Genomic DNA, 56,203 nt, shown 5'->3' with positions numbered 1-56,203 from the left:
TCGGCACGGAGTGGGACGACCTCTCGCGGGAGGAGGCCGTCGAGCGCGCCTTCGCGCTGGGCGTCGCCGCCGGCGTCGACAGCGCCCGCCCGGACGAACTCGACCGGGTGCTGGCGGCGTTCCCGGGGAGCTACGACCGGAGCATCGTGGAGCTGGCGTACGACGAGGGGCGGACGAAGGCGCTGGAGGCGAAAGCGGAGCGGGACGACTCCACCGACGAGGCCGTCTGGGAGTCGCTCGTCGACGGCACCGGGGCGCCGCGCGACGCGCCGGTCCCCGCCGCGCTCCCCGGCGCGATACGCGAGCTGACACTGACCGACGGGCCGCGGGAGGGCCCGCCGTCCTCGCTCGACCTCCCTTCCATGCTCCGAAAGTGATCCCTCGGAAGAGTTTTACCGAACACTCTCTCACGTTCATCAAATGACTCTGCTTCCCGACGCTGTCCGCGGTGCCGACAGCGTCCTCATCAGCGGTCCCCCGATGAGCGGGAAGTACGACCTGTTCAACCGGCTGCTCGCGACGTGGGCCGACGGCCCGGTCGTCATCTCGACGGGGCGGACCGCGGAGAAGGTCCGCGGCGACTACGAGGAACTCACCGGCGAGGACGGCGACGACGTTATCGTCATCGACTGCGTCACCCACGAGCAGGGCGACAAGCGCGAGGACACGCCGACGACGAAGTACGTCGCCAGCGCGGGCAACCTCACGGACATCGGGATCAAGTTCACCGACGTCGTCGAGTCCTCCACCGGACGCGAGCGCGCCGTCGGCGTCTACTCGCTGTCCCAGTTGTTGATGTACTGGGACCCGGAGCGAATCTACCGGTTCACCCGGGTGATGACCTCTCAGGCCTCCGGCGAGGGGTGGCCCTTCGTCGGCGTCGTCGGCTCGACCGCCCACGACGAACAGGTCGTCCACACCCTCCACGAGCCGTTCGAGGTCGTCGTCGAGACCCGCGTCGACGACGACGACCGGGAGTTCCGCGTCCGCGGCCGCGTCGGGCAACCCTCCGACTGGCAGCCGTTCTGAGCCGAGACCCCCGCCGTGGCCCGAGGTCGCCCCGGCTCGCGTCGAACCGGCTCGCGTCGAACCGGCCTCACCCCACCAGTTCAAACTCCGCGCCGATCGGCGGCGCGTCGACGAGCCCCCAGTAGACGAACCGGTAGGTGCCGTCGCCCAGCGGCGGACAGACGGCCAGGTCGACGCCGTCGACCGCGTCGGCGATCCCCGACTCGGTCAGCGTGACATCCCAGGAGTACGCCGAACTCGTGCCGAGCGACGCCTCGGCCCGAGGGAGTTCGACCCCCTCGCCCGAAGTGGAGCCGCGGACGTCGAGCCACCCTTCGGCCGTCTCGCGCTGGAGCGAGTAGGCGGACTCGCCGAGCGTGGCGGCGGGAGCATTCCCGGTGTTGCGGAGGACGAGTCGGAGCGACTGGCCGTACGTCTCGGTCGCCCCCTCGGTGGAGAGTTCCACGGTCGTCTCGCCCGTCTCGACGAGGGTCTCGGTGACCGAGTCCTCGAACGGCCGGTCGAGGCGGACGAACTCGTCGTCCTCGCAGGTCAGCGTCGCCGGCGTCCCCTCTGGGCCCTGCGGTCCGTCGCCCGCCGCGAAGTCGAGACAGCCCGCCGTCGCGACGGACAGGGCGAACGCGCCCCCGGCGAGCGCGCCGCGTCGCGTGTGGTCCATACGGGGCGAACGGGCGCCACCGGCATGAACCGCACGCGTCGTCGCGACCAGGCGGGCGTCGCGGCGAGACGGGTGCCGGGGCCATCGGGGACGCCTCGGTCGGGGCGGTTCGGAACCGCTTTCCCCTCGGCCGGCAGATGGGCTCGCATGGAGCTGTTCGGATCGAGCGGCATCCGCGGGGTCGCGCTGCGGTATCTCACGCCCGCGCTCGTCCTCGACATCGCGAAGGCGGCCGGGACGGCCTGGGACGCCGACCGCGTCGCCGTCGCGCGGGACACGCGAACGACCGGCGAGCTGTTCGCCAACGCGGCCGCGAGCGGGCTCGCCGCGGTCGGGTGCGACGTCGACCGCCTCGGCGTCGTCCCCACGCCGGCGGTCGGCAACTACTGCGAGGCGGCCGAGGTCCCCGCCGTCCTCGTCACCGCCTCGCACAACCCGCCGGAGTTCAACGGGATCAAGCTCGTGGGGGACGACGGCGTGGAGCTCTCCGTCGACGTGCTGGAGCAGATCGAGCGGCGCGTCCTCGACGACGAGTACGACCACGCCGACTGGCGGGCGGCGGGCGCGACGACGCCGGTCGAGGGGGTCGTCGACGACTACGTCGACCAGCTGATCGCTGCGGTCGACCGCGAGTCGATCGCCGACGCCGACCTCACGGTCGCGGTGGACTCGGGCCACGGCGCGGCCTCGGTCGCGTCCCCGCGGGTCTACCGCGAACTCGGCTGCGAGGTGCTGACCGTCAACGCGACGCCGGACGGCCACTTCCCCGGCCGCGACTCGGAGCCGGTCCCGGAGAACCTCGAGGACCTCCGGCGGCTCGTCGCGACCTCCGACGCCGACGTGGGGATCGCCCACGACGGCGACGCGGACCGGGCCGTCTTCGTCGACGAGACCGGCGAGTTCGTCGACGGCGACACGTCCTTCGCGGCGCTGGCGGACGCCTGCCTCGAACCGGGCGACGCGGTCGTCAGCGCGGTCAACGTCTCCCAGCGGCTCGTCGACGTCTGCGCCGACAACGACGCCGACCTCGAACTGACGCCCATCGGCGCCACGAACATCATCACCCGGACGCGCGACCTCCACGAGGAGGGGACGAGGGTTCCGGTCGCGGGCGAGGGCAACGGCGGCGTCTTCTTCCCGCCGTACCGGCTCTCGCGGGACGGCGCGTACATCGGCGCGCGGTTCCTCGAACTGCTCGCCGACGCCGACGGCGCGCCCGTCAGCGAGGTCGTCGCGCCGTACAGCGACTACCACTTCGTGCGGGCGAACGTGGAGTACGAGGACGACGACGAGCGCGACGAGATGCTCTCGGCCGCCCGGGCGTACGTCGAGACCGCCGACGCGGAACCGAACACGACCGACGGCTACCGGCTCGACTACGGCGACGCGTGGGTGCTCGTCCGCCCCTCCGGCACCGAGCCGAAGATCCGGATCTACGCCGAGTCCGCCGACGCCGACCGCGCCGAACGGCTGGCACAGGACATGCGCGTCGCCGTCGAGAGCGGGCGGTAGCGGCGGTTCATTTATCAAGAGAACTGCGGTGGCGCGTGCCGACAAGCGCCCGGAGAGCGCGAGTCGCACGCGCGAGGGAGTCGCGAGCGCAGCGAGCGACGAGGCTGGGGAGGCGTGAGGTGCTGTGCGGTCGCGGTCGGGTGGGATTCAAAGGGGCAGCCGCGAGGACGAAGACGCGCGACGTAAGGACCGCAGGGCGGGAGCGAGTGAAATGAGCGACCGACCGAGGACCGCAACGAGCGCATCGAGTCCTCGCGGCTGGGGCTTTGGGGTGTTCGCCGTCGATCAGTCGACATCCGTGTATGAACGATCGATTGAGGCTTTGGCGGAGTTTCTCGTCGATATCGGGTCAGCTACGTACAGCCGAGCGACGCCGGTTCGCAGAAAATAGCAGAGATCCGAGGAGTACCGGCACTAATATATTAACTCTCTGTGTAGTAACTATCACAGTGACCACCGCAAAGGCCGACCGCTCGTCGCGCCCCGCCCCGTCCGACCCGGATCCGTCGCCCGAACTGCTGAACGTCCTCGAAAGCGACACGGAGACGATCACCGGCGCCGTCGCCGCCGGAACCGTGACGCTGGAGCAAGTCGATCAGTTCGTCCGGCGCGCGGAGCGCGGCGAGACCGACAGCGAGGCGAACCTCGACGCGGTCGTCCGGATCGTCCACGCGCTGTTGGGCGATGAGCCGAGCTGGGCGATAATGGAACCGGCCGGCTCGCCGGTCCGGGCCTGACGCCGCCGCGACCGAAGCGGACCGTCCGTCTCTCTCGTCTCTTCCGTTTTTCCCGTCGCTCCCGTCGCCCCGTTCTCCCCAACCGAGTTCTCCCCAAGCCCGTTCGAGCGACCGCCGCGTCGCCGGCTACCGATTCAGCGCCGCGAGCGCCTCGGCCGCCTCGCGGGCCGCTTCGAGGTGGTCGCGGGCGCGCCGCGGGTCGTCCGTCTCCTCGGCAGCGCGCGCGAACCGCGTCAACGTCCGCGTCAGCGACGCGCGAGCGGCGCCGACGCCCTCGGCGTCGTCGGCCGACCGCGACGGGAGAGACTGCTGCGGCTCGGATCGTCGAGGCTCGGACCCTCGCGGCGCCGACTCCTGCGGCGACGCCGACCCCCGCGACGGCGCGGCGGTCGACGGAGGCGACTGCGACCCGGTCGCTTCGCTCGCACGGGCGTCGACCGCGCCGGCGTCGTCCGCGCTGGAGCCGACCGCGTTATCGCCGACCGCGCCGTTCTCAGCGGCGGCGTCGACGCCCTCGGCGTTCGTGCCGGTCGCACCGGCCGCCGCTTCAGTCTCGACGGCCGGAGCCTTGTCCACCTCGCCCGGAGTCTCGCCTGCCGCTGCCGGAGCCCCGTCCGCCTCCGCCGGAGCGTCGCCCGCCTCGGCGGCGCCCCCAACCTCGGTCCCGCAAGTGGGGCAGAACTCGCGGCCGTCGTACCGGAATATCGGGTCGCCGCACTCCTCGCAGTGGCGGTTCGTCATCGTCGCGCCCTTCAGGAGGAGTTCGGACATCTGTTGGGTGTGCTCGCGCTTCTTCTCGTCTTCCGCGAACTTCTCGCGGAGCTTCTCCCGTTCCGCCTCTTTGTCGAAGCCGTCGCTCATGGGCGGACGAACGTGGTTCGCGGGCAAAAGTCCGGTGGGCTCGGGGCGGGCGGGCGCGAGAGCCGACGGCGGCCGTCGACCGCGAGCGCTACTCCTCGGTCACCGTGCGGTCGTCGTCCGGGTCGAGTTCGCCGCGGTGGATCTTCGCACCGTCCTGCGCGACCTGTCGCCCCAACACCGCGCACTTGACGCGCATCGGCGAGATGTCGACGCCGAGCATCTCGGTGACGTCGTCGGTGTCGAGCGCGTCGAGCTCGTCGACGCGCATCCCGTGGAGCCGCTCGGAGAGCATACTCGCGGAGGCCATCGAGATAGCGCAGCCGTCGCCGGTGAACCGCACCGCCTCGACCGTCTCCTCGTCGTCGTCCAGTTGGACGTCCATCCGGATCGTGTCGCCGCAGGAGGGGTTCTCGCCGACGTGCGTGAAGTCCGGGTCCTCGAGTTCCCCGTAGTTTCGCGGGTTCTTGTAGTGGTCGAGGATCTGCTGCCGGTACATGTCCGAGCCCAGTCCCATACTGGCTCCGAGTACGCCGCTCCGGCTCAAAAGGGTTCCGTCGGTCCGAATCCTCACCGTAATCGGCGACGGTTCCGCGCGGGCATCGTCACCGCCTCACGCCGCGTGCTCGTCGACCCACGCCGTCAGGTCGTCGCCCGGGATGAACCCCTCGGCGCGCCGCGCGGTCGGCTCGCCGTCGACGAAGAGGACGAACAGCGGGACGCTCCGCACGTCGAACCGCTCGACCAGCGGCGGGTCGTCGCGAGGGTTCACCAGGCCGACCGCCAGGTCGGCCTCGGTACCGCGAGCCACGTTCCCGATCATCGGCTCCATGCTCGCGCAGATGCCGCAGCCGTCGGTGTAAAACTCCACGAGCGCGGCGTCCGCGTCGGCGACGAAGGCGTCCAGAGCGTCCGCGTCCGCGAGCGAAACGGGGCGGTCGGCCCCGGACGATCCGGCGGGAGACGCCTCGGACGCGTTCGAAGCAGTATTGGATCCCATACGCATTATTGGGCGTCGACGGTGATAACCCCTTCCGTCGACGCGGTCGATGTTCGAAGAGAGAAAGGCGGGGAAGCGCCGACGGGACCGGCCCGGTCGCTACGCCGGCTCGTCGGCCTCGGGCTCGGTGCGCCACCCGCCCTTCAGCGTGACGTACCAGACCGAGGCGCCGGCGAGGACGAAGACGGCCGCCATGTACGGGATGATCGGCAGCTCGATCCCGACGAAGTCGAGCACGGTCCGGAGCTCGTAGACGATCACTCCGAAGATCGCGAGCGTCACGAGCAGCCCGCCGCGGCTCACGTCGACGCTCATCGGACCACCTCGGCGAGCGCGGCCGACGCGTCGCCGACCGCGCCGAGCAGCGTCGCCGCCGCGTTCGCGAGCGCGTCGAAGAGCGGCGCGACCCACACCGGATAGGTGCCGACGCCCGGTCCGAGCAGTCCGCCGCGGTTGATAATCGCCGCGATCGGCAGCGCGTACGCGAGGACGACGAGCGTCAGCGCGATGCTCACCCACAGGCGGAGGTTATCGAGCACCTTCGGGGCGTCCTCCGCGCCGGAGACCGGACTCGGGAGCGGTTCCGCGAGTCCCGACACCTTCGGGTTCCCCATCGTCAACACGAGGTTCCCGAGGAAGAGGATCGTCGAGACGAACAGCAGGGTCCCGCCGATCGCGATCTGAATGTTGAGCTCCTCGAAGCCGCCGAACATCGTCGGGTAGTCGAAGCCGGAGTACTCCGGTTCGGCGGTCCGACGCGGGACGCCGAGCAGCCCTTGCGCGTGCATCGCGTTCGACATCAGCGCCATACCGATAAACCAGAGGACAACCTGGAACAGGCCGATCTGACTGCTGTAGATCGGCTTGTTGCTGATCTGCGGCCAGATCCAGTAGGTCCCGGCCATCATCGTCAGCGCGACCGCGGTTCCCACGGTGAGGTGGAAGTGGCCGGGCACCCACAGCGTGTTGTGGATGAGGTAGTTGATGTTCATCCCCGCGTTGACCATTCCAGAGAAGCCGCCCGCGGCGAACATCAGTCCGGCGAGCATCATCCCGGTGAACGCCGGCTTCCGCCACGGGAGATTCGTGAGCCAACCCAGCAGTCCGGTGCCGCCGTTCTTGCGGGCGCCGTACTCGACGCTCGCGACGACGGTGAACGCGGTGAGCAGGCTGGGGAGCAGCAGGAACATCGTGTTCGTCATCGAGATGAACTTGAACCCCTCGGCGATCCCCGGGTCGAGGTACTGGTGGTGGATCCCGACCGGCGTCGAGAGGAGGACGAACAGCACGAACACGACCCGCGCCAGCGGGTCGCTGAAGAGGCGGCCGCCCGCGATCTTCGGCAGGACGGTGTACCAGAGCATGTACGCCGGCATGAGCCAGAAGTAGACGACCGGGTGGCCGAAGAACCAGAACAGCGTCCGCGTGAGCGTCGGGTTCACCTGATCGATGAAGCCGAGCGACCACGGGAGCAGGAACAGCAGGACGGAGGCGGCGACGGCGGACGAGGCGATGTACCACATCGTCATCGTCGTCAGCACCATGAACGTCTGGAGCGGGATCCGCTCGTCCGGGTGCTCTCGCCGCCATGCGAGGAACGTCCGGAACCAGTCCGCGCCCGCGATCCACGTCCCGACGATGAACACGGCGAGCCCGGCGTAGAACAGCGGGTGAGCCTGGAGCGGCGCGTAGAAGGTGTACAGCACGTCCGCGCTCATGTCGATGGAGTCGACGAAGCCGGCGAGGATCGAGATCCCGGTGAGCGTCATGCCGGCCGCCATCAGCCCGTACCACGTCCACGTGATCTTGATATTTATCAGGGGCCGGTCCAGACTGCGCGTCAGCGCCCAGGTGAACAGCCCGACGAGGAAGAAGATCGTGAAGCTGATCACCATGAACACGCCGTGCGCGGTGAGGACGGTGTAGTAGTCGGTCGAGGGGATGATCCGCGCGACGTCGGTCCGGTGGAGCGTCTGGATGATCCCGAAGATCGCGCCGAGGAACAGGGCGAAGAAAGAACTCATGAAGGCCGCCCGGACCACCCGGGCCTCGTCCGGGAACTTGTCGACGAACGTCGGCTCCGACTCGATCGCGGTGCTCATTCCGAATCACCTCCGCGGTTCTCGAATTCCGACTGGCTCACGACGTGGATCTTCCCCTCCATCACGTGGTGGCCGGCCCCGCAGTACTCGTTACAGAGGAGGCCGTACTCGGTCGGCTCGTCGGTCTCGACCGTTATCTCCGAGACTTCGCCCGGGACGACCATCGTGTTCGCGTTCGTGCCGACCACCTCGAAGCCGTGTATCACGTCCCGAGAGGTGACGTGTAACGTCACGGTGCTGTTCGCCGGCACGACGATCGGCGTGGGTTCGAAGCCGAACTGGTAGGCGACGACGTACGCCTCGTACTCGTTCTCGCCGACCTGCTCGACCCGGGGCTCGGAGAACCGCTCGTCCTCGTCGAGCGCCCCAGGATCGACCGTCGACTGCGAGTCGGCGACCATCGCCACCCCGGGGCCGACGGCGCCGTAGGTCACGGTGCCGACGAGCGCGAGGATCAGCACGATCGACAGCGCCAGCCAAAGCTTCTCGTAGGCGTGGATGTGCACGTCTGATCACCCCACCACCACGAGGTCCCGGCCGAGGAACTCTACGAAGTAGATGTACACCCACGCGAGTACCAAGATTGCGAAGTAAATTCCGATGAGCGTGAGCGTGCCGATCGGGTCGAAATCCTCTCCCTCGCCGCCGACATCGTCAGTTGGAGCGTTTGCTGCCTCACTTTGGCCCATAAGCGGCCTTGACAGTAGAGAGGCATATAAGATCTACCCGTTCTCGCACCCTGAAAACACGGGTGTTATATATTTCCGGCGAGCGCATGGCTACGGCATGGACTTCTCGATCCAACAGGCCGTACTCCTCGTCCTTGGCGGACTCGTCCCCGCGATGGTGTTCATCGCCGACCGGGCGGAGTTCGTCGTGGCGGTGACGCTGGTGAACGTCCTGCTCATCTGGGCGAGCCTCCGGATCGCGACCGGCGGGACCCTCCCGGGGTTCGCCGACGACTCGGCCGACTCCGAACACGCGTAATCGATCCGAACCGCGGGACTCGCCGCCCCCGGTCCGCGAACCGCCCCACCGACCGCGAACGGACCACCAATGACAGGCTGTACACTCTGCGATCTCCCGACCGGGGACGACCCGCACACGGCCCCCGACGTCGACGGCGAGTTCTGCTGCCGGGGGTGTCTCGCCGTCGCGCGCTCGCTCGACGACGCCGCGGACCTCGACGACCTCGACGAGCGGCGGCCGGCCGCGACGCCGGACGAAGAGTTCGACGGCGAGACGACGTTCCTCCACGTCGACGGGATGCACTGCGCGACCTGCGAATCGTTCCTGGAGATGACGGCCGGCGAGCAGGACGGGGTCGCGGCCGCGGAGGCGAGCTACGCGACGGACACGATCCGGGTCGACTACGACCCCGAGGCCGTCCGCGCCGACGAACTCCCCGACCGGCTCTCGGTCGCGGGCTACTCGGCGAGCGACCGCGCGGACCCGGACGCGGACGAGGACGACGCGGTCGTGCGGTTCCTGATCGGCGGCGGGTTCTTCGGGATGATGGCGATGCTGTGGTACGTGCTCTTCCTGTATCCGACCTACTTCGGGTACGAGCCGATCATCGAACTGGGCGGGGTGTCGGGCACCTACCTCTTCGCACAGATCTGGATTTTCTCCTCTATCGTCCTCTTTTACACCGGCTACCCTATCCTGCGGGGCGCGTACGTGAGCCTGCGGGCCCGACAGCCGAACATGGACCTCCTCGTGTCGCTCGCGGCCGCGAGTTCGTACGCGTACAGCACGCTCGCGCTGCTCGTCGGGCGGACTGATCTCTACTTCGACGTGACTATCGCCGTCATCTTGGTCGTCACCGCCGGCAACCACTACGAGTCGATCATCAAGCGGCGGGCAACCGGGTTGCTCGCCGACCTGACGACGACCGAGGACCACACCGTCCGGACGGAGGGGGGCGAGACCGTCGCCGCCGACGCGGTCGCCCCCGGCGACCGACTGCTCGTGCGCCCCGGCGAGCGCGTGCCGTTCGACGGGACCGTCGCGGAGGGGACCGCCGCGGTCGACGAGGCGCTCGTCACGGGCGAGTCGCTCCCGGCGACGAAACGCGAGGGCGACCCGGTCCGCGGGGGGACCGTCGTCACCGACTCGCCCGTCGTGATCGAGGTGGGCGAGGACGCGGCGAACACCCTCGACACGCTCGTCCGCCTGCTGTGGGAGATCCAGAGCTCCCGCTCCGGGATCCAGCGGCTCGTCGACCGGCTGGCGACCGTGTTCGTCCCCCTCGTCGTCGCGGTCGCGGCCGTCGGCGCGACCGCGACCCTCGCACTCGGCTCGACGCCGCTCGACGCCGCGCTCGTCGGGCTGACGGTGCTGATCGTCTCGTGTCCGTGCGCGCTCGGGCTGGCGACGCCACTCGCGGTCGCCGCCGGGATCCGCGACGCGGCGAAGCGGGGCATCGTCGTCGTCTCCGACGCCGTCTTCGAGGCGGCCGCCGACGTCGACACCGTCGTCTTCGACAAGACCGGGACGCTCACCGACGGCGAGATGCGGCTGCTCGACGCGACCGGAGACGAAGAGACCTCGGTCGAGCGCGTCCGGGAGCGCGCGGCCGCCGTCGAGCGCGCCTCGGTCCACCCGGTCGCCGAGGCGATCGTCGCAGGCGTGCTTGGCGAGGAAGACGACTCGACCGGCGGGCGACCGGCGGCCGACGGCGGCGCGACCGCCGCGGACTCGGCGGAGGGCGGGCCCCCCGGAGCCGGCGCGCTCGACGCCCCCGCCGCGACCGACGTCGACGTCTTCGACCGCGGCGTCGCGGGGCGCGTCGACGGCGACGAGGTCGTCGTCGGGCACCCCGACCTGTTCGACGAGCGCGGCTGGGCGGTCTCCGACCGGCTGCGTGAGGCGGGAACGGCCGCCCGCGACCGCGGGAACGTCCCCGTCTACGTCGGCTGGGAGGGCCGCGTCCGCGGCGTCTTGACGGTCGGCGACGAGGTGCGCGACGGGTGGGAGGCGGTCGTCGCCGACCTCGACGCGGACGGGCGTCGGGTGGTCGTGCTCACCGGCGACGCGCCCGCGGCCGCGAGGCGGTTCGCGGACCACCCGGCGATCGACGAGGTGTTCGCCGAGGTGCCGCCGGAGGCGAAGGCCGAGACGGTCCGGCGGCTCGGCGCCGACGGGTCGGTCGCGATGGTCGGCGACGGGAGCAACGACGCTCCCGCGCTCGCCGCGGCCGACCTCGGAATCTCGATCGCCTCCGGGACGGACCTCGCGGCCGACGCCGCCGACGCGGTCCTGCTCGACGACCGGCTCTCCGCGGTCCCGGAGCTGTTCGCGGTCACGCGCGGGACGAACCGGCGGCTGAAGCAGAACCTCGGCTGGGCGTTCGTCTACAATGCGGTCGCGATCCCGTTGGCACTCTCGGGCCTGCTCAACCCCTTGCTGGCCGCGCTCGCGATGGCGTCGAGCAGCCTCCTCGTGGTGACGAACTCCGCGCGGGCGGTGTTCGACCCCGACTGAGCCGCCGCGAACCCGATTGACTGAGCCGCCGCGGACTCAATCCCGACTGAGCCGCCGCGGCCCGCCGGTCCGTCACCCCTCGTCGCCCCCGGAGCCGCTTTCTCCACGACCGTCGCTCGTAGGAAGGAGCCGGCGAGCCAGCGCCCCGAGGCGCACGCACGCGAGGTTGACGTACAGCCCCGAGAGGAAGACGGCGCCCGCGACGAGCGGCACGTCGGCGACGCCCTGGTCGAGGACGACGTCCGAGAGCAGGTAGATCCCGACGCCGAGCGGCAGCGCGGCCGGGAGCCGGAGGTTGTACCGGACGAGCGTGCCGACGGCCGCGTCGAACCGGTCGGTGAGCGCCGTGAACACGAACCCCAGCGCGCCGAGCAGGCTGAACAGGGGGACGAACGGCGGCACGAGTCCGGGACCGAGGCCGTCGACGCCGGCGAACGGGGCGTCGACCGCCACCGAGGCGGCGACGGCGAGGGCGACGGTGAGGAGGACATCGACAGCGACGATACCGACGCCGAACCGCGACCGGAACCACGGCCGCGCGAGCCACGACCGGCTCTCGGGGGCCGCGACGTCCGCGTCGAACGGCCGGTCCGCGGACGCGGCGGTCTCGGTCCGCGTCCGCTCCGATGAGCTGGGCGTCGTCACGGCTATTTGTCGGCGAGGAACAATTACCTTGTGGTGCGGTAACACCCAACGTCACCGATCGGGTTCAGGGTTCGACGGCACCCCGCTCGACGACACCGCGTGTCGGAACCGACTACGCCGTCGCGCCGACGTGCGGCTTGACCGCGCGGACGATGGCGTCGACGTCGTACTCGTCTTCCTCCTTGTCGAAGACGACCTCGTCGTCGGCGCGGACGACGAACACGCCCGCATCGCCGGTCACCAGGGCGACCTCGTCGATGCTCTCGCCGAACTGTTTGAGGATCGCCTCCGAGACGTCCTGCGCGCGGTTCAACATGCCACAGGGAACGCAGTACTCGATTTCGACGCGTGTCATAGCCGACCGTACGGGGCGAGTCCGATTAAAAGCGGGGGTCGCTGTCGTCCCGGTTCAGACAACTGGGAACCTCTTCAGACCACCAGCGCGTCGAAGACGACGGCGAACAGCAGCAGGCCGAGGTAAGCGTTCGAGGCGTGGAACGCGCGGAACGCCGCGTCCTCCGTCTGCTCGTAGTGGAGCCGGACGACCATCCAGAGGAAGACCGCCCCGACGCCGACGCCGACGACCGCGTACAGCGCGCCGAGCGGGTCGGCGGCCGCGGCGAGCGCGACCGCCGCGACCAGCGTCGCGCCGAGGTACCAGAGGATGTGCCGGCGCGTCGCGGTCTCGCCGCGGACGACGGGCATCATCGGGAAGCCGCCGCGCTCGTAGTCGTCCTTGTACGCCAGCGCGAGGTTGTAGAAGTGCGCGGGCGTCCACAGGAAGATGACCGCGGCGAGCAGCAGGCCGCCGCCGCCGACCTCGCCCGTGACCGCGGCCCAGCCGATGAGCGCGGGGAGCGCGCCGGCCGCGCCGCCGATGACGGTGTTCTGGACCGTGTTCGGCTTGAGGACGAGCGTGTAGACGACGCTGTAGAACAGGATCGCGACGAGTCCGAGCGCGGCCGTCAGCGCGTTCACCGTCCAGAACAGCCCGAGCGAGACGACCGTCAGCAGGCCGCCGAACGCGAGGGCGTGGGAGACCGGGACGAGGTCCGTCGCGAGCGGCCGGTCGCTGGTTCGCTGCATCCGCTTGTCCACGTCGCGCTCGAACACGTGGTTGAACGTTCCGGACGCGCCGATCGAGAGCGCGCCGCCGGCGAGCGTCGCCCCGACCGCGTACGGGGTGAAGCCGGGGCCGCCCCGAAGCGCCATCGCGGCGGCGGCGACGAGGCAGAGCAGCCACATCAGGCGCGGCTTCATCAGCCGGAAGTAGGCGGTCACGGTCGACTTCAACCGCGGGAGCGTGGCGGACGGGATCTCCGGTTCCGGGGCCTCCTCGATCGGCGGCAGGTCGTCGGTCCCGGGCTCGAACTCGTCGGGCGCGTCGTCCGGGTCGCCGGTCTCCGCCTCAAGCCACCAAGCGAGCGCGGCGAGGACGGCCCCGAAGATCCCGATGCCGAGGAGGAGGTGCGCGGGGCCGAGCGCGGCCGGCAGGTCGCCGAGCGCGACGAGCGCCCCGACCCCGGCCTGCGCCGGATAGACGACGAGCGCGACGGCGAGCGCGACTCGGACCCGACGGTCGGCGCCGTCGCGCCACGCGAGCGCGGCGGAGAGGGCGACGAGGAGGCCGACGACGACCGCGAGCGCGCGGTGGCCGAGGGCGATCCACCCCTCGGTCGCCGTCGGGAGGGCCGCCCCGGTCCCGCAGGCGGGCCACCCGCCGCACGCCGACGCCGCCTCCGTGAGGGAGGTGGTCGCGCCGACGACGACGAGGAGGTACACGCCCATCGCGGCCGCGGCCAACACCGCGGGGAATCTGTCTGGGAGCGTCACGTGGCGTGGATTACGAATCGGACCCATATATGTTCCGCGCTTCGACAAAACGGGGGCGAGCGCGGGGGGAAGACGCGAGCCCGAGCGGGGGCTATCAGTCCCGGTTCGCGTCCGCGTCGCCGCCGCGCTCTCGGAGGATCCGATCGACGATGTCGCCGCTGGAGAGCAGTTCGTCCTCGTGCTTCGGCTCCCGGCCCGACGCGCGCTCGACCCGGCAGTCGATACCGCGGTCCGCGAGCGCGTCGGCGATGTCGGCCTCGTCGTGGTGCTGGTCGAACCCCAACACGATCACGTCTGGGTCGAGCCGCTCGATGGGGACGAACACGTCTTCCGGGTCGCCGAGGTGCGCCTCGTCGACTGCGTCGATCGCGGCGACCATGTCGCGCCGCTGGCGGGCGCAAAGCACCGGCGCGGGCTTGTGCGTGACGTTGGTGCGGCGGGCGACGATGGCGTGGAGCTCGTCGCCGTGCGTCGCCGCGTCCTCCAAGTAGTGAACGTGGCCGGGGTGGAGCAGGTCGAACGTCCCCTGCGCGACGACCCGGGTCATCTGAACCACGAGAGGAAGCCGCCGCGGTCGCGCTCGTCGAGCTCTCGGTCGATGTCCTCTTGGGTGAAATCGAAGAAGTGCTCGTCTGGCACCTCCACGTCGAGGACCTCGAGGGTGGTCTGGTTCCCGTCGTTGTCGAACGCCTTCCAGTCGCCCCAGCCGTAGGGGGCGCCGGCGATGATGTGGACCTTCCCCTGGCCGAAGGTCGCGAGGTCGGCGTCGCTCGGCCGCAGCGCGCCGTTCGGGTGGGAGTGAACTGACCCGACCGCGCGCATGTCGTTCGGCTTCATGTGGGTACGGACGCTGGCGCTCGTCGGGCTCGACTCCGTCCCCGGGATGACGAGTACGTCGGTGATCACCTGCCCGTCCCGGTCGAGGTTCAGCTTCCGGGCGTCGTCCGCGCGGAGGAACCCCATGTACTCGTTGGGGTGCGTCTCCTCGCTCGCCTCGAGTACGAACTCCAGGGTCTCTCGGGCGATCCCGAGGAGCTCGTCCGAGCGGAACAGTCGCATGAGCGAGATAAGTCGCCGTCGCCTCATAGGGGTTCCGGACCGCGGGACGCGCGGCGGACGCTCGGTGGGTGAAGCGCGGCGTCCGGTGCCGTGAGCCCCGAGAGAACAGGCTTAACACCGGCCGTTCCCGAGACGTGTCCATGAGCGAAAACACCGCCGGGGATTCCGGCACGCGGGGCGATTCGAGCCCCGAACCCGACGCCGACGCGGCGGAGGGGACGGTCGACGACCGATCGGCGCGCGCGACCGACGACCGCCCGACCGTCTACGATCTGGCACCGGACTGTACCCTCGAAGACGCCGCGGTCGACGAACTGTACCACGCGGAGGTCAACGGCGTCGTCGACTACGGCGTGTTCGTCGACCTCTCCGACGCCGTGAGCGGGCTCGTCCACGAGTCGAACCTCGACGGCGACTACGCCGTCGGCGACCGGCTGATCGTCCGACTCACCGAGGTGAAGGAGAACGGCGACGTCGCGTTCGACGACGTCGACCCCGACGACTACCGGACCGAGACCGTCGCCCACGAACCGACTGTCTCGCGGGTCCGCGGGCTCGCCCCCGGCGACGAGGTGACCGTCGAGGGCGAGGTCGTCCAAGCGAAACAGACGGGCGGCCCCACCATCTTCGCCGTCGCCGACGCCTCCGGGGTCCTCTCCTGTGCGGCCTTCGAGTCCGCCGGCGTCCGGGCGTACCCCGAGGTCGAGGTCGGCGACATGGTCCACGTCTCCGGGACGATAGAGAGCCGCGAGGGCGCGCTCCAACTGGAGGTCGACTCGCTGGAGCGGCTCCCCGACGAACGCGCCGCCGAGGCCCGCGAGCGATTCGAGGCGGCCCTCGACGAGCGCGCCGAGCCAGCCGACGTCGACCCCCTCGTCGAGTGGGAGGCGTTCGAGCCGATCCACGAGGACCTCCGCGAACTCGCGCGGCTGCTCCGCCGGACGGTCTTCTCCGGCCGCCCGATCCGCGTCCGGCACCACGCCGACGGCGACGGGATGTGCGCCGCGATTCCGGTCCAGCTCGCGGTCGAGAACCTGATCGAGGAGGTCCACGGCGACCCCGACTCGCCGCGGCACCTCCTCAAGCGGCTCCCGAGCAAGGCGCCCTACTACGAGATGGAGGACGTCACCCGCGACCTCAACTTCGCCTTGGAGGGCCGCGCCCGCCACGGGCAGAAGCTCCCCTTCCTCCTCATGTTGGACAACGGGTCAACCGAGGAGGACGTGCCGGCCTACGAGAACCTCGCGCACTACGACATCCCCATCGCGGCCGTCGACCACCACCACCCCGACCCCGAGGCGGTCGAGCCGCTGCTCGACGCCCACGTGAACCCCTACCTCCACGGCGAGGACTACCGGGTCACCACGGGGATGATGTGCGTCGAACTCGCCCGGCTCGTCGACCCCTCGCTCACCGAGGAACTCGAACACGTGCCGGCGGTGGCCGGCCTCTCCGACCGCTCGAAGGCCGAGGCGATGGACGACTACGTCGCGCTCGCCGAGGGCGCGGGCTACGACGAGTCCGATCTCCTCGACATCGGCGAGGCGCTCGACTACGCCGCCCACTGGCTTCGCTACTCCGAGGGCAAGACGCTGGTCAACGACGCGCTCAACGTCGGTTGCGACGACGAGGCCCGCCACGAGGAGCTCGTCGAGTTCCTCTCCGAGCGCGCCGAGCGCGACGTGGAGCGCCAGCTCGACGCCGTCGAGGACCACGTCGACCACGAGCGGCTCGCCTCCGGCGCACACCTCTACCGGATCGACCTCGACGAGTACGCCCACCGGTTCACCTACCCCGCGCCGGGCAAGACCACCGGCGAACTCCACGACGCGAAGGTGAAAGAGACCGGCGACCCCGTCATCACCATCGGCTACGGCCCGGACTTCTGCGTCCTCCGCTCGGACGGGGTTCGCCTCGACATCCCGAACATGGTGACCGAGCTGAACGAGGAGCTGCCCGAGGCCGGCGTCTCCGGCGGCGGCCACCTCGTCGTCGGCTCCATCAAGTTCGTGAAAGGGCGCCGGAGCGAGGTGATCGAGGCGCTCGTCGAGAAGATGGCGAGCGCCGAGATCGACGAGGCGCTCTCGTCGACGATCGCGCTCGACGACTGAGAGGTCGAAGCCCGCACAACGGAACCGCTTTTCAGCCGAACGCGATCTCCCGCCGAGCGACGGCGCCGGCCACCGCGAGCGCGACGCCGAACCCGCCGAGGAAGGCGATCGGAAGCTGGACGCCGCCACCGCGCCAGTCGGCGGCGTACGCGCGGGCGTAGAAGTCCGCGACCGACTCGTTCTCGATCGCCAACAACACCTCGCGGTTGGTGGTCTCCGCGCTCGGGTTCCAGTTGAGACTGCAATTATTAGGTTATCGTTCCAAAACAGGAGTAAGTTAACCCTCCTGATCCCCCGGATGGGATAGCCTACCGGCGACTGAACTAACAACCCCCCGCACATCAGCAAAAGAGTAATCGAGCAGCTCCCGAACCGGTACCGGTTGTAAGTTCCTGTGGCTTTGTCAACACTGTATAGTAGCACGGTCGTGCTGGCAACCCGTCACCCGTACTCTCACCATGACCATTGTGTCCTTGCCTACCACGCAGAGCCGAAAAAGAGGATTTCAATAGAGCTAGATTGACCGGAATCGAGAGACAATTCTTGAAAGGTGCCAGCAAGACACACAGATTGTGTGTCTGGGGGACTGATTCATGGTACGAACATATTGCAGGTAGAACATTATTGGATTATTACACGTACCTGCGTAAAGGGGGGATGAAAATTAGCACTTAATCTCTACGCAGGGTGTGTGTTTCTGTTTTACGCTCTTACAGAGCCAATACAGAGCTTAAAACGGCGGTCTTAAACTATCCAAATTCTGCGTAAAGTTCCATATTGTTGTCCCCCCCATGGGTGGTGCGGGATTCACCCGCCAAAAACCGATCTTACACCTATATCATTTTCTTGAGTAGTATTCTTCGAATAGATCCTGAACGGTGTCCTTGTCGCCCTCCAAGAGACCAGTAACAGTTTGTATGATGTCGCCTGCAGGTTCCTGTCGATATTTGTCTGACGACCGCCAGACTTTGCGGTTAATCGCTCCCGCACTCCAATTACAATGGTTATTGAACTGCCCGTCGAGATAAGATATACCGCGGCGGTCGAGTTCGTTCCAAAGTCGACATGCAGTCTCGCGTCTGTCGAAGACCCAGAAGGTAGTGCGGTCTTCATTTTGGAGGCGTTTCCACTTCGCCACTAGGCGGTCCTTATTGTTGCTGTCAGTGATAACTTCGACACCGACATCGGTCATATGCTCATTTGTATCGATATGGAGATCATGGCAGGACTCGCCGCGGCTATCGGTAGGATACCATTCAACGCCATATGGACGACCGTGTCTCTCCATACTCCATGCCCACGCCATCTTGGGGAGCATATAGCCAGCAATTTCGACGCCCTTCCGGTGAGTGACACCCTCGTTTGGATCACCAAACAGTGGTCCCTCGTCGTCTTCATCCGCCCACTCGGGTCGCAGATTATCTGCCGACGGTTTTAGGACATCACGGATTGCTTGACGACCTCGCTGGGTCAACCCCCAATCGATCTTACGACGACACACGTACTCTTCCTGAAGAAGCCCGTTGTTTAGTAGGCGCTCGTGAGCTCGACTGTGTTGCTCATAACCCAAATCAGTGCCTCGAAAGAGTTCATTAAGTGGAAGATCATGGTGTGTAGCGATGCGTCGTTTCTCTCCACGGATATTCATTGGTTTTCCGTTGAACCAGCGTGTAACAATATAGAGAAGGCGTAGACCATTCTCTTGAATTTCCCAAAACTGGGCCTGTGACGGTACTTTTTTCGACATGATATATCTAAACCTGTAGTGACGTATAAAACTCAGGAACGATCAGATTATGATGCTTAAATTAGGCTATTTTGAATATTTCAGATAAATATTGATCGATATTTAATATATTGTGGCCGTGACCCTGTCTAGTTTCATTAACCTAACGACGACTGTGAGGGATCAGCGTCAGTCATAATAAAATCGTCCCACGAATTCAAAATCGAGCCTGATGATGACCTTGTCGAAGCACTTCTCAACAACGGCTATACCGTAGAATTCAGAGGCTAGTAATATTCCTCCACGGCTAGTTCACCTGACCAGTATCTGAATAGTGACACTGAGAGATACCGTTACAGTAGTTCTTTGACGAGTACAGCAACAGCCTCATCGACGAGGTCTCTGGCAAGAACGCGAGCGTGCGCATCTTCGTAGTCGCTGTACTCGCGGCTGTTCCACCCATCGAACATATCCCGCAGCGGGAGCTCCTGGTCCTGAGAGATGTGGAGTTTCTGCTCCCCGATGTGGTAGGGCTTGGAGTTGAACCACCTGGCGACCAGGTACAAGATCTTCACCTCATCGTCTCTGAGGCCGTGGAAGCGCGCTCCGGACGTGTCTATCGAACTCATTGCCTCGGCCAACTGGGTTCAGTATAAAATACCTGTGTAAAGTGCCGACGCCCCGTCAGACGTCGAGTCTAACCAACACTGCTCAGAATGTTGGTTAAGAGAATCAATCGCCCCAGTCGCTTCGAACCAGCCGCCGCAAAAATCGGGCTGTCGAGTGACTATCCAAGTACTCTTTTAACCAGAGGATCATTCCGAACTGGTCTTACAACGGCCCCGGCGATAGAGCGCCGGAACCACGCTGCCACCAGCTATGACAGCAATACAACCTACACTGTGGAGCAGGGATAACTCTGTTCGACTGACCGTCGAAGACGCCGTATCGGTTATCACAAACAGCCGCCGAAGACACATCATCACGCTCATCGAGGATCGGGATGAGAAGATGAATGTGGGAGAGCTGGCCGAGGCGATTGCGGCCATCGAGGCGAACAAGGAGATCCCCGAAGTGAGCTCGGAAGAGCGGAAGAACGTGTACATCGCGCTGACCCAGCTACACTTAGAGACGCTCGAAGAGAGCGGCGCGGTTACGTATCACGAGAGAAGCAAGCATGTGGACAGAGGAGACACCACTTCGGGGCTGGCGCAACTCATTCGCCACTTCGAATCGGTCTGTGAGACGGAGACGGGCAACGAGTAAAACAAAGCGGCTCTGTTGAAATCCTCAGAGAGTTACATGTTCGTCCTGTAATTCTATGAGATGAAAACCCTCCCGAAGTCGCAGATTCTGCGTTTTACCGAGAAGGCGATCCATCTGGCACGCCGAGCAGTCTCTCGATACTCTTCGAAATTCTGGCTTTGTTGAAATCCTTAGTAAGTGATACATTCTGACCCTACTGCGGTCGATACAGGGTATAGGAATAATAGAGGGAGCCGCGATCTAACTGTATTGGGACAGTAGCGACTTGTCGAATACAGAGGAGCAAAGTAACACCTTGGTCGAAGTCCTGTTGGTTACTGAGTAGGAGCGACGTGCGAGATACAGAGGGTGGGTTCGGCAAATGGGCGATGAGAGAAGTTGGTCCTACTGGCCGCGCGGCGTTGACAAATTCGGGTCAAACGGCGAAACTGTACAGGGGTTCACTCACCCAAGCCAGAACATAGAAACCGTAGATAATGTAGCGAAGAACACAGTCCCCGCCGTCGAAACTAAGGAAACCTTTAAACGCCAATATTTGTTAGATGCGACTTCCGCTAACAAGTGATTCTCCTCGATCAACTCCCACAACACTGCATCCTCGTCCAAATCCTTGATCTCAGACTCATAATCATTGAGAGACTTCGCGTTGATGTTTTCCCAAAATAGCAATGCCTCGCCAGAAGGCTCTGTCTGCGGGTAGATCCCCCAGCCTGCGGAAACCCCTGCGAGTAAGGTAGCCCCGATCGTCACCGCTGCGAGGATCTTGAACTCGATACTGGCCCCAACCCAGTTTTTGTTAAGGAGGTTTACGAACAGGCCGAGAAATGCTAATTGTCCCGTTAGGAGGACAGACGCCTTCTGATCAGCAAATTTGATGTATTCGTTCAGATGGGAGAGTGTTTGCGTCGAAAAGTCAGTGGGCGGTGACGACATAGGTTACTCCTGCCAAACCCCGGTGAATTTGTAGTACTGAGCGGTGTCTTGTCCTTTCAGCGGACTGCCCCAGGTATACCCGTTGTGCTTACCAACATGTTTCACGTATTGTCCCCACCCGTTCTCGTCGTCTGAATACTCATAGATGCCATCGTTCACGTAATGCTGGTTTGTTTCTGCCATCGCTTCAAGCTCTGACGCGATATTCGCACCAGTTGAAACTGCTGTTAACCGGTTCATCCGCTGGTTGCCGCTGTGAGCACCGATGCGTGAGATGTAGACTGTATCGTACGCTGACCCGGTGCTGATCGATATCGTCTCAACGTCGTTGTCCTCTAGTTCCGGATTAACATGGTACTTCAACGCCCATTTTACGGTAGCGATGTACTCTAACAGTGTTTCGACCGCATCTCCATCATCTTCACCTGCACCGAAATACGCGAGAATGCCGTCCCCTGTGTTCTTCTCAAGTTTCCCATCAAAATCACGGACCAGTTCCATAATTTCGGGAATGAATACGTTCAGCATAAACAGCGTGTCTTCGTCGTCATTTCTACTCATGTAGTTGCTGAAGTCGTTGATATCGACAAAAACAATCCCGAGACGATATTTCTTCGCAGAATGGATTGTGAGGTCGTCTAACGAGGGGTTAGTTCGCCCCCGGGAGATATCTTCAAGTCGTTCTTCGACGGTCTCTGCTCTCTCCCCAATTCGTTCGATGATTTCCTCTTGATGAGAGTCCGGAAAATTCGGCATTCTGTTCTCTGATGGTTCTTATCGGAGGTTTGTATAATTACGCGAAGCGTGGTGAAAGTGTAGCTGTAGCTATCCGGGATGGGGGCCGTTAGTTTACCTCGCTGGCAGCAGAGACACCCGGTTTATAGAATCGATTATTGCCCCGATCTTCCGTAACCACGAGCTTGAGAATGCGTGGTGTGTAAGCAGTTCTCATCGACCGGCTGTTTCAGGTGAGAATATATCTGAAGAATGGGATCTCAACAGAGTCAACAAAGCCACCTATTCCTGTCCGACAGATTCGGCTACAACACTACCCAGAGAAGACAAAAAGGATTAGCGACTCAGACTACTCGTAGTAACTGACGCGCTCGACAACTTCGGCGAAGGCGACATTCTCGCGCACATCTGTAATCTCGATAGTGACACGCTCAGTCTGTTTGGTGTCGGGAACAATAACGACGAAGCCGCGCTCAACACGCGTGATACCGTCACCTTGGTCGCCAATATCTTCGATTTCGACGGTACGTTGTTCACCCTCTTCGACAGGGGGCGTCTGTGGCGCTTGCTCCGGCTCGGTGGTAGCGTCAGTGATATTTACCTCGTTGGTCGCAGGTGTTGGCAGAACAGCCACACGGTACGTCTCGTCCGCCTGTAGCTCACCAAGGCGGAGTTCTTGCTCTGGTACCTCTACTACATATGACCCATCACGCTCTTCGACCTTCCCCGAGAACAGACACCGAAGTTCCTCTGAAATCTTCATTTGAATACCGTACACTGTAGACGCGACGTAGCGCACTTTACTCTGCTGTCTGCGACTACTCCGGGGCTACAACGTCCCCACATGTCGGGCACTCAGTCCACACGCCCTCGGTACCGTCGTTCTTTTGGTACTCAAGAAGAACCCACGCTTCCGAGATCTTCCCGCCACATTCCGGACAGCGGCCGAGTGACGATTCGTCGGCGTTCATAGAGGGGGGAAGGAGCGTGTGACAGTGTTCCTTCCAACCGAATCTCAATCGGCCTTGAACGTAAGCCTTTGGCGGCATTGCGGGTCGGATACGCCTTATTTTCGGTAGATGTAGACCACCAATAGCATTAACTCACGGCCATCAAAACATTCGACCCCATGGGTGTCCGCACAGTACTTACTCGGCTCCTGCCCAGTGATGAGACAGAGGTAGTTGTGGAGTGCCGCCAGTGCGGTGAGAATCTTGCGCCGGGCGCAGATGAGTGTCCTAAGTGTAGGTCAGGTGAGATAGAGCGCTTTCAAATTTCAGAGTAGGCTGCCGCGTTCGGAATACCTCAGTCAATATCGCCAATCAGGATAGCCTACGCAACCACGAGGTTGTTGTCTCCCTCTCAGTCAGTCACGATTGTGTTGCCGTTCGATTTCAACATCGTTCTCCCCCGTGTCGACGCCGTCCTCGGTCATCTCTTTGTATTCGGTAGGTCTCACTGAGTGCTCGATTAGTGCGTCTACTCGCTCTCGGAGCTCCGATGAGAGTGCTTGATAGTCGATCTTCTCCTCCTCGGCATCGTACACGTCCTCGCCCATGTCGTGTTCTACAAGATTGCGGAGCTCGACACTTGCTGCCGTCTCCCGCCGGTGATTGCCGCGTACGACATGGATCGATATAATCGATGCTGAGAGTCGATTCCCTAACCTGATGGATTTGATCTGCGAATTCTTCAGGGCTCGCGCATCCTCTTTGAAGCCACTCGGGTCTTCTTCGTCGTCGTTTGGGTTCGACATTTCACTTGTCGACGTATGATCTTTCCTATTAAAACTTAGCAAAATGAGTGATCACAAATAGAATGATCCCTCGGTCAGTCACGCTCTCGCTCTCGCAGGAGCATCTCGCTGGCAACGGCTCCTCATCCTCGTCGCTGTCATCCGCTAGCTCCCCTCGGAGGTCGGACGGGGTCTTGTTGGATTCTCGGTCGCCGAACAACGACTCTTTTGAGTCCGTCGGCGTCGGCGCACCCTCGCCCCCCGAGGCCAGCTCAAGCGCTTCATCGTCACGATCGTCGTTGCTCTCGTTCATTGGTTACTAGTTCGAACCACACCCTCAAAATTTTGAGGGGAAATTCCTGTGGAAATCCTCAACACACAGCATTGTTTTTGTCGCGTCCTCTCGTAGGGACGGGCATGCTCCGCGATGCGGTTGGCCCTCGGCAGGCGTTAATACTCTCAGTCGGGCTTGCTATGGTCGCCGTCGGACTCATCGGTGTGTTGACCACCCTTTAGCCGTCATTGCGTACTGATGTCAGCGAGCGCTTCACTCACACGATCGTCGTTACTCGCCTCCCCCTCAAGATACCACAATCTTCGTTCCTCGTCTTGGTGGATTCTCGACAGGGTTTGTCTAGTTGTGGTGAGGCCAGCCGCAGTTTCGTTATAACTCGCACCATCCTCGATGTCTTCGAGCGCTTTGCGGATTTCGAGGTACCCATCCTCGTCGGGGTTCGGATTGATTATCGGTCGGAGATATCCTTGGTCGTTTCGAGTAAAACCGGATGGTGTCTCGCCCAACCACTTTCCTTCCTTTCTCGCCCTCCGAACCCCAGAGTTCACACGACTGATGAGCTTCCTCCGCTGTTCCTCTGCGACAGCTGCGGAGATATCTGCGATTAGCTTGCCCGTCCCATCGGGTCGAATAGTGTCTGTCCACCCATTGGCCACGTGTACGATCGTGTCGGCGTCAGATGCCTCCTCAAAGAATCGCTGATACGTGCTCCCGAGTCGGGAGAGTCGGGATACTTCCCAGGTGACAACTCGGTTAAATTCGGCGATTGAATCTGTGAGCTCTAAGAATTGCTCGCGCCCGGGGTCGCTGCCACTTTGCCCAAGATCCACATACCACTGAATTGAGTCGGTGGGAACACCGTTGGTCTCGCACCAATTGATAATGTCGTCGCGTTGGTGCTCGTGCTCTTGTTTGTCTGTGCTCGAACGGACATACGCGGCGACGGCCTCCTCTGTCATTGGTCTAGTTCTCCGTGCGCTCGCGGAGTGCGCGCTCGGTCGCTCCCACTGCGAGCTTCCACTCGTCGTCATCAATGTCGCCGTGCTCGACACGATCTACTGCGAGCGCGACCCACCTCGTCGCTGATGAGGGGATTGCGTTCGCTGGTGCTTTTTCGAGAGCGCCGTCAACGATGTCTCCGGCGACATCGATTTTTCCGCGGGGGTCGTCGAATATCTGTGGTAGTTCGCCCTCATCGCCGCCAGATGTTGAGTTTTCCATTTACACATGACTATAAGTGATCAAACCTCTTAAATTAGGAGGCCCGCGTACAACTGTATATAGTCTAGTGTCCGCATACATCTGCGAGAATTAGTTCCAAAGGGGTCTGTTGAAACCACATTCTTCAGATATATACTCGCTTGAAACAGCTAGTCGCTAAATAGTGCGAACACACCGCTACAAATCATGTTTTGAGGGGTCACAAAGTGCGATGCGTACCTCGTCGGCAGAGACGCTGAATATCACGACTTCCAACCCGTGTTCAGTGGCGATGTTGCGTATGCTTTCCGGGGCATTTTCCGGGTCGGCTTCCACAGTATCACCTCCGGGTAGCGCGTCAAGAATCCGTATCCAAAGTGGTTGGTTCTCGTGTTTCAATCCTCCCTCGCGTGGGATATTACCGGATACCCACTCACCGGACAATCCCGGCACGGCCGTATCGCCGCTATCGGACTCGAATCCAAAATAGCCCGCCTCTTTGAGGTCTTGTCTCACTCGCTCCCAATCGGTCATTGGTCGTCTAATTGAACAATACCGACATAAATATGCACCTGTACTGAATGATACGTGCTTCACCTGTATTGAGCGATTAAGCGTGTAAACATATCTACTGATGAGGATTTCAACAAAGCCGTCGCATTATAGGTTGACCGTTGATACTGAATAGGTGTCGGAGGATACAGCCCAGCGTCAGTAAGAGTTAGGCTTCAAGATAATTTCTTGTCTCTTTCCATCGCTGTAATTCCCTTTTCAGCTCGTTGATTTTCTCATCGGATTCCGCTTCTTTTTCTCGAACGCGTTCAACATGCCTCGATACTGTGCTCTCTTTAACCCCGTATTCTGATGCAACGTACCTCTGCTTCAAATCGTAGCGAACAGCAAGTTCCCACATCGCTATTTGTCGTTCCGTTAGCGCAGTTTCCTCAGCGAGCTTTGCCCATCTGTCCTCATTCGTCTGACGAAGCGCGGTGACAGCCTCACGACCATGCCGATTCGCATCCTCAGGTGTCGGATCCATATCCCGACTCACTGTTGTCGGCTTGTATATTTACTTGTGCTGTTTCTCACCCATACTACTTGGGTTAATCTTTTTTTAACGACTGACTCTTCTCATCATGCGCAATGCGACAGATAATCAGCCGAAAGGTATACGACACAGACAGTGCAGAGCAGATCGGCAAGTACGGCTCAATCGTGGACAAGCAAGACTTCCACGCACTTGCAGAAACGCTGTACAAAGACTCAGATGGTGAGTATTTCCTCCACTGCCAAGGCGGCGCTGCCACAAAGTACGCTAAGCAAGCAAATGAAGGAACAACCTACGGTGAAAAAATTCAGTTACTTACCACAGAAGAAGCCCTCAACTGGTGTGAAGAGCGCACTGTCGACCCAGATAACATAATCGAGGAATTCGCAGACCTCATAGAGAATATCAACGAAACCTAGTAGAGAACGTCGAAACGTACACTTACACCACCGCCCGCACGCTAGTTCATCATCTATACCTGTTTGAGACGGATTTTATATACCCTCGACTGTACCTATCTGAAAATGGGTAATTCGTCAGACGACACGTACACACTTGAGCAGGCTAAGGAAGAGATCAACATCCTTCGGCGTGTCGAGGACGATGTCGTTGAAGCGATCGAGAACGCTGAGAATGAGGAAGTCCTCCTATACCTTATTGAGGAGCAAGAACTCGACAAAGCCCACGATGGGAAACGCGGTCTCGGAAACGTCCGGCAGGCAGTCCTAGAGTCACGTCTCGCATCAGATCGACTAAAACGTCTCGTGAGCCTCCGTGGAGACGAAACCCCCGAAGACATCCTCGTCCCCGAGGATGTCGTGCGAAACGCCAAGGTCGCCCTCGAAGCCGGAAAGCCCGTCGTGCTCTACGGACCGACGGGGACCGGAAAGACGACGTTTGCGAAGCAGTTGGCTCGTGAAACGGGAATCGGATACTCACTTCACACCGCGACGCCCTCGTGGACACCTTCGGACATCATCGGCGGAATTAGTCCTGACTACACAGGTGAATCGCTTAGCTACCGGACCAAGCTCGGCTGTGTCTCTGAGGGCGTTCAGCGAGCTCGCCGATTCGACGTCGAATACGGAGTCATTCTCGACGAGATCACCCGAGCGGACATCTCAAAGATATTCGGGCCGCTCTACACTGCAATCGAAAACCCGCACCAGACGATTTTCGAGACTGATGAGGGAGAGACCATTGAACTCGACGAGCGGGTGAACATCATCTGTACGATGAACATGTCGGACCGGACGGTGAACGAACTCGACAATGCGATTACTCGTCGGTTCGCCATGATCGAATTGGACGAGTACGAGGAAGACAAGCGACGCCAACTGTTCAAAGATTGGCTCGACACGCACGTTTCGGGACAGACTGACATCGACGACGCCGAGTTGCTCCGTCTGTTTGAGCGGGACTACGAAGGGATCAACCACGGCAACGAGTCCACGGCACAGGGTTCGATCATGCGGTTCGGTCCGATGCACTACCGCGACGTCGCCGTGTTCGTGGGTGTCGCCTGCCGGGAAGGTGGGGAGTACGAATACGACCAAACCGATTCGATCGGACAGGCCTTCCGCACCTACATCGTTCCTCGGCTATTGAACTCCGCAGCGTTCCCGCAGGTGGAGCGAATTGCGGAACACTACCGAGCGATGAATGACGAGTTCGAGGAATTCGACCTCTCTCCGGCGGCCGAACTCGCCGAACGTGAACTTGAACAGGAGCGACGCCAGATGGGTTCCTACGAGTAATGAGTAGCGTCGACGAAGTCTATCAGTACGGGCGGGATACGTTCGACGTCCCCGAGCGGGGAGAGATCCGGATTGAAGACTGTCCGTCGTCCATCACTGATCAACTTCGTCGCGCGTCATTCACGCAGGAGAGTCCGGGTGTGTTCACAAAGCATCAGGAGGCTCTCGACTCTGACAAACAGTATGACGTCATCACGGTGACTGTAGAGGGCGACGACGGTGACGTCATCCACGTCTCCGCGACGGATATCATCGGGGCGGTCAGCCTGACTCCGTCATCGAAAGTAACGATTTCCCCCAAGATCGACTGGGAACCGATTTTCGATATGCTCCTGGCGGTGTACGATCAGAACCGGTCGATCGACTACCACGGGATTCCGCTTCAAGACTTCCTCTCCGACGATATCGAACTCGAAGACGTGCTTGTCGTCATGGCGATTAACTACTTGGAGGGACTTGAGACCATCCAACGGAACGGATACATCCGGGACCTGATCCTGCGCCGGACCAACAGCCTCGAAGGGCGGGGGGAAATCGACGTCGAACAAACCCTGCTGAATCACGCCCGCGGGACTGTCGAGCCGAATTGGATCCGAAACGAAACGGAGTACGACAACGCCGCGAACTCACTGCTCCACTACGCAGGAAAAACGCTGCTCCGGCTTTTTCGCCAAAACGCCTCAAAGTATGATCATCCCGGGTACGATCGCATCTTCTCAGAGGTCCATCGAGAAGTCGAGCGATTGGAGGGGATGGGTGTTGACAGCGGACTGGGCCGCATTGACGAGTATCGCCGCATCACGCTCGGTGACCTGCCGAAACAACGCCAGTACTACCGGAAGGCGTTCGATGTCGCAAAGGCGGTATTGTCATCCTCGCTCGGTCAGCAGCTCAAAGACGGGCCTCGGGAGCTCGTCGTAGACTACGTCCTGAATATGGAGTCACTGTTCGAGCAGTACTCTCAAGTGGTGATCGAGCGCGAGCTCTCCTACATCAAGTCGTACGATCATTTCGATTCGGTCGCCAACGTCAAGCCCGCGTCGTCGCCGTCAGTCAATCCGTTCGAGGGAGAGAATCAGATATACCACGAACCAGACCACGCGCTTCAAGAGGGCGAAGAGACGATCGCCGTCCTCGACTCGAAGTACTACGCGGAGGGGCACGACCCGGTCAAAGAGTCCCCGTCACGGTCACGACTGTTCAGCTACGCTTATCTCCTCCATGCCGACAGACTCGCGTTCCTGTGTCCGTTGCTCGAACCGCGACGTCGTCGAGTCGCGCAGACTGGCGCAGAGTTGGAGATAATTTCTCCAACGGGCGACTTCTCGCTTGACAAATACGACGAAGTCGTACACGAATCCCTCCAAAGCGTTCTCGCAGAGATCCACCCGGAACTCGAACCGTTCTACGCTATCGCGGAGAAAAAACTGTGTTTGGATGGCGTAGACGAGGGCGACCTCAGCAAGGCTGCCGATATGAATGGGCCCTTCACGTTCCAAGACCTTCGAGACTTCTCGCTTCGGGTGGTCAAGGCAGCCGCCGACGAGCACTCGTACAATGTTCGTAACCGGTATGACCTAGAGCACGACGGGGATTGGACACGAGACCAGATTGAGGCCCGGTGTGAACGTCGGAACGAGTACACGTGGACCTGTCTCCCTGTCTTCTACGAGGAAGATCGTGAAGATTGGATCGACCTCTACTTCCTCAAGCGGGATACAGGAGAAGTCGAGAAGGAAAGACCACTGAAACTTCTCTAAGCGGGAGACTCAGAAGGGCGTAACGAGCCAGTCTCCATCTCCCTCTCGTTCGAGTTGCGCCCCAAACACGTCCTGTAGGGAATGGAGTTGATCATCGTACCGGAGGTCGTACGTTTTCCCTTGGCGATGGAAGGACCCTTCGAGGACGAACTGAACCGTCGGATTCTGGTACTCCAAATCGTTTGCTCGTCGATCCATCGCCTTCTTGAGGTTGGTTCGTAGCTCGTCGTCCGAGAGGGCCTCTTCGAGTCCGATTACAGAGACCTTGTCCGGGACGTCGTCATTCTGCAACCGATTGATGAATTCCTTTACTGGCATTCGGTGATCGAAGGTGTCGTACGCGCCCTTGATGACGAGATTGTAGCGTCCGGGGATCCGTCCGGGTCCTGCCATTAGTTGATTTACAGTTCCACAGGATAAAAAACAGGATGCTGTCGCTTGGGCTGACAAATTTCCCTAATCATATCGTTGTATATCCACTCTTCGCACAGACTATTGTCGAAAAGAGTCATCCAACGATCGCTATGAAGATACACCATACTACTCTCAGATGGGATATCAGACTCTGTGTGACGAGTTTGGACAATCAATCAGGAAGCAGTATAAATACGTTTTCCATAGTATGCTGAATTCTGCTGTCAGAAATCGGCAAACTATCCATCATGCTCTATTAGAACACCCCTCCTAGTGGTATCACATGGTACTAGACGAATTCATCAATAATTCGGATCGACCGCTTACGGACGAACAAGCAGAGGCAACCGACGAAATATTCGACCGGTTTGCGCCAGCCAGTGATTACAGAGACCAGGTTGTTGCCGAATTCCTTGATCTTGACCCGGTTCCGCTCCACGCCCAGAGAAGAACAGAGAAACTTCCCGTAGAAGTTGACCGAGCACGGCGGGCAATTCGAAATGTTGCTAACGTGTCAAACCGCACAGAATCCAACATTGAGCAGCGAGTAAAGCAGGTTTACGATGGCCCTGGTGAGAAGGAGACCGAAATCGCTCGCTTCGCAGAAGATCTCAAACAAATCGAGTCTCAGTTGTAGGTCTCCTGATTCAATTCGTAGGTTTAACCAGCGGATAGTTGGCCCTATTGAGGGCCAACCAATCAATCCAACCGAAAGCCGGTCAGGCAACGACATAGATGATTTCTGGCCGGAAGAATAGTACTCCACCAACCCCCATCACCATGATCGATTTCAGGTCTGCGTAGCGGAAATTGTCTATTGAGGCATTGAACGCGATCATGCCAGCGATCAAAATCAGACCTACCCGTTGACCAGCTACAAAACTCTGAGTGAGGGCTGTGACTTCTGTACCGATCATCCCCTCCCCGTACTTGATGAACAGCCCGAGAAAGAACGTGGTAAGGAAGAACGGGAGCGCTTCGATCTTGCCCGCAAATTCGTTTCCTGACCACGCTGTCTTTGTATAGCTGTCTCCGCTCTCGAAAATGAAACCACTAATTGATGCAGCTATCAAACCATAGATGAACGCTTGCATCAGGTTTGCGGTGAGTTGCTCGACCATCCTATCAGTGGTCACATGAGAGACGCAAAAGAATAGGGTTGCTGATGAGTGGGGAGGTTGCGAAAGAGACAACCCACCCGGTCATGGCCGATATCTACTGCCCCATCATCGCTAATAGCCGAACTCCGATTACTGTGACACCGACAAGGATCAATAACCAGCCCCATCCACTGATCGAGATTCCCGTCAATTCCACTACGGTCGGGTGTGCCATATTCAACACGATCCCGGAGAGCAGGAGGCCAGCACCAATCGCTAGTGGCTCTTCACTCATCGGCTATGCCACCTCCTCATTCGCGTTACTGTCCGTGTGTCCTTCGTCGGTTTGAGCCAAACACATGGCGATTACAGCCCGGGCTGCCAGGAAATTATAAAGGCTCGTGGATTTCTCTATTTGGACGTGGACACATCCGAACTGGGCAAAGAAATGACCATGTCCGGACAAGGTCATCATGGATAATTCGACTTCTGAGAGTGCCCCGGAGGATATCGACCCGTATCTGAAAGAACGAAACGAAGGGATACTCTATGCATTTGCAAAAGAGGATCACCGGATTCTGACGACCCCTGAAATCGTCGAACACGTTGATCTCGGTCGTCGCCAAGTGGAGCGGCGTCTGAAAGACCTACGAGATCAAGGAGTGGTAGGTACTCGAAAACCAGGAAGAACCCGTTTGTGGTGGCTCGAAGCTGAAGTCGAAGAGCCGGCTTCTGTTCAATACCCGATTTTAAAATTGATACAGGAACGGCTTAGCTTACAGTTGATCGTGATAGGAATTCTGCTGGGTATTGTGACGGTTGTTTCTAGCACAGCAGCAATATTGTTTACCAATTACGGATTCTCATTCTATTTCGTGGATTTTGAGCTACTGTTACAGGCCACGCTCTTGTTCAGCATGACCGCAGTAATGTTTCTCCTCACAGGTGGCCTTGTCGCAGGAACTGTCTGGTTATTCGACCACCTCGGGATCGAAATTCGATACAATCCGGATGATTCCCAATAGTACAGGCAGTATTCGCTCTAATTTCTGGTACCATCCGGGTGAGAGGCAGTTAGCATTGAATACACGGTGCTGAGGACGCGTTTATTGAACTATGCCTTCTCATATTTCGGAACGTGGAACTCGGAATAGTAGATCCGTGGTTCCGTTGGCAGTGGGTCTGAGGGCACAGTCGCTGGGCTCGGCTCTCGTCCCGCAACCGCAAGAACCATCGAATCAAGGATGTCATCCCTTCGAACCTCTTTGAGAAGATACTCGTCTCGCACATCTAGATAGTGTTCTTCGGCGTTATCAAGTTCGTCTTCAAGTAGTTTCATTCGAAGACCACGACCCCAATCAGTCGATTTTGAGTAGGCGATCGGTTGTCCGTTCAGTGCAGCAAAGCAGAGTTCGGGATGTGCCTCGCGGACGACGCCCTCATACTCCTCTCCAACCGCGTCAGTAACCTCCAAGATTTTCTCACTGATACTGTATGCCTGCTGAGAGAGACCGTGACCGATTTGTTTCTTGTGTGCCTTACTCGCCTCCGCATAGACATCCTGTTCCGCTGCGGCCCGGCATGGCGGGTAGAACACAGATGAGCCCCGACTGCCGAGAAGCTCACGTGCGCCCTCATCACATCGACGTCGCTCATCTTTCGGAAATCCAATAGGGATGTCTACCAGGATGCGATCTGCGTCGTTGTAGACTCAGTACTTCACAAAGCCGCTTAGTTAGAACGTCTGCTTGCTGAAGGTGTGTCTAAAACCAAGCAAGCAGACGGTGTGATCCACGAGGACCAGCTTCTTAACTTTCTCGTCAACCGCCTTGACGAGGAAGTTCCGCTCTCCTTAGCGAATAATGCTGAAATCACTGCTGAGGACATCTATGAGGTCCTCGTCGGCGCTTGCGCCGACGGGACCTCTGTCTCTACGCTCTGTGCTTCGAGCCAGAACACACCTGCTGCGAACACGATCCTCTACCATCTCCGGACGAAGTTCGAGCCCGATCGGCTCGAACGAGTCGCTAACACGCTCCTGCGGAAGAACCTCGATGAACTGCTCCCCGAGCAGGTGGAGGTCTGCGCAGACCTCCACCTGCGACCCTACTACGGTGACGAAGACGATACAAACGGACTCTTCCACTCAGTCGCAAAGCGCGGAACCACCGCGTTCCATGCCTATGCGACACTCTACGCGCGTGTGAAGAACAAACGCTACACGCTGGCGGTACGCCGTCTCGAAGACGGCGATACCGCCAGCAGCGTCCTCGCTGAGTTCCTCGGTGTCCTTGACGGCCTTGACACCGAGGTCAAGGCCGTCTACCTCGATCGCGGATTCTACGACAGCAAGTGCCTCACGCTGCTTCAAGCGCATGATTACGCGTACGTGATCCCGATCATCCGGTGGGGTGAGACGATTCAGCAAGAGCTCTCGGAAGGATGGAGTCGCGTCATTCAGCACGATCTGACGGGGAAACTCGACGGTCACAGCTGGACCGTCGAGTTTCCCGTCTACATCGACTGTACGTACCTAAACGGGAAGTATGACGAGAACGGTGTGGCGCGTCACGGCTACGCCGCTGACGCGCCGTTCATCGACTCACCACGCGACGCTCGATACCACTACAGCAAGCGGTTCGGTATCGAGTCGAGCTATCGGTTGTTTGAGCAAGCGATAGCGACAACGACAACACGAGATCCAACGGTACGGCTACTGTACGTCGTGGTGAGTTTACTCTTACAGAACGTCTGGCGGTACCTTCACTACGAGTATGTGGCGACGCCCCGCCGAGGCGGGCGTCGCCTCTGGTGGTGGCCGTACAAGGAGTTCGTCAATATGATTCGACGCGCTGCGTGGACGGCCCTCGCGGTGCGTCGGGCCGTCCCCGCGAACCGGCCACCTGACGACCGATTCCACCGCTAACCACCGACCGGGAAAGCCTGTGGCGGGAGTGGCGACGCTGTCGCGTCGGCGTCTGACCGCCGCCGACAGCGACAGCTCTCCGTCGATCCGTCCGTAATTCTCTCATCGAGATCGTCAGTACAACCGCTTCGACACAGAACTCAGACCGCAGAAACAGCTAGCCAAGGATGCTTTGTGAGGTACTGAGACTCGGCGCAGTTCCCCAAACTCCTCGTATGCCTCGGTCCTGATCTCATTGGTGTCGAAGATCGTCGCAAGCCAGCCGATGGGACATGCATCAACGCCGACAGCAGTCTCGATGTGGGTAGACATACGTGTTCCATGGAGAAGTGGTTGATAAATCTCGGCAGTCGGGTGTAATCGAGCAGTACTGAAGTGACGACAGAGGGTAAGTGACTGTACTCAGTAGCTCGTGATATCTCGATCGCCGAGCACCCGCGTGTAGGCATCATCACCAGTCACGTCCGCAAGCCGTCCGGCGAGCTCGCGCAGGTCGTCATCGACGCCCCACTTGTCCACGTAGTTTTGGACGGCCTGTCCCTTCTCGTAGCGGTAGCGGAGGAACTGTAGTTTGTCGAGATTCGAGAGATGCTTGTCGCCGTTGCCGTTGGTACGCTCTTGGATGTACGCCTGACGTTTCTCGTTGTCCCACGTTCCGAGTTCGAAGCCGTCGTCGGTGTTGTACAGGCACATCTCTTTGAGTTCCTCAGGCTTGGCGTTGGTGCCGCGGCAGAGCTTGTTGACATCGTCGAACGAGGCATCGGGGCTATCGAGTAGGTCGATAAACACGTCTTCGACGCCGATGTCGCTGGCTTCCTGAATGATGCCGTAGATTTCTTCCACGACCTCTTTTGCGGACATGATCTCACCATCACGCTGTACTTTTCCGTGGTGTTTGGAATACTCATGGAAACATCGACCCATCTCAATAACACCGATATCCCCACGTGATAGTTCTCTTTGGCTTCTTTTAATCCGACGTCGAGTTTCTTTTGCTGTTCGGTATATTCGACGCCGAAGCGAATTCCAACTAACCGACTCAGTTTGTTTGAAAGGTCTCGCTACAATGATGATGTCGAAAGAAACAGATTCACCCTCAGTTAATTTATAAGATGCCCGATTTGTATCAGCTGTTATCGGGTATGTGGCAGTTACTCTAAATCCTACGTCACAGAGTGCTTCTAATAATTCCCCCCACGATTCTGAATCACTATGATGGTACGTGAACACCAGAACACCATCTGAATTGAGAGCGGTACTAATCTTGGAAAAGGCTTCTTTGAGTTCCTCTTCAAATGTTTCCTCTGTCTTTCCTTCTGCCGGATTGGCTACAATACTCTCCGCTCTTGGCGTTTGATCTGGTTCAAATATGGAATAGTCATCTGCCAGTATCTGGCGAAGCCAAACATAAAAATAATTTGATGTTTCCGAATAGATCAGGTTATTGTAATATGGTGGATCTGTGAGAACAACGTCAAATTCATTTTCATATTCAAGATCTCGAACATCACCACATGTTAAATTATATTCTGGGTCTATCTTCCTCCCAAATGGTGGCGTTTTCTTAGTGTCTCCGTTTTCAACATATCTCTCTGTTGGATCATTAGCCCATTCAACAGCTTTTGTTACTTTATCCCACGACTTACTGAAGGTTCCGCGACCGTATCTTGTTCCCCATACGTTATTTTCTACAAATTCTTTTTGTGGTTTGTAAGAATTCTGCTTAAATATTCCTTCAACCTTGTGCCCTTGGAGGTTATATATTGTGAAGGTATTATTGAACATTAACGAATCAGAGAACGCTGTTAGAAGATATTCTCGTGCATTTTGATTTTCAACGTTATCAATACTCTTGAGAAGTTCAGAAAGACATAGAAGTTGACGCTTGTTAAATAGATCTGACCACTTTTCATACCCGTGCCGCAAAACAACGTGCCCACCGCCGATACTTCCATCGAAAGCTGTACTATTCGTTAGAATTCCCAACGGGATATCTTCACTTGGGATATATTCCCGGAGTTCAGGACGCTCTTCCCATTCAGCAGCAGCTTCTTTGTATCGTTCTATATCAGACTCATCTACCGATTTGTAACCTTTTGTCTCACTTCTACTTAGACCACGATCATCACAGTGTGGACAATAATATTCTATCGCATACAAGCGTGGCTGATAGCCATCTTGTTCACGGACTCCATCAATAACTCCATATTGCTGTCCACAGTCGGAGCATGAGTAGTTGGTTCCGTCCGAATTTCCTTCTTGGGGGACGAATCTATTACCACATTCATCACACGAACACTCGCTTCGCCAGTCTTCTACTTTTATAATTGATTCACAATCAGGACAGAGCACATTATACAGATGGCTATCGTCGTATCTTCCTTTTGCCACTCTGTAATCTTTAAAGAGTGATACCGTGCTGTCACAGGAGACACAATCTAATTCATTCACCCACAAATAATACATTACATCAGCTTTCTCGTCGCACTCTGGGCAATTTGTTTTATAATAAGAAGAAAGGTTCTCTTTGACTTCATTCTTGACTTTACTAAAAGCGGAATGGAGTTCTTCTACATCTGTTCCCCCTGCTTCAAGCTCTTTCTTTGTCACAAACCAGGCTACAGGATTCAAATCATTCCCAACCACTTCCGCACCGAATCGGGCAGATTCCATTAATGAGGTTCCTCCACCCATGAATGGATCTAGAACCTTTTTATCTGTTATTTGAACATCTTTTTTATAATACTCCCATAAAGCATCAGGATTTTCTAGATCTACTTGCATCATCTTTTCACCAATAGTATCATCATTTAGATACTGGCCAAGTTGCTCATTCTCACCTGGTTCTCGGACTGAAATCTTGTCCTCATCATCAAGCAAGGTATACAGACAGATTGTTCGGAAAACTGACCCCAAACGACGTGCCCACCATTTATGCATAGTGGAGAGTGGACGGTAGTGTCTCTTAGCTCGATTTTCTCGACCGACAATTTCATTCACTCGTTCAATCGGATACCCTCTTTCTATCGGAAGTTGTTCGTACTCGTTCTCGGTCATGGACTTCTCTGAATCTTGGGTCATTTTTGGAAGCTAATCTCGACTTTCAGACTCGACGCTTCATCAGGCATTCGCTCGAACAAGTCCTGTACCTTGGTGTAATCCTGCTCTGAGCGGAACGTCAGGCTCACTTGCGACCGTTCGATGTCGGCCGTTCCCTGAAGCGCACTGGGAACACCCTCTCGGTCCGGAAGCATGAACGTGACGTCGCCGTACTCCACGGTCCCAGTCTGATGATCCCGTCGCCACTTCTTGCGCATGGCGGCGACGTCGTCGCCATTGTACTCGAACCGCCACGTTTCCGAGCCGACATCGGGAATCCGGAACGGATACCCAGGGACCCAATCGGACGCTTTCTCGGAGCCCGTGGGTCCGACGACGTACACCGGATCCTCTTCACGACCAAGATTCTGTAGCAGGAACGTCTGCACCATGTCTTCGGTGACGGTGCTATCGAACCGATCGGCGACCTTACTCACGGAGAACTGGTCACCGGTATCAAGGTCGTCTAGATGGTCGAGAATCTGTTCGCCAATCCGGTCGGAGACCGTCGGAACGATCTTCACCGCCATCGGGTTCCGGTCGCCGAGAGAGTCTAAATACCGTCCGCCTGCTTCGAGCACGTACCCGTCGATGAGGAATTCGTTCACTGCCTCGCGGGCTGCCGTCTCAGTTTCGTTCGGCGGGAGGAACACCGATTCGTCCGCGCGAACTTCTCCGATGATCGTTTCGAGGTTCGCGTATCCCTCGGCCTCAATTGCCTCTTCGATACGCTCAACGAGGTACGAACCGCCAATGGTCGTCGCACTTCCGACGTCTCGAAGCGTCGCGTCCGACTGCGGCTTGTCGAGAATCTCGTTACCTCGAACGACCACATACTGATCTTCGCGGTTCAGCCGCCCGATTGCACGCATCACCACATCGTGGCTGTCGCCGTCGAGCCAGACCTCGCCATCTTCGACCAGTTCCAACTCGAAGTCGCCGATGTCGAGCGCCGTCGTTCCGCTTCCGAACCGCTTGCGGAGTTCCTGTTCGACGTCGTCGACACCCCACACTTCCACGTCCTCCTTCCGGACTAGGACGGTGTCAAGCGAACTCCCGGAGAGGTCGTCACGGAACCCACCGGAGTCACGAGCCAGTACCGGCTTCCCATTGAGGGCTTCCACCGTCGCATTCAACACGTCGTTCGCGCTGCCTGGGATCGGGAGTTCAGGATCGCGGAGGAACTGCTCGTACACGTCCTCGACTGAAATCTCGCCTCGACGTTCCACTAAGTCTGAGACGATGGGCCATACCTCCGACTGCAGGTCGAAGGGGTCCGCCGCTGCGGAGTCCGCAATGTTCGAGGCGTCGAGTTCCGGCCCATCATCCACGTAGACATCGAGGTCCATCGGTGCCACGAGGTCGAACTCTTGAAGCAGGTTGTCGCCGTCGAGAACCTCTCCGTAGAGCAACTGTAGCTCTTCACGGAGCTCGCTAATCTCCTGGTCCTTCATTGATTGAATAGACTCACGAATCTCGTCGTCGAGGGATTCGTCGGCGAGGACTTGCCGAGCACCTTCGATGTACCGTGCCTTGTCGATGTACCGAGTTCCGGATTCGATCGCCTTGTCGCCGGAGGGCTGTACGAACACGAGCGTGTTCCGCCACTCTCGTCCGCGACTGTCGTTCGTGATGACGCGCTCGACCTCTTCCTGTGTCCACTGGTCGTCCTTCACGGCGACCTTGATGTCACGATCATCCGGGACGTCACGGATGTCGTCGGTCCGGAACCCGACGGGATACGCGGTCGATCCGAAAATACCGGTGACGAAGTCGGCGATCTCGGCTTTCGCCGATCGCTCGGACACATCGACGGCGGCGTTCCGGATGAGCGCATTCGGATTCTGACGGTCGCGGATCGCGTACTTCCCGTTCAGCTTGTGGAGGTGCCACGCGACGCCGTGGAGACGTTCGAGGTTGAGCACGACGTCGGAGACGAGATCACCCGTCTGGTAGGCACCCATCACGATCTCCGAGACCTCAGCGCCCTCTCCTTCACTCGGCTTCAGCGAGTAGAGAAGGATGGTGTTGAGGATGCGACGACCGTGCGGAACATCGTCCTCATCGACGCGACTCTTGATGTCGCCGGTCGCGGCGTTGAGCCGCTCGTAGTTGATCTTGGCGAGTTCGTCCTCAAATTCGATTCCGTCGATGTCCCCGTGGGTGATCAGGTCCGTCTGGTCTTTCATTTCGAGGAGGACCTTCGAGAAGAGGTAGATCATCCCACGTGTGTTCTGATTCCCCTCGTCGGCGTAGTACCGAGTCTCAAGCGCATCGAGGAGGACGGGATGGAACGGATAGAGATCGTGCATCTCCGACAGGAGATCATCGGGGACGGTAACGTGGTCCGACTGGTCGTAGGCGTCGAAGTAGCCGTTGACGATGTCACGGGCTGCGGACTCGTCGGTGTCGTCGACCAGGCGGTGGTGAAGGACTTCGCGCTTGTCCACCTGATTGTTCATGTTGACCTCGACCGCCTGCTCTCGGTTCAAAATATCGTGGACTTCGGACCCTTCACGGAGGACAGACACGATCGTGTAGAGTTCCAAATCCGACAGCGCCGTCGATTCAAGCAGCGATTGGAGGAAGGCCTTGTTCGCGCTTTTGCGGTCTCCTTGGAGTGTGTCGAACCAGTCCTCAAGCTCGTCGACGAAGAACGCGACAGTGTCATCGGCGACAGCGTCCTGAATCGTCTGCATGTCTGGGTAGCCGCCGGACTCGTACGTCCCAGGGTCGTAGTCGAGTGCCTCGAAAAACGGCTCCCAGAGATACTCGTACTGCTCGTTCTGCATGGCGACCGTGATCGGGGTTGCTGACTCGGGAAGTGCCGATTCGAATCCCTCAATGTCGTCGCTGGCCCACCCACCTGCGGCAGCAGGGTCGTCGAAGCAATGATACAGTGCCACCATCTGGTGGGACTTCCCACTGCCGTAGGGCCCATAGAGAATGTGCGTGCCACGAGGGTCATCGCCCGTCAGAGAATCCCGAAGAATGGACAGGGCCTCTCGAAGCCCCTGCGTCATCAACGTGCGATCAAAGAAGAGCTCGGCGTTAGACTCGAATTCGTTCTCGTCATCCACGTTGTAGAGTTTTACCTGCCCGTCTATCTGTCCATCTTCCCGAAGCTCACGGCTGAGGGTAACCGTGTCTTCGAGAGTCTTGGACAAGGAGTCTACTTCCGACATCTGTTGTTACTTATACACGCTGCCACTGAGCAAATAAACACTATGGTGATCGGGTGGCTCAATTGATTGAGGCGCGATACTACTCCGGAGCCGAGCGATGGACAACCAATATGCGGTATCCCGTATTCCTCTAAAATAAGACAAATGAAATGCTTTGACTGCTCGAAGTCGTTTGAAAATTCAGACAGGCTGGTCGCACACTTATCGAATGCTCATGGCGCATCAAGAATAGATGCCAGAAAGCAGGTTATTGAAAAGCAACGGTCGACTGCCTCAGATCAAAAACAAATTTCATCGAATCCTGATGACGTAGATTCATTATCAGAATTAGATCGTGAAGAAATGATTAGTCAGTTTCGGCAGCAATATTATGAGCTCGGAGGAATGCCGACACCGCCTGAATTGAATAATATTGATGGCTATACCCAGCAAGATTATATTGATGAATTCGGATCGGTTTTTGGTACTGCGGTTTTTGCTGACGTAGTCGAGACTAGTCCTGAGAAATACAGTCATGACACAGATGGCTCAAAAAAGTACAGTGAATGGGATCTCGTTACTGAGATATGGAGACTCTATGAACTGACTGGGAAAGTATCCGTTCGAATGATGGACAACGGTGGAAAATATAGTAGTCAAACATACCAATATCGTTTCGGGAGTTGGTCTGAGGCATTAAACAAAGCAAATATCAAAGGTCCTGAGCCATCTGTTGCATCAAAGCGAGACTCTCGACAGAAACACTATGGAAGTAAGGAGTGGAACGATCTTCGAGAACGAGCGCTTGAACGTGACAATTATGAATGCCAATCCTGTGGAATCACAGAGGAGAAACATAAGGAACAGTTTGGAGTTGGTCTGAATGTTCATCACCTAACCGATATTGCTGAGTTTGACACTCCTGAGGAAGCCGATTCAATGGAGAATTTGGAAACACTCTGTGTGAAGTGTCACGGCACTCATCATCCGTTTTCTAAGGGATAGTGTGGATTCCAACAGACCTACACAACATATTTGACGGTCAACTAACTCTCCAACTACATGAGCGATTTTGACCTCGTGGATATCGAGGTCACCCATGAGCCAGCGGACGATGTTCTACACGCAGACCTTAGTGAGACAAGTGAAGCTCATCTTCATACTGTTCAAGCAGTTCGTCTACAAGCTGGTCAGCCCGACTCTGAACTTCGTTCGCTGAAGCAGCTTGATGAGAATTCGGTCAAGATGCTCGAACATCAGGTCGATGCGGCATATCGCGCTCTGTTCGAGATGGACGGGAAGGCGCTACTCGCCGACGAGGTTGGTCTTGGGAAAACCATCGAGGTCGGAATGATACTCAAGGAGATGCACTTCCGCGAGACTAACGATTCCGTCCTCATCTTGACACCCGCCCAACTGGCCAAACAGTGGCAAGCGGAACTCCGGGAGAAATTCGGGTTAGAGTTCGTCTGCAACTACGATGACGACTTCAACGGATTCGACAGCCACGACTACATCATCGCCAGCATCGACACGGCCAAAAGCGACAGATATCGACAGGCGGTGCTCAAACGCCACTGGGACGTTCTCGTTCTCGATGAAGCACACTACGTGAAGAACGAGGAGACGGATCGGTACGAGCTGATCGACCAACTCACGTACAACTACGCGTTCTTCCTCACGGCGACGCCAATTCAGAACGAACTCACAGACCTGTACAACGTCGTCTCACTACTCCGTCCGGGCCTGTTCGGAACACGTGACGTGTTTCACCAGTATTTCATCAATAGCGACCAAGAAACCCTCGTTAACCGTAACGAGCTTCAGGACCGGCTAAACAAGGTGATGATCCGGAATCGCCGTGAGGATACAGATGTAGACTTCACCGAACGACGGGTCGATACGCGGAAATTCGATCCTTCACCGGCGGAGCGCGAGCTCTACCAAGCCGTATCCGACTACGTCAAGGGAGCCTACAGCCAGGACCAAGGACAGAAACTGGTGTTGATGCTCCTCCAAAAAGAAGTCGTCAGTAGTCCTGAAGCGCTTGAGACGACAATCCGGAAGAGACTCGACGACCAGTCCGAACTCACGGAGACGGAAGAGTTAGAGTCGATTCTAGACCTTATCGATAACATTGATATGGTCACCAAACAAGAGCGACTGCTCGACATCGTTGAAGAAGCTCGTGAGAACGTCGAGAAAGGACGTGTGATCGTCTTCACACAGTTCCGTGCCACCCAACGGCGGGGAGCTGAAAGACTGGCGTCAGAGGGCTACACGGTCCACTCGTTCCATGGTGGTCACTCTAGTCAGGAGAAAGAGGAGATAATCGAGAGCTTCGAAGAGCAGGGAGGCATTCTCGTTTCGACAGACGCGATGTCCGAGGGACGTAATGCTCAGTTCTGCAATATTCTGGTGAATTGGGACCTTCCTTGGAATCCAATGCGCGTTGAACAGCGTATCGGTCGAATCCATCGGATCGGTCAGAAGCGGCAGGTCTACGTGTTCAATATGGCTCTGAAAGATACCGTTGAGGAATATGTTCTTGAACGGCTGTATCACAAGATAGACCTCTTCCAACAGAGCGTCGGCGAGCTAAGCGAGATTCTCACGAGATTGGAAGAATCTGGGAAAAGCTTCGAAGATGAGATCTTCGAACGGCTGGTCAGCGCCAATTCCGAGGTCGATTTGGAGAACGACTTCGACGCGATGGCCGTTGATCTACAAGAGCAACGTGACCTCGCTGAGAAATTAGAGGAGTTCAATAGCGGTGTCTTCGAAGGATTTGACTTGGGGGCCGATGATGACTGACGCCGCCGTACCGGTGACTCAGTCCACAGTTGAGAGTTTCACAGCGCGGTATCTCCAATCTATCGGCTGTCAGATCGATATACGGGACAACGAGTGGCAGGTAACAATTCCGGAGGATGTAGAGACCAGTCTGACGAAAGGCACACACGATCTTCTCTGTGACACCGTCAGAGACCCAGATGGGGAACGCGACCTCCTCAATCCCGAAAGCTCGTTCTTCCAATCGATCCTTGACGATGCGAGCGGCCGTGTACCTCTCGGGAGCATCAAGGTCGACACAACCGACACAGACATCCTTGTGCCGGACTGGCTAAAGGAGAGTTCGGTCTCAGTCTCGGACATCGACTTCACACCCTACTATGACCGGAGCGCACTGGTCATTCTCTTTCAGGTGTCTGTCGAGACCGTGAGCGAGTATCAACAAGAGTTCCTCCGCAGCATTGGTATCGATACCCGTTCTAATGAGATTCTCCCCAATCTCGACGAGACATTTCTGACCTTGACGCAGTCGGAGGCTGCTACTGTCACGTCGGGAGAGTTTACCATGGAACCGAAGCAGGCGGAGCGGCTAGTAGACGTGTCTCGTGAACCTCTCCTCTCAGACATACAGCCACAGATCGATGAGATTCATCAGGAGGCATCCCGGGCCGCTGACGCAGAACTCGAAGAGTACCGTCAGTTACAACGACAACGGGAGGAAGAATTCGAGACAAAGATCACCCGTCTTCGGTCCAAGATTGGGGAGCTCAACGAGTCGATCGAGAATAAGAACCAGACGGAACGAGTTGAGGCGCTGAAAGAGCGTCGAGAATGTAAATCAAAGCTCGAAGAGGTTGAGACCGAGCTCAAGGCACTACGTCGTCGACGTGAGCATGGATATCCGGATCAACAGCACAAGATTCGTGAGCGACATGGATTAGAAGTAGTCGTTACTCCTGTCACTATCACTGAGGTTGAATACGAGCGCGGTGATGTCGAGTTCAAATTAACTGACCGCGATTCGACGGTATCGTTGACGGTCGGATACGGAAGTGGAGTCGGTGTGACGGAAGAGATTGATTGCGACACTTGTAATCAATCACTTTCGGGAGAAAACCCACTCTGGTCTATCACGAATGGCATTCAGTGTGGTAGCTGTGGTGGTGAGTAACAAAACTGTGGCAAAGTACTCAAAAGAATCCCCATAGCTCAGATAGAACCAATTATTACCGGGACAAACTTGGGGAAGGCACGGCAATCATGTCTTTCTAAGCTCGCCATCGTTGATCTCGTACACCTTACCGCGATTCTTCAGCTGCTGAAGGTCATTCTTCACTTTGTCGACGTCCGTCTCCATGATGTCCGCTACTTTTTCGACCCCGACCTTATCGTGGTCATCGATGATCTCAAGAACCTGCTTCCGTCGGTCGCGTTGACTCTTGGATTGGCCCGTTTCGACTACGTCGGCGTCAAACTGGCCAGTATCAGGGTCAATCCCGACTTGGTGCATCGACTTCTTCACCAGACTCAGCGCGCGGTCCACGTCGTCCTTAGTCACTGTATCCGAGAGCCGAATCCGCGCGGCCGCCTCCGCGAGACGCTCGATAGCCTCCTCCTGCCGGTATGTCACCGGAACAGGGTTGTCCTCGTCGTCACCGTTAGCGAGCCGCAGCTTCATGAACTCTTCACGGAGGTACTCTTGTGTGGAGTTATCGTCTTCGTCAATGAACGGTGTTACCTCCTCCTTCGCGTAGGCAATGTACGCACGGAGGACTTCCTCTGGGATCTCCGGCTCGATGCTTTGGCGCTCCTCCTCGGAGAGGTCGAGGCCGAGCGCCTTCTTCGCGGCCGCTCGCCGCGACTTCATCATATGATCGATAACCTCTCGATCGAGGTCGGGATCCGGCGAGTCAGACACCATGAACATGAGGTCAAAGCGGCTCATCAGCGTCGGACTGAGGTCGATCTGTTGAGCGCGTGTCTGGTAGGGGTCAAACCGTCCCTCTTTCGGGTTTCCTGCCGCCAGTAGCGCCGTTCGAGAGTTCAGCGTGGCGTTGATCCCTGCCTTGTTCACTCGGACCTTCTGCGATTCGAGCGCGTCGTGAAGCGAGGACACCGCGTTCCCGTTCACCTTGTCAATCTCGTCTATACATGCAACTCCGTGGTCGGCGAGTACCATCGCGCCGGCTTCAAGGCCCCACTCTGTATCACCGAAGTCGTCGGACACCGCCGCTGCGGTTAACCCCGCTGCCGTCGCCCCCTTCCCGCTCGCGTACGTTGAACGTGGTGCGAGGTCGTTTACTGCCTGAAGAAACGTAGATTTCCCACAACCGGGATCCCCCATCAGGAGGATGTGTGAGTCGCCTCGTTTCTTCCCATCGCGGGACCATCCACCGAACATCTGTAACGCGATAGCGAGCTTCACGTCGTCGTCCCCGAAGTGTTCCGGATTGATCGAGTTGATGATAAGCTCGTACGGATCGCCTTCCTCGCCGCCGGCGATTGCCTCAATCCGGTCCATGTGTTGGTCGACGTCGATGTCTTCGTAGTCGCTCTCCTCGCGGACGACCGCGCGCGTGTCCATGCTCGTGTCGAAGTCTCGTTTATGGTCTTTTCCGGCTTCCTCAATGTCCAATATGCCGGTGAGGGTGACGCGGTCGCCGGCGTCGAACTGCTTAATCAGGTCGTCCTTCAAATGGACATCTATCGTTTCTCCCTCTCCTCCCTGAGTCCGTTCTGGTGGCTGCTGAACCCGTGCAGACTGGTGGTCGGTCCACGTGCTCGCGGACGAGTCAAGGCTGAAGGGGCCCTGCCGCTCGCACCCTTGGCACTCGTGAGGTTTCTGTAGCTTCTCGCCGAACTGTGAGACCGACGTCGGCGTTCCACAGCGCTGACACTCAAACGTCGCGTCGACGATCCGAGGCTTCACTTGGCTGACCTTCTGAACCTGACCGCGTATCGCCAGAAGGCTGCCGATGTTTTCGTGACGGGATACCTCGGGAACATCCATCACGATGTCGTCGGGGAGATTATAGATCCGGACGGAGGCCTCGTCTAGGGTGACATCTACGGGGAGGTCGTACAGCCGGAGAGCATTCTCGAAATGGCTGAACATGACGTCCGGCTTCTTCCGAAAGTCATCTGCGAGGTCTCGGTCAAACTGATACACGTCGCGGTAGTCTACGTACAGCGACTTCTGTTCGCGGGGGTAATGTTGGGCGAGCTTTCCGACTTCCTCCCGGTAATAGGTCCGGAGGAAATCCATTATTCGGTCGACAAGTTGTTGCTTTGTGGCTGACATCGTGATTTGTGGGGGCTCCACAACACTTCCTTCCGGGTGTGATCCCCGGAACGGAGCGAGCGGAGCGAGCGGATTTGAGGCGTACTTACAGCTAATCGATACTTCATTTACAACCTCTTTATCCTACAATTTCTAGGGATACAGAGGGTTTCGTGTTTTCACCGACCTCTCGGAGGGGGCTTCACTCTCAACAAGTGTTGTGGACGCTCCACAGTTCACCGACCTCCGTGGGAAGTTTGTTGACCGACAACCTCGCTCGGGAGATTACCGTCTTCGAGGTTGAGCTTCAACTGGCTACCACCCCCGGACGAACTGCTGTACTTGAGCACGTCCTCATTACCGACCAGGCGGGCCGCACGGCGCATGTCGTCGTAGATGGTCGTGCGGTCCACGTCGGGGTGGTGGAGTGCGCTCTCAGCCTCCTCGCGGTTCACGGATGACATCGGGTCATGTCCCCGCTCTCGCTGACTTTTTGCTGCTCGACGAAGGNGTTGTATGAGGGCAACCGACCGGCCTTTCGCGTTGAGGTCGTCGCTGCTCTGAACTAGGCGTAGGAGATCAGTCCGTGCCTGTAACTCCTCGACCTGGTCGCGGAGCTCGTCGTTCTCTTCTTCAAGACGATGGCGCTCCTTACGTCCCTCTTGTAATGCGTCGCGGAGGTCGTCGATCTCATCCCACGTGTTTTCAAGGCCTTCTTGGAAGGTTTCGACTTTCGCAGCAAGTTCCTCGATGGAAGTACCGTCGCCCGTCACGCCGTGAGGTCCCCATTGGAACTGCTTTTTATATTGACTGACGAAGTAGATTGTTCCGGCGGTTCATCACTACCCCTCGTAGTCGGTGTTCCGTTCAACAAAGAATCCTTATTGAGAGTCCAACCTCGTTCAGGTCGACGTGTAAACTTGACCTGTAATATCATCCTGTTACTGACTGCTCTCTTCTCTACACATTTATACCTTTGTCAGACTTTTACTGATTCATCAAACTAAATTAGCGACTCGCGTCAGACAGTATTATATCCAATATTACTTTGACTATATGGGGAAACCACTATTATGGAGAGTACTCTTACAGTCCATATGGAAGACTTTCGTCTACGGAATCTCTACGTGCCCTCGGAACACATCGTTCCGGAGACGCCTTTTGAGATTGATTTGGAGTCTGCTCGTCAAGAGTGCGAACCAACAGCTGAGAAGTTAGCCGAAAAGGCTCTTGGGTACGGTAAGCTTCCGGCAGAACGCTATCTCCTCCGATTCGAGTACGGATTTCCCGGTAAAGAATTGAAGAACGCTTTTGATGTCTCTATATCTACAATTTCAAAACAAACGATGGGAATGCGACGAGAGATTCTGAAGTTCCCAACACTTTCTCGAATTGTCGGTCGCTTTCGTGCGACACGTGCAGGGCTTGAACCGCCGGATATGCCGGATACACTTCTTTTTGACGAAGAGATTGAATCGGGCGGTGAACAGATCGATACCACAGTGATGCTTCGGCATGGAGACCCTAGCTGTCCGTACTCGTGGAAGTACCGTCTTGAAGCAACCTCAAAAGACGAAGAGATAGAGAAATCGCTCCTAGTGGATTACCTAGTTGATGCCGAGTACGGTGTGTTGCTCAAACGTCGATTGAAGGGGATGTCACACACGCTAGGTTCGCGCGAACCTTATTACCAAGATAAGCGCCAATATATGGTATACGCGCTACCACACGCAAAAATGCCAAGGAGAGAAGATGGGACACTTTTAAAAGCAATTCAGTACCACGCTGCTCACGATATCGATTTAATGTATGATATAATTCCATGGGATACGCTTCAATCAAAACTAACCACTGACCACTACAAACCCCCACGATCACCTGCATATTGTGAGGAAAAAACTCTCTTAGATCGCCTCAAACTCGCAGTTTCTACTGACCCAATTTCAGATTTCTCCCAAGAGAAACACCTTCGTGATAACTTAGAACATCTGCTCCGTGTGTATCCGCTAGAAGATATGAGCGAGTTACCTTCTGAAACAATTGACGTGCTGTGGAACGGGTCTCTCGAACATCATGCCTCGGATGAAAATGCCCGTACTGCTCTTTCGAAGGCGCTAGAGACCTCTGAGGTACACCGTCAGGTGGCGGAAAAGGGGTATTAGAGGTTTGTTCGGCGTGCTCTGTCGAAGAGGATTGAACGCCTTACAGAGCGTTGATGGCCGTAGGGGGTTCAGCTAATCCAAGAACTCGACGAATGCGTGGCATCTTGATCAGTTCGTCAAGCAACCCACGGTAGGTTGTGTTTTTCCGAACTTAGAGGCACAGCAGGACAACGTGCTGCGGGAGTGTATAGCGGTGTTTAGAGAACTTCGGGGAGTATCGAGAGACGGCTCGCCTTGCCAGCTAAATTGCCTTCTCAGTAAACCGGAGAATTTGCGACTTCGGGGCCTCATCTCTTGGAATTACAGGACGAACATGTAAATCCCTGAATCCTTGAGGATTTCAACAGAGCCGATCTTGTCCACAAACGGCAGGTCAATCCGCGCGATACGTTTGTCAAGGCATAGACACTCTGAAATCGAGTGTCTCATCCTCTCATTTAAGCTGCCACTATTCAAACGGCCAACAATTATTAGTGTAACAACTAGTTTAGTTATACTGAGAATGACCGACTTAGGCCGTGTATCAAGGCGAGACGTTGTTAAGACACTTTCTTCTATTGGAGTTGTTAATTCTGGGGGCTTTGGAAGTAATCATAAATTAAGAAATATACAGAATTACACCGGTAATACTTATCTATACTTCTCATCAGATAAGGAAGATGGTGGTAAAAAATGCTATGTGGTCAATATCGATAACGGAGAGGTGGTCGGAAGCGTTGAGTATCCTGGTTTGTCTCAATATTCATCCCCAACATATTATGGTGACAAGCTAATCATAAGTAGTGGTTGGGGTAATAAATTATACGCTTTCTCAAATGTTCCTAGTAATCAAAAAGAATGGGTAGTTGATGATGTAGAACTCTCCACACACAGTTCACCAACAGTCGTTAATAATACAGTATATATCGGCGTAGAGGAGGGTGTTTTATCAGTAGATGCAGGAACAGGTGAAAAGATATGGGAAACTACAGATCACGGTCGGATACCATCATCTCCCAACGTTGTTAATGACACCGTATATGTTGGATCTAAAGATGGTATGGTTTATGCATTAGATACACAGACAGGTGATGAAAAGTGGTCATTCAATACAAATAGCACATTTGGTGACTGGGCATCTGTAACAGTATATAATGGCGTTGTATACGCAGCACCTCGTACAAATCAATTTTATGCTATAGATGCATATGATGGTACAGAGGTCTGGAGTAAAAGCACATTAGGTGAAACCGGTACGTCACCCACAATTGTTGATAACACGGCTTTTTTTGGCTCAAGTAATGATCGAATATATGCTCTTGACGTTAACGATGGACAAGAAAAGTGGACCTCTGAGTTAAGTACAAACGCGTATACACCAACAACAGTCTCAGACGAAAGATTATATATTGGATTAGGATCTAGGGTTAGAGCTCTAAATAAGAACACTGGGGAACACTTATGGGACTTCTCTACAGACTTTTTTATTAGATCTACACCAACTGTATATAATGGCACCGTTTACTTTGGATCTTCAAATTCTATGTATGCCGTAAATACAACTAATGGAGATAAAGAGTGGGAGCTTGAGACAGCAGGAAGTGTTTATTCATCGCCAACAGTCGTTACTGGGAGTTACAGCACAGATAGCCGAGTCTTATTAGGTACTCTTGGCCACCATGATCAGTGGGCTGAAGAGGCGCGATCTTCTAAACCAGTAGCTGATTTTACCTATGCTCCTCGCCAGCCAACCGCACAGGGAGATATTGAGTTTGATGCCAGCGCGTCACAGGCACCTGACTCAGAAATTGTTCAGTACGAATGGGACTTCTCTGGAGATGATACCACGGATTCAACCGGGGAGAAAACAGTGTTCTCGTTCGACGAGGGCTCACACCAGGTTACGCTCACTGTACGTGACGATGAAGGTAACGTTGCCTCAACTCAAGAAATTGTGGAAGTAGGGCCTGAACGAATAAACGTGAGTGTGACAGCAAGCGACACTGAAGTAGAAGTCAATGAGTCTACTTATGTTACTTATAGTGTAGCAAATTTCTTAACTAGTGACAAAATTGATGTTCAGTTGCTTGTTGATACACCAAGTGATGTGGATGTTACGAGTGTCCGAGGTGCTGACGAGGGCTCGAATCAATTTACCGCGACTACTACCTTGCCACCGTCAAGTCAAGAAGAGATCCGAGTTACCCTTACCATAACCGGCGCTGGTACTCACGCTATCTCTGCTATCGCCGACTACCACGTTAGCGGCAATCCGAGTAATGCCGACCGGACGGTCAGATCACTCACAATCACAGCAGACTCAACAAATGGTGAAGGACCATCTGAAAAAGAAGCGGAATCAAGCGGGGTGGGAGTCGTCAGTGATAGGACTCCCGGGTTTGGAATTAGCGAATCGATTGTCGCACTTGGTGGTGCCAGTTACGTGATGAAAAAACGCATTTTTGATTCCGGCGAAAAATCAGACTAACGACGAAGCACGTAGCTGTAGGCCACTTGTATTAGTCTTTCACTCTGTACAATCGTGATCTCTATGCTGCTGGGGACCAAGCATATCAGCCGATATTATCGGTTTAGAAGGATGTAGGGGGGAAAACTGGCTTGGTATAATTCTTGGCGTATTCGTATTTAGTTATATTTCTTATGTCCTAAATTAATAGCTTAACGAAGAGCCCTGGCGAGCTCGCCAGCGGCGGGTTCACCGCTGGGTTATCCTCGTCTCACACGATCTTCGGATCGAAAAGATTCATAGCTGCTGTGAAACGTCGAATCGGCCGAAGTTCGTGACTCTCCGGACTTAGATCGAAACAATCTCGCTGATCACACGTCGACCAATAACCCGTTTGATCGGCTAAAAATGAGTGTATAGCGGGCGCTGCTGCGCGTTTCGGCTCAACAGCACTTGAAGTCTGGCCGCGCTGCGCTTGACAGCACGTTTTTGATCGCCGACGTGCGCCATCATACTTCCGTTAGCCGGCAGGAGGAACGATACAGACGCTGAAAGTGATGAAATTGACTAACGTGGAATCGTTTGCTGTTCTCGACGTTCACATCACAGCATGGTGGAAGCACAATCCCAAGACCGGACCGCAGGTTGCCCGCCAAAACGCGGACGACCCGCAGTCCGTCGCCGCCGACAACCGCTTCCAAGACTGGCATACCGAGTACGAAATTGCCACCCATGACGTTGAGTGTCTCATTCACTACTGCGGCTAGTCAGCGAAAGCAGCTGCAAATAATGCGATTAACCGAGCAAACGACTACTCTCAGTGGTGAATGGCTGGAAACATCCTACTCGACAACGAAGCGCTCGCTCAGCGATGCCGTGCGAACGCTGGGTTGTTATCGGTAGTTCCGTGAAATCATCTGATGTTTGCCATCAGCAATATAGAACTGCTTTGTGAACCGCTGTAACCGTGACCTTCATCTATTCAACACGCACGATATTCAAATGTAAGCAGGTCATAATCGCAGATAGCAAATAAATTGTATCAAATTATTAACTTTTGAATATTGTCCGGTGATATGTTATTTTCGAATCTAATAGATATGTATTATGTCCTTTGAAAAAGTATAAGTTAAATAATTACTTTTAGAGTTATATGAATCTCAGCCGAAGGTTATTAATGAAGTCCGCGGCAGTAGCAACATCAATTCCTTTGACCGCTAAATCTGTAGCCGGTGCTACTGATAGCGACTGGCCAATGGTTCAATATGACTCGAAAAACTCTGGCAAAAGTAATAGTGTAACTGGCCCGACAGAATTGCCTGAAGAACAGTGGAAGATTGGGACCAAAAATAGCTCGGGAAATCCATGTATATATAATGGAAACCTGTTCATAAACGGAACTCTGTATGATTCTCAAAGCGGAATGGCTCAATGGAGTAGTACTGAATCCATTTTTGCTGCAGTCTCTGGGGACGTTGCCGTATTGACGGGTGGTTTTGAGGGCATAAGAGGGGTTGACCTCACTACGGGAGAACAGATGTGGGAATTATCGGGATCTCCGATTAATGAAGAACTTGGAATCCCAACCATACATGATGGTAATGTATATGTAACTGAAAGGATAGTTGACGACTCTGCGACTCCTCCCTCAAATAGTAATCTGTATAAAATTGATAAAGATAATGGCGAACTTCTCAGTAGTCTGTCTGAGGATGGAGGCTCAGGGTACTATGGGGCCATAGGATGTGATGGTAGTCATATTTTCGTATTATATGGCCTTAGTACTGCTTCGGGTGTATTCCTAAGAAAAATTAACACGGAACTTGATTCAGATAGCATTGAAGAGTTTGAACTATCAGGTGATCAACGACAATATGCAGAAGTACCCACTATTCCAACGGTGACTGATGATTTTGTATACGTCGGAGACTATGTGTACGAATCAGAGAGCAAACGTATAGTAGCAATTGATAAAGTCTCAATGACCAGTAATTGGACTGTCCCAACTGCTCTTGATATTGGTGACTCCGTTGCTGCTGGTAATAATAATATATTTATTCCGGCTGGGTCTGGGATTTACGCATTTGACAAAAACAGTGATTCAGAGGTATGGAGTAAATCTCTCGATTCAAAGGCGTATACTCCGGTAATTGCCGGAGAAGTCGTGTACGTTGGAGATGACAGCGGCAAAATATATGCTTTTGATGTGGAGACCGGAGAGCAGTTTTGGGAATATGATGCCGGGTCACCAATAGACCGTCCTTTAGCCATCTCAGACGGTGAGATCTATGCACCTACATCTGACTCAACGCTGTTGAATGTAACAGAGAGTCCTAACGATCAACCGACTGCTGTTTTTTCAAATACCCCGGTATCACCGACAGTGGATCAGGAAGTTGTATTTGATGCGTCAGAGTCGTCAGATGACAACGGTGTAGAGAGTTATGAGTGGGAATTCCCAAATGGCGAATCTAAGAACGGTAGAGAAGCTACATACACATTTACCTCTCCGGGGAGTTATAATGTTGCTCTGACTGTTACAGACGTCGGAGGATTGTCAGACTCTACTAACCAGTCAATTGATGTATCGAGGCCAGCAGAAGTTCCTGAGGCACAATTTAGCTACGTCCCAGAAGAACCGCGGCGAGGTGAATCGGTAACTTTCGACGCATCTGGTTCGAGTAGTCCCGATAGTACAATAACAGAATATGAATGGACGATCAACGACCAGCAACAGTACGGTGAAGAGGTCACATATACTTTCGAAGAATCTGGCGAATACAGTGTTTCGTTGGAAGTGACCGATGACACTGACCTCTCTGATTCGACTCAAGAATTCATCGCTATCGCTAATGAACAGTTGTCGGCGTCAATGAGGGGTGATCGAACGGATGTTGCTGTCGGAGATGAAGCATTTATTGAACTTAGCCTCGTCAATTTTCTCACGAACGAACCGATTACTGTTCAGCTTATATTACAACTCCCCAGCGGAGTTTCGATGACCGGTGTGAGCGGTGCTGACGAAGGCTCCGGCCAAACAACTGCAGTCACCGATGTCGCTCCTGGTAGTGAAACGAATATTCTGGTTCAGCTCCAAGTAAACGAACCTGGTGAGCTGCCAGTGAATGGTAGAATTATTTATACCACAAGAGATGGCACGGAGGGAGATCAACAACTCCGTGAGGTTATTATTTCCGCTGAAGATAGTGAGAGTCCCGAATCGAGTGATGATTCAACAGACTCCCAATCAAACGATGAATCAGGAACTGATTCTTCAAGTTCCTCAAGTTCCGATTCAACATCCCAACAGACCTCTGAGCAGAGTGATGACGGGGATAACTCATCCGATTCAGCGCCTGGTTTTGGCGTTGGTGAAGCGGTAGTCGGACTCACAAGTGGGTACTTCGCACTTGATAAGTTAGTAGACCGAACGCAGTCAGAGGATTCATCTGATGAGAGCAATAGTACGTGATCAGAATCCATGTAAATAGATCATCTTCTGCTGGCGGTCAGCCAACAGAGCCGGATTGTCGACGCGCCTGTGGATCGTTTTGTAGGTGAGTTCGATTTTGTACTTTAATTGCCTGTAGCTGGTGTTAAACTGCAGAATGGCGTAGATCGAAAAACAACCGTTTGTGGAGCGAAATCTTCGAATGATCGGGATTGTGCCGGTATCATCGTTGAATGTGTGGTCACAGTTCTCACGGAGATACCGCTGAAAGTGCCTGTAGCTGTCGTTTCCTACTGTCCGGTTAGAACGGTAGCGAGGACAAGAAACGCTGTCACGCCAGTGAACCAGTTGGAGCAAGTCCGCTGCGACCGATCCCGACTCAACCACATCAAGCGGAATTATTCGTGTTGGACGCCGCTGGCGCGGTTTCCTTGTCATGTTCAACGCAATAGTATTTTTATGAATTGGGGCTGTTAGGAAGCAGAGCTGGTTGTTATGCCCTCCTAACCATCTAAGGTTGTTACGAGTAATAAGTATTTACGGAAACACGTGTGTAATTCAGATTACATTTTTGTCTGTGTGAATTAAGCCTACGTTGTGCCAGGATTAATTTCAATATCACGTTATAGCCACCATCTAGTTATCAAGAATACATTATTAGAAAAGGTTTATTAGTAAAGGCATACGATGAGACGTTGGAGGCAAACTCCAATGCGCAATAAAAAGTGGACGACGATCATGGTATTGGCAGCCGTAGCAATTGCAGTCTTGACTCTGACCCCCATCGTGTTCGCAGATAGTGCTGCGGCACAGGGCAACGAGACTGAGGCATGTGAGGCAGATATTGATAACTTCGATGTCCATACGTCAGATGACACCATCGAAGGAGCAGATGATCCCGGTCTTGTTGGGATTTCCACATCAACGAGTATCACAAACGATTGCAATGTCGTTATTCAGGTAACGTTCGATATCCCGAATAACATGTACTACCAGGGTACCTCGGCAGATGCGTCCGGTCAGGGTCTACAGACGGAGGTATTCGAGGTTCAGCCGGGAGATGTTAGTTCCTTTACTACCGAGTTATACGCGAATCAAGAGGGACAACACACCGTCGTGGCCGATGTCGAATACTTCCCGAAGGGTCAGCCAGAAGAAGCACGCAGCTTGGATAATTTCATGCTGACGTTCAATACCGTTGATGCTGGCTTCCCAACTACCGCTGACTCAGACGAGACCACGACTTCAGATGGCACGACGGATTCAGACGGGACTACGAGCTCAGACGACGATCAATCTGGCCCGTTCCTAGAGTTTCTTGAAGATAACCTCGGAATTGTTACTATCTTTATCCTGGCGTTAGTGCTGGCCGTTGGACTCATCAAGCGGGAACCCATCCTGAACGTTTTCACTGGGGGAGAGAAGTAATGCCTAATATTCCGTTTTTTGGGTCAGATGACGACGACGATGAGCCAGCATCCGAGCATGAGAAATGTGATATCCGAGTTGAGTCAAACCGATCGAATCCAAATGTCAATATCGTCGATCTGAGCGATGACTCACCGGTTTCGGCTGGGGGGGTGCGGGTACACACAATTTCTCTCGGTGGGGGGGGACAACAGCCGGATGAGCCGTCAGAATCAACTCGATCGGGCGGAACGGGAACGCCTACACCGGACTCTCGGTCTCACCCCACCACACCGAGCACTACGCCCACAGAGCCAAAACAGGTACCCAGTACCCCTCCATCGTCGACACCACACTCGCGTGGTACGTTTGTGCTACCCACAGAACGCGACTTTCTACAAAAGCTAGAGGCTCGAGGGATGAACGGGCACCGTCCTACTGTTGAGACGGTATATGTGGTTACGGGTCAATCCTAC

The 56,203-nt window shown here is 56.9% G+C and carries 52 protein-coding genes and 6 pseudogenes (1 of these 58 cut by a window edge); 23 read left to right on the top strand and 35 right to left on the bottom strand.

Annotated elements, in window-relative coordinates; genetic code table 11:
* Together C463_RS04275 and C463_RS04270 are read left to right on the top strand one after the other, a co-directional pair.
* Window positions 1-377: the 3' portion of a hypothetical protein gene (locus C463_RS04275; RefSeq protein WP_008441373.1), read on the top strand. The gene continues 16 nt to the left of window position 1, outside the view; only the last 377 of its 393 coding nucleotides appear in the window; its start codon lies off the left edge, out of view; its stop codon occupies window positions 375-377.
* A 43-nt stretch (window positions 378-420) separates the two neighbouring features.
* Window positions 421-1,029, top strand: coding sequence for a DUF7504 family protein (locus C463_RS04270; protein ID WP_008441363.1), 609 nt, complete (start codon window positions 421-423; stop codon window positions 1,027-1,029).
* Between the two features lie 67 nt (window positions 1,030-1,096).
* Here the strand turns inward: C463_RS04270 and C463_RS04265 are convergent, their stop codons facing one another.
* Entirely contained in the window at window positions 1,097-1,687 is a 591-nt protein-coding gene (locus tag C463_RS04265) for a hypothetical protein (protein WP_008441356.1), read from the bottom strand.
* A gap of 147 nt (window positions 1,688-1,834) precedes the next feature.
* On the opposite strand from C463_RS04265, the gene glmM reads away from it, so the two are divergent.
* Together glmM and C463_RS04255 are read left to right on the top strand one after the other, a co-directional pair.
* Entirely contained in the window at window positions 1,835-3,199 is a 1,365-nt protein-coding gene (glmM, locus tag C463_RS04260; RefSeq protein ID WP_008441355.1) for a phosphoglucosamine mutase, read from the top strand.
* 449 nt (window positions 3,200-3,648) lie between these two features.
* Window positions 3,649-3,936 (top strand): hypothetical protein, encoded by a 288-nt coding sequence (locus C463_RS04255; protein ID WP_008441354.1) that lies wholly within the window; start codon window positions 3,649-3,651, stop codon window positions 3,934-3,936.
* Window positions 3,937-4,062: 126 nt separating this feature from the next.
* Here the strand turns inward: C463_RS04255 and C463_RS04250 are convergent, their stop codons facing one another.
* The 7 genes from C463_RS04250 to C463_RS19145 form a co-directional block, all read right to left on the bottom strand.
* Window positions 4,063-4,797 (bottom strand): Sjogren's syndrome/scleroderma autoantigen 1 family protein, encoded by a 735-nt coding sequence (locus C463_RS04250; protein ID WP_008441353.1) that lies wholly within the window; start codon window positions 4,795-4,797, stop codon window positions 4,063-4,065.
* 88 nt (window positions 4,798-4,885) lie between these two features.
* Complete coding sequence (gene sufU, locus C463_RS04245; RefSeq protein ID WP_008441352.1) at window positions 4,886-5,311, bottom strand: Fe-S cluster assembly sulfur transfer protein SufU; 426 nt, start codon at window positions 5,309-5,311, stop codon at window positions 4,886-4,888.
* 96 nt (window positions 5,312-5,407) lie between these two features.
* The gene (locus C463_RS04240; protein ID WP_008441351.1) at window positions 5,408-5,794 is read right to left on the bottom strand and encodes a thioredoxin family protein; all 387 of its coding nucleotides are present in this window, start codon (window positions 5,792-5,794) and stop codon (window positions 5,408-5,410) included.
* A 99-nt stretch (window positions 5,795-5,893) separates the two neighbouring features.
* The gene (locus C463_RS04235; protein WP_008441350.1) at window positions 5,894-6,109 is read right to left on the bottom strand and encodes a hypothetical protein; all 216 of its coding nucleotides are present in this window, start codon (window positions 6,107-6,109) and stop codon (window positions 5,894-5,896) included.
* Window positions 6,106-7,896: a b(o/a)3-type cytochrome-c oxidase subunit 1 gene (locus tag C463_RS04230; RefSeq protein ID WP_008441349.1), complete on the bottom strand. Its 1,791-nt coding sequence runs from the start codon at window positions 7,894-7,896 to the stop codon at window positions 6,106-6,108. The genes C463_RS04235 and C463_RS04230 overlap by 4 nt, the downstream gene beginning before the upstream one ends.
* Entirely contained in the window at window positions 7,893-8,402 is a 510-nt protein-coding gene (locus C463_RS04225) for a cytochrome c oxidase subunit II (RefSeq protein ID WP_008441348.1), read from the bottom strand. The genes C463_RS04230 and C463_RS04225 overlap by 4 nt, the downstream gene beginning before the upstream one ends.
* A 6-nt stretch (window positions 8,403-8,408) precedes the next feature.
* Window positions 8,409-8,585, bottom strand: a complete 177-nt coding sequence (locus tag C463_RS19145) for a hypothetical protein (RefSeq protein WP_007345353.1) — start codon at window positions 8,583-8,585, stop codon at window positions 8,409-8,411.
* Window positions 8,586-8,682: 97 nt separating this feature from the next.
* Between C463_RS19145 and C463_RS04220 the strand changes: the two genes are divergently transcribed.
* On the top strand, window positions 8,683-8,883 hold the full coding sequence (locus tag C463_RS04220) for a hypothetical protein (protein WP_008441341.1): 201 nt from the start codon (window positions 8,683-8,685) through the stop codon (window positions 8,881-8,883).
* Between the two features lie 69 nt (window positions 8,884-8,952).
* Complete coding sequence (locus tag C463_RS04215) at window positions 8,953-11,382, top strand: heavy metal translocating P-type ATPase (RefSeq protein WP_008441339.1); 2,430 nt, start codon at window positions 8,953-8,955, stop codon at window positions 11,380-11,382.
* A gap of 72 nt (window positions 11,383-11,454) precedes the next feature.
* Here C463_RS04215 and C463_RS04210 read toward each other — a convergent pair whose 3' ends face one another.
* The 5 genes from C463_RS04210 to C463_RS04190 form a co-directional block, all read right to left on the bottom strand.
* Complete coding sequence (locus C463_RS04210; RefSeq protein ID WP_008441337.1) at window positions 11,455-12,027, bottom strand: hypothetical protein; 573 nt, start codon at window positions 12,025-12,027, stop codon at window positions 11,455-11,457.
* A gap of 112 nt (window positions 12,028-12,139) precedes the next feature.
* A complete protein-coding gene (locus tag C463_RS04205; RefSeq protein WP_008441335.1) occupies window positions 12,140-12,382 on the bottom strand; it encodes a SelT/SelW/SelH family protein in 243 nt (80 codons plus the stop codon).
* A 74-nt stretch (window positions 12,383-12,456) separates the two neighbouring features.
* Window positions 12,457-13,860 carry a heme o synthase gene (locus C463_RS04200; RefSeq protein WP_008441333.1) on the bottom strand — a complete coding sequence of 468 codons (1,404 nt, stop codon included), beginning with the start codon at window positions 13,858-13,860 and terminating at the stop codon, window positions 12,457-12,459.
* A gap of 94 nt (window positions 13,861-13,954) precedes the next feature.
* Entirely contained in the window at window positions 13,955-14,407 is a 453-nt protein-coding gene (locus tag C463_RS04195) for an adenylyltransferase/cytidyltransferase family protein (RefSeq protein WP_008441332.1), read from the bottom strand.
* A complete protein-coding gene (locus C463_RS04190) occupies window positions 14,404-14,919 on the bottom strand; it encodes a Mov34/MPN/PAD-1 family protein (RefSeq protein WP_008441331.1) in 516 nt (171 codons plus the stop codon). Before C463_RS04190 ends, C463_RS04195 begins: the two co-directional genes overlap by 4 nt.
* A 140-nt stretch (window positions 14,920-15,059) precedes the next feature.
* On the opposite strand from C463_RS04190, the gene C463_RS04185 reads away from it, so the two are divergent.
* Window positions 15,060-17,030, top strand: a complete 1,971-nt coding sequence (locus C463_RS04185; RefSeq protein WP_008441330.1) for a DHH family phosphoesterase — start codon at window positions 15,060-15,062, stop codon at window positions 17,028-17,030.
* 31 nt (window positions 17,031-17,061) lie between these two features.
* On the opposite strand, the pseudogene C463_RS17445 reads toward C463_RS04185, so the two are convergent.
* The 3 genes and pseudogenes from C463_RS17445 to C463_RS04175 form a co-directional block, all read right to left on the bottom strand.
* Window positions 17,062-17,271: pseudogene (locus C463_RS17445) on the bottom strand (phospholipase D-like domain-containing protein); the annotation flags it as partial.
* Window positions 17,272-17,868: 597 nt separating this feature from the next.
* Entirely contained in the window at window positions 17,869-18,777 is a 909-nt protein-coding gene (locus C463_RS18415; protein WP_152422366.1) for a hypothetical protein, read from the bottom strand.
* Window positions 18,778-19,109: 332 nt separating this feature from the next.
* Window positions 19,110-19,385, bottom strand: coding sequence for a hypothetical protein (locus C463_RS04175; RefSeq protein WP_008441326.1), 276 nt, complete (start codon window positions 19,383-19,385; stop codon window positions 19,110-19,112).
* A gap of 250 nt (window positions 19,386-19,635) precedes the next feature.
* On the opposite strand from C463_RS04175, the gene C463_RS18410 reads away from it, so the two are divergent.
* Complete coding sequence (locus C463_RS18410; protein ID WP_008441322.1) at window positions 19,636-20,022, top strand: DUF7344 domain-containing protein; 387 nt, start codon at window positions 19,636-19,638, stop codon at window positions 20,020-20,022.
* Between the two features lie 60 nt (window positions 20,023-20,082).
* Window positions 20,083-20,175, top strand: a pseudogene (locus C463_RS18405) (IS5 family transposase); the annotation flags it as partial.
* Window positions 20,176-20,466: 291 nt separating this feature from the next.
* On the opposite strand, the gene C463_RS04165 reads toward C463_RS18405, so the two are convergent.
* From C463_RS04165 to C463_RS18400, 10 genes are all read right to left on the bottom strand, one after another.
* Entirely contained in the window at window positions 20,467-20,955 is a 489-nt protein-coding gene (locus tag C463_RS04165) for a Pycsar system effector family protein (RefSeq protein WP_008441321.1), read from the bottom strand.
* 3 nt (window positions 20,956-20,958) lie between these two features.
* On the bottom strand, window positions 20,959-21,711 hold the full coding sequence (locus C463_RS04160; RefSeq protein ID WP_008441320.1) for an adenylate/guanylate cyclase domain-containing protein: 753 nt from the start codon (window positions 21,709-21,711) through the stop codon (window positions 20,959-20,961).
* Between the two features lie 328 nt (window positions 21,712-22,039).
* On the bottom strand, window positions 22,040-22,453 hold the full coding sequence (locus C463_RS04155; RefSeq protein ID WP_008441317.1) for a TRAM domain-containing protein: 414 nt from the start codon (window positions 22,451-22,453) through the stop codon (window positions 22,040-22,042).
* 55 nt (window positions 22,454-22,508) lie between these two features.
* Window positions 22,509-22,661, bottom strand: coding sequence for a DUF7837 family putative zinc-binding protein (locus C463_RS20275; protein ID WP_008441316.1), 153 nt, complete (start codon window positions 22,659-22,661; stop codon window positions 22,509-22,511).
* Window positions 22,662-23,056: 395 nt separating this feature from the next.
* Entirely contained in the window at window positions 23,057-23,446 is a 390-nt protein-coding gene (locus C463_RS04150) for a hypothetical protein (RefSeq protein ID WP_008441315.1), read from the bottom strand.
* A gap of 28 nt (window positions 23,447-23,474) precedes the next feature.
* Complete coding sequence (locus tag C463_RS04145; RefSeq protein ID WP_008441314.1) at window positions 23,475-23,738, bottom strand: hypothetical protein; 264 nt, start codon at window positions 23,736-23,738, stop codon at window positions 23,475-23,477.
* 206 nt (window positions 23,739-23,944) lie between these two features.
* Window positions 23,945-24,679, bottom strand: a complete 735-nt coding sequence (locus tag C463_RS04140) for a recombinase family protein (RefSeq protein WP_008441313.1) — start codon at window positions 24,677-24,679, stop codon at window positions 23,945-23,947.
* Window positions 24,680-24,683: 4 nt separating this feature from the next.
* Window positions 24,684-24,941: a hypothetical protein gene (locus tag C463_RS04135; protein WP_049905510.1), complete on the bottom strand. Its 258-nt coding sequence runs from the start codon at window positions 24,939-24,941 to the stop codon at window positions 24,684-24,686.
* A 177-nt stretch (window positions 24,942-25,118) separates the two neighbouring features.
* Entirely contained in the window at window positions 25,119-25,454 is a 336-nt protein-coding gene (locus C463_RS04130) for a hypothetical protein (protein WP_008441312.1), read from the bottom strand.
* Between the two features lie 187 nt (window positions 25,455-25,641).
* Window positions 25,642-25,959 (bottom strand): hypothetical protein, encoded by a 318-nt coding sequence (locus C463_RS18400; RefSeq protein ID WP_152422365.1) that lies wholly within the window; start codon window positions 25,957-25,959, stop codon window positions 25,642-25,644.
* 104 nt (window positions 25,960-26,063) lie between these two features.
* Between C463_RS18400 and C463_RS04125 the strand changes: the two genes are divergently transcribed.
* From C463_RS04125 to C463_RS04115, 3 genes are all read left to right on the top strand, one after another.
* A complete protein-coding gene (locus tag C463_RS04125) occupies window positions 26,064-26,387 on the top strand; it encodes a hypothetical protein (RefSeq protein ID WP_008441311.1) in 324 nt (107 codons plus the stop codon).
* A gap of 105 nt (window positions 26,388-26,492) precedes the next feature.
* Window positions 26,493-27,725, top strand: a complete 1,233-nt coding sequence (locus C463_RS04120) for an AAA family ATPase (protein WP_008441310.1) — start codon at window positions 26,493-26,495, stop codon at window positions 27,723-27,725.
* Complete coding sequence (locus tag C463_RS04115; protein WP_008441309.1) at window positions 27,725-29,485, top strand: 5-methylcytosine restriction system specificity protein McrC; 1,761 nt, start codon at window positions 27,725-27,727, stop codon at window positions 29,483-29,485. The genes C463_RS04120 and C463_RS04115 overlap by 1 nt, the downstream gene beginning before the upstream one ends.
* 9 nt (window positions 29,486-29,494) lie before the next feature.
* On the opposite strand, the gene C463_RS04110 is transcribed toward C463_RS04115, so the two are convergent.
* Window positions 29,495-29,878, bottom strand: coding sequence for a hypothetical protein (locus C463_RS04110; protein ID WP_008441308.1), 384 nt, complete (start codon window positions 29,876-29,878; stop codon window positions 29,495-29,497).
* Window positions 29,879-30,182: 304 nt separating this feature from the next.
* Here C463_RS04110 and C463_RS18395 point away from each other — a divergent pair, with 304 nt between their 5' ends.
* Window positions 30,183-30,536 carry a hypothetical protein gene (locus C463_RS18395; protein WP_152422364.1) on the top strand — a complete coding sequence of 118 codons (354 nt, stop codon included), beginning with the start codon at window positions 30,183-30,185 and terminating at the stop codon, window positions 30,534-30,536.
* 82 nt (window positions 30,537-30,618) lie between these two features.
* Here the strand turns inward: C463_RS18395 and C463_RS04105 are convergent, their stop codons facing one another.
* The gene (locus C463_RS04105; protein WP_239638848.1) at window positions 30,619-31,020 is read right to left on the bottom strand and encodes a hypothetical protein; all 402 of its coding nucleotides are present in this window, start codon (window positions 31,018-31,020) and stop codon (window positions 30,619-30,621) included.
* Between the two features lie 452 nt (window positions 31,021-31,472).
* Between C463_RS04105 and C463_RS18390 the strand changes: the two genes are divergently transcribed.
* Window positions 31,473-32,024: a hypothetical protein gene (locus C463_RS18390; RefSeq protein WP_152422363.1), complete on the top strand. Its 552-nt coding sequence runs from the start codon at window positions 31,473-31,475 to the stop codon at window positions 32,022-32,024.
* 89 nt (window positions 32,025-32,113) lie between these two features.
* Here C463_RS18390 and C463_RS17435 read toward each other — a convergent pair.
* Window positions 32,114-32,695: pseudogene (locus tag C463_RS17435) on the bottom strand (DUF429 domain-containing protein); the annotation flags it as partial.
* Between the two features lie 63 nt (window positions 32,696-32,758).
* On the opposite strand from C463_RS17435, the gene C463_RS04095 reads away from it, so the two are divergent.
* Window positions 32,759-33,925: an ISH3 family transposase gene (locus C463_RS04095; RefSeq protein ID WP_008441302.1), complete on the top strand. Its 1,167-nt coding sequence runs from the start codon at window positions 32,759-32,761 to the stop codon at window positions 33,923-33,925.
* A 114-nt stretch (window positions 33,926-34,039) separates the two neighbouring features.
* Here the strand turns inward: C463_RS04095 and C463_RS04090 are convergent, their stop codons facing one another.
* The 3 genes from C463_RS04090 to C463_RS04080 all read right to left on the bottom strand — a co-directional run bounded on the left by C463_RS04090 (window position 34,040) and on the right by C463_RS04080 (window position 40,209).
* The gene (locus C463_RS04090; RefSeq protein WP_049905505.1) at window positions 34,040-34,237 is read right to left on the bottom strand and encodes a hypothetical protein; all 198 of its coding nucleotides are present in this window, start codon (window positions 34,235-34,237) and stop codon (window positions 34,040-34,042) included.
* A 90-nt stretch (window positions 34,238-34,327) separates the two neighbouring features.
* The gene (locus C463_RS04085; RefSeq protein WP_049905503.1) at window positions 34,328-37,006 is read right to left on the bottom strand and encodes a DUF1156 domain-containing protein; all 2,679 of its coding nucleotides are present in this window, start codon (window positions 37,004-37,006) and stop codon (window positions 34,328-34,330) included.
* A complete protein-coding gene (locus C463_RS04080; RefSeq protein ID WP_049905502.1) occupies window positions 37,003-40,209 on the bottom strand; it encodes a DUF499 domain-containing protein in 3,207 nt (1,068 codons plus the stop codon). Before C463_RS04080 ends, C463_RS04085 begins: the two co-directional genes overlap by 4 nt.
* A 144-nt stretch (window positions 40,210-40,353) precedes the next feature.
* On the opposite strand from C463_RS04080, the gene C463_RS17430 reads away from it, so the two are divergent.
* The 3 genes from C463_RS17430 to C463_RS04065 are packed head-to-tail and all read left to right on the top strand — an operon-like array spanning window position 40,354 to window position 44,152.
* Window positions 40,354-41,193, top strand: a complete 840-nt coding sequence (locus C463_RS17430; RefSeq protein WP_008441298.1) for a homing endonuclease associated repeat-containing protein — start codon at window positions 40,354-40,356, stop codon at window positions 41,191-41,193.
* A 57-nt stretch (window positions 41,194-41,250) separates the two neighbouring features.
* Window positions 41,251-43,002 (top strand): DEAD/DEAH box helicase, encoded by a 1,752-nt coding sequence (locus C463_RS04070; protein ID WP_049905498.1) that lies wholly within the window; start codon window positions 41,251-41,253, stop codon window positions 43,000-43,002.
* Window positions 42,995-44,152: a hypothetical protein gene (locus C463_RS04065; RefSeq protein WP_049905520.1), complete on the top strand. Its 1,158-nt coding sequence runs from the start codon at window positions 42,995-42,997 to the stop codon at window positions 44,150-44,152. Before C463_RS04070 ends, C463_RS04065 begins: the two co-directional genes overlap by 8 nt.
* Before the next feature lie 87 nt (window positions 44,153-44,239).
* On the opposite strand, the gene C463_RS04060 is transcribed toward C463_RS04065, so the two are convergent.
* Window positions 44,240-46,282, bottom strand: coding sequence for a minichromosome maintenance protein MCM (locus tag C463_RS04060; RefSeq protein ID WP_049905496.1), 2,043 nt, complete (start codon window positions 46,280-46,282; stop codon window positions 44,240-44,242).
* A gap of 1,076 nt (window positions 46,283-47,358) precedes the next feature.
* Between C463_RS04060 and C463_RS18385 the strand changes: the two genes are divergently transcribed.
* Window positions 47,359-48,423, top strand: a complete 1,065-nt coding sequence (locus C463_RS18385) for a hypothetical protein (RefSeq protein ID WP_152422362.1) — start codon at window positions 47,359-47,361, stop codon at window positions 48,421-48,423.
* Window positions 48,424-48,447: 24 nt separating this feature from the next.
* Here the strand turns inward: C463_RS18385 and C463_RS17425 are convergent.
* Window positions 48,448-48,664 (bottom strand): annotated as a pseudogene (locus tag C463_RS17425) (IS5/IS1182 family transposase); the annotation flags it as partial.
* Window positions 48,665-48,925: 261 nt separating this feature from the next.
* Between C463_RS17425 and C463_RS17420 the strand changes: the two are divergent.
* The 3 genes and pseudogenes from C463_RS17420 (at window position 48,926) to C463_RS18380 (ending at window position 54,341) form a co-directional block, all read left to right on the top strand.
* The gene (locus C463_RS17420; protein ID WP_152422361.1) at window positions 48,926-50,890 is read left to right on the top strand and encodes an outer membrane protein assembly factor BamB family protein; all 1,965 of its coding nucleotides are present in this window, start codon (window positions 48,926-48,928) and stop codon (window positions 50,888-50,890) included.
* Between the two features lie 182 nt (window positions 50,891-51,072).
* Window positions 51,073-51,834: pseudogene (locus C463_RS04050) on the top strand (IS5/IS1182 family transposase).
* A gap of 212 nt (window positions 51,835-52,046) precedes the next feature.
* On the top strand, window positions 52,047-54,341 hold the full coding sequence (locus C463_RS18380) for a PKD domain-containing protein (protein WP_160163095.1): 2,295 nt from the start codon (window positions 52,047-52,049) through the stop codon (window positions 54,339-54,341).
* A 36-nt stretch (window positions 54,342-54,377) separates the two neighbouring features.
* Here C463_RS18380 and C463_RS19560 read toward each other — a convergent pair.
* Window positions 54,378-54,722: pseudogene (locus tag C463_RS19560) on the bottom strand (IS1595 family transposase); the annotation flags it as partial.
* 309 nt (window positions 54,723-55,031) lie between these two features.
* Here C463_RS19560 and C463_RS04045 point away from each other — a divergent pair.
* The gene (locus C463_RS04045; protein WP_008441283.1) at window positions 55,032-55,748 is read left to right on the top strand and encodes a hypothetical protein; all 717 of its coding nucleotides are present in this window, start codon (window positions 55,032-55,034) and stop codon (window positions 55,746-55,748) included.
* Window positions 55,749-56,203: the final 455 nt, after the last annotated feature.

Source organism: Halorubrum californiense DSM 19288, assembly GCF_000336875.1.
Taxonomy (GTDB): domain Archaea; phylum Halobacteriota; class Halobacteria; order Halobacteriales; family Haloferacaceae; genus Halorubrum; species Halorubrum californiense.
Note: the sequence above shows the minus strand (reverse complement) of the source record. Positions and strands in the feature narration are given on the sequence as shown.

Excerpts from the sequence above, each read along its gene's own strand:
- glmM (WP_008441355.1), top strand. The coding sequence starts at position 1,835 with ATGGAGCTGTTCGGATCGAGCGGCATCCGCGGGGTCGCGCTGCGGTAT.
- C463_RS04145 (WP_008441314.1), bottom strand. The coding sequence starts at position 23,738 with ATGAACGAGAGCAACGACGATCGTGACGATGAAGCGCTTGAGCTGGCC.
- C463_RS04150 (WP_008441315.1), bottom strand. The coding sequence starts at position 23,446 with ATGTCGAACCCAAACGACGACGAAGAAGACCCGAGTGGCTTCAAAGAG.
- C463_RS04120 (WP_008441310.1), top strand. The coding sequence starts at position 26,493 with ATGGGTAATTCGTCAGACGACACGTACACACTTGAGCAGGCTAAGGAA.
- C463_RS17430 (WP_008441298.1), top strand. The coding sequence starts at position 40,354 with ATGAAATGCTTTGACTGCTCGAAGTCGTTTGAAAATTCAGACAGGCTG.
- C463_RS04235 (WP_008441350.1), bottom strand. The coding sequence starts at position 6,109 with ATGAGCGTCGACGTGAGCCGCGGCGGGCTGCTCGTGACGCTCGCGATC.
- C463_RS04190 (WP_008441331.1), bottom strand. The coding sequence starts at position 14,919 with ATGCGACTGTTCCGCTCGGACGAGCTCCTCGGGATCGCCCGAGAGACC.
- C463_RS04135 (WP_049905510.1), bottom strand. The coding sequence starts at position 24,941 with ATGGAAAACTCAACATCTGGCGGCGATGAGGGCGAACTACCACAGATA.
- C463_RS18390 (WP_152422363.1), top strand. The coding sequence starts at position 31,473 with ATGGATAATTCGACTTCTGAGAGTGCCCCGGAGGATATCGACCCGTAT.
- C463_RS04065 (WP_049905520.1), top strand. The coding sequence starts at position 42,995 with ATGACTGACGCCGCCGTACCGGTGACTCAGTCCACAGTTGAGAGTTTC.
- C463_RS04230 (WP_008441349.1), bottom strand. The coding sequence starts at position 7,896 with ATGAGCACCGCGATCGAGTCGGAGCCGACGTTCGTCGACAAGTTCCCG.
- C463_RS04105 (WP_239638848.1), bottom strand. The coding sequence starts at position 31,020 with ATGGTCGAGCAACTCACCGCAAACCTGATGCAAGCGTTCATCTATGGT.
- C463_RS18385 (WP_152422362.1), top strand. The coding sequence starts at position 47,359 with ATGGAAGACTTTCGTCTACGGAATCTCTACGTGCCCTCGGAACACATC.
- C463_RS04175 (WP_008441326.1), bottom strand. The coding sequence starts at position 19,385 with ATGAGTTCGATAGACACGTCCGGAGCGCGCTTCCACGGCCTCAGAGAC.
- C463_RS18410 (WP_008441322.1), top strand. The coding sequence starts at position 19,636 with ATGACAGCAATACAACCTACACTGTGGAGCAGGGATAACTCTGTTCGA.
- C463_RS18400 (WP_152422365.1), bottom strand. The coding sequence starts at position 25,959 with ATGGATCCGACACCTGAGGATGCGAATCGGCATGGTCGTGAGGCTGTC.
- C463_RS04155 (WP_008441317.1), bottom strand. The coding sequence starts at position 22,453 with ATGAAGATTTCAGAGGAACTTCGGTGTCTGTTCTCGGGGAAGGTCGAA.
- C463_RS04195 (WP_008441332.1), bottom strand. The coding sequence starts at position 14,407 with ATGACCCGGGTCGTCGCGCAGGGGACGTTCGACCTGCTCCACCCCGGC.
- C463_RS04215 (WP_008441339.1), top strand. The coding sequence starts at position 8,953 with ATGACAGGCTGTACACTCTGCGATCTCCCGACCGGGGACGACCCGCAC.
- C463_RS04080 (WP_049905502.1), bottom strand. The coding sequence starts at position 40,209 with ATGTCGGAAGTAGACTCCTTGTCCAAGACTCTCGAAGACACGGTTACC.
- C463_RS04070 (WP_049905498.1), top strand. The coding sequence starts at position 41,251 with ATGAGCGATTTTGACCTCGTGGATATCGAGGTCACCCATGAGCCAGCG.
- C463_RS04090 (WP_049905505.1), bottom strand. The coding sequence starts at position 34,237 with ATGTCTACCCACATCGAGACTGCTGTCGGCGTTGATGCATGTCCCATC.
- C463_RS04140 (WP_008441313.1), bottom strand. The coding sequence starts at position 24,679 with ATGACAGAGGAGGCCGTCGCCGCGTATGTCCGTTCGAGCACAGACAAA.
- C463_RS04165 (WP_008441321.1), bottom strand. The coding sequence starts at position 20,955 with ATGTCGTCACCGCCCACTGACTTTTCGACGCAAACACTCTCCCATCTG.
- C463_RS18415 (WP_152422366.1), bottom strand. The coding sequence starts at position 18,777 with ATGTCGAAAAAAGTACCGTCACAGGCCCAGTTTTGGGAAATTCAAGAG.
- C463_RS04160 (WP_008441320.1), bottom strand. The coding sequence starts at position 21,711 with ATGCCGAATTTTCCGGACTCTCATCAAGAGGAAATCATCGAACGAATT.
- C463_RS04130 (WP_008441312.1), bottom strand. The coding sequence starts at position 25,454 with ATGACCGATTGGGAGCGAGTGAGACAAGACCTCAAAGAGGCGGGCTAT.
- C463_RS18395 (WP_152422364.1), top strand. The coding sequence starts at position 30,183 with ATGGTACTAGACGAATTCATCAATAATTCGGATCGACCGCTTACGGAC.
- C463_RS04060 (WP_049905496.1), bottom strand. The coding sequence starts at position 46,282 with ATGTCAGCCACAAAGCAACAACTTGTCGACCGAATAATGGATTTCCTC.
- C463_RS18380 (WP_160163095.1), top strand. The coding sequence starts at position 52,047 with ATGAAGTCCGCGGCAGTAGCAACATCAATTCCTTTGACCGCTAAATCT.
- C463_RS04240 (WP_008441351.1), bottom strand. The coding sequence starts at position 5,794 with ATGGGATCCAATACTGCTTCGAACGCGTCCGAGGCGTCTCCCGCCGGA.
- C463_RS04270 (WP_008441363.1), top strand. The coding sequence starts at position 421 with ATGACTCTGCTTCCCGACGCTGTCCGCGGTGCCGACAGCGTCCTCATC.
- C463_RS04265 (WP_008441356.1), bottom strand. The coding sequence starts at position 1,687 with ATGGACCACACGCGACGCGGCGCGCTCGCCGGGGGCGCGTTCGCCCTG.
- sufU (WP_008441352.1), bottom strand. The coding sequence starts at position 5,311 with ATGGGACTGGGCTCGGACATGTACCGGCAGCAGATCCTCGACCACTAC.
- C463_RS19145 (WP_007345353.1), bottom strand. The coding sequence starts at position 8,585 with ATGGGCCAAAGTGAGGCAGCAAACGCTCCAACTGACGATGTCGGCGGC.
- C463_RS04220 (WP_008441341.1), top strand. The coding sequence starts at position 8,683 with ATGGACTTCTCGATCCAACAGGCCGTACTCCTCGTCCTTGGCGGACTC.
- C463_RS04250 (WP_008441353.1), bottom strand. The coding sequence starts at position 4,797 with ATGAGCGACGGCTTCGACAAAGAGGCGGAACGGGAGAAGCTCCGCGAG.
- C463_RS04125 (WP_008441311.1), top strand. The coding sequence starts at position 26,064 with ATGCGACAGATAATCAGCCGAAAGGTATACGACACAGACAGTGCAGAG.
- C463_RS04085 (WP_049905503.1), bottom strand. The coding sequence starts at position 37,006 with ATGACCCAAGATTCAGAGAAGTCCATGACCGAGAACGAGTACGAACAA.
- C463_RS04185 (WP_008441330.1), top strand. The coding sequence starts at position 15,060 with ATGAGCGAAAACACCGCCGGGGATTCCGGCACGCGGGGCGATTCGAGC.
- C463_RS17420 (WP_152422361.1), top strand. The coding sequence starts at position 48,926 with ATGACCGACTTAGGCCGTGTATCAAGGCGAGACGTTGTTAAGACACTT.
- C463_RS04115 (WP_008441309.1), top strand. The coding sequence starts at position 27,725 with ATGAGTAGCGTCGACGAAGTCTATCAGTACGGGCGGGATACGTTCGAC.
- C463_RS20275 (WP_008441316.1), bottom strand. The coding sequence starts at position 22,661 with ATGAACGCCGACGAATCGTCACTCGGCCGCTGTCCGGAATGTGGCGGG.
- C463_RS04205 (WP_008441335.1), bottom strand. The coding sequence starts at position 12,382 with ATGACACGCGTCGAAATCGAGTACTGCGTTCCCTGTGGCATGTTGAAC.
- C463_RS04110 (WP_008441308.1), bottom strand. The coding sequence starts at position 29,878 with ATGGCAGGACCCGGACGGATCCCCGGACGCTACAATCTCGTCATCAAG.
- C463_RS04045 (WP_008441283.1), top strand. The coding sequence starts at position 55,032 with ATGCGCAATAAAAAGTGGACGACGATCATGGTATTGGCAGCCGTAGCA.